The following is a 57177-nucleotide window of genomic DNA, read 5'->3' as shown; positions in this document are numbered from 1 at the left end:
GGTCACATTCCGAACCCGGAAGCTAAGCCTCACAGCGCCGATGGTACTGCAGGGGGGACCCTGTGGGAGAGTAGGACACCGCCGGACTTCTTTCGTGAAATGGCCACCCAGAGCTGGGTGGCCATTTCTCGTTAACGCGCATGTGGAGGACAGAGAAGATGACTGACGAAGAGCGCCCCGACCGACCGGGCGGCAAGCGGAAGTTCTCGCCTGCCTCCTCGAGCTCGCGTGACGGTCGACCCCGACGTGACGACGGCGATCGTCGCCGCGAGTCCCCTCCTTCCGCCCCTCGCGATGGTCAGCGGCGTCCGTTCGCGCCGCGCGACGGTGAGCGTCGTCCGTTCGAGAAGCGGGATGGCGAGAAGCGTCCGTACGTGAAGCGTGACGGTGAGCGTCGTCCGTTCGAGAAGCGTGATGGCGAGAAGCGTCCGTACGTGAAGCGTGACGGTGAGCGTCGTCCGTTCGAGAAGCGTGATGGTGAGCGTCGTCCGTTCGAGAAGCGTGACGGTGAGCGTCGTCCGTTCGAGAAGCGAGATGGCGAGAAGCGTCCGTACGTGAAGCGTGACGGTGAGAAGCGTCCGTACGTGAAGCGTGATGGTGAGCGTCGTCCGTTCGAGAAGCGTGATGGTGAGCGTCGTCCGTTCGAGAAGCGTGACGGCGAGCGTCGTCCGTACGTCAAGCGTGATGGTGAGCGTCGTCCGTTTGAGAAGCGAGATGGCGAGAAGCGTCCGTTCGAGAAGCGTGATGGCGAGCGTCGCGCGTCTCGACCGCCGCAGGACTCGGACCGCCGGCGCGAAGGCTCCGGTCCCGTCGTGCCCGATGAGGTCTCGGCCCGTGATCTCAACGGTCCGGCACGGAACGAGCTGAAGACTCTCAGCAAGGACAACGCCGAGCAGGTCGCGCGGCACCTGGCGATGGCCGCCCGCCTCATCGATGATGATCCCGCGCTTGCGCACGAGCACGCCCTCGCCGCATCCCGCAGCGCGGGCCGCATCGCAGTCGTCCGCGAGACCGTCGCCATCACCGCGTACGCGACGGGTGACTTCGCGCTCGCGCTGCGCGAGCTCCGCACCTTCCGACGCATCTCCGGGCGCGACGATCAGATCGCGCTCATGGTCGACAGCGAACGCGGGGTCGGTCGCCCGGATCGCGCGCTCGAGGTCGGACGCGCCGTCGACCGCAGCACGCTGCCGACGGAGGTGCGGGTCGAGCTCGCCATCGCCATGTCGGGCGCCCGCCTCGACCTCGGCGAGACGGAACGCGCCCTCGGAGAACTCGACATCCCCGAACTCGATCCCGATCGGGCCTTCTCCTGGAGCCCCGGTCTGTTCGCCGCGCGGGCGGCGGTGCTGGAAGAGCTCGGCCGGCTCGACGAAGCCGCAGAATGGCAGCGCCGGGCTGACGTGGCCGCAGAGGCCCTCGGCGAGGTGGACGCAGACAGCGAGACCATCGAGATCGACGAGATCGATGAGATCGACGAGATCCCCGTCGACGACGATGAGTCTCAGGATGCCGCGACGCCGGACCCGGGGCCGCGCGACTGATGGGGCTGTTCTCCCGCACCCGCCCGACACCCCTCGACGGGGTGGATCTCGTCCTCGCCGACCTCGACGGCGTGGTGTACGCCGGCGACGGAGCCATCCCGCACGCGGTCGAGAACCTCACCCGCGCGGCCGCAGGCCGTCCGTTGGCGTACATCACCAACAACGCGTCCCGTCGGGACAGTGTCGTCGCGCGGCACCTCACCGAGCTCGGTCTCCCAACTCGACCCGACGAGGTCGTGACCAGTCCCCAGGCGGCGGTCCGGCTCCTCCGTGACCGGGTGCCGGCGGGGGCGACGATCCTCGTGGTGGGTGGCGACGGGCTCGAGTTCGAGCTGCTGAAGGCCGGATTCGTCGTGACGCGCAGCGCCACCGACGCCCCGGCGGCGGTCGTGCAGGGCTTCGCTCCCGAGGTCGGGTGGGCGCAGCTCGCCGAGGCCGCGTACGCCCTCGCAGTGCCGGAGGACGAGGGCGGCATCCCGTGGATCGCCACCAACACCGACTGGACCATCCCACAGGCACGCGGCATCGCGCCGGGGAACGGGACGCTCGTGTCGGCCGTCCACACTGCCGTCGGTCGTCTCGCGACCGTCGCGGGCAAGCCGGAGCGTCCCATCTTCGACGAAGCCGTCGCGCGTTTCGGCGCGCAGCGGCCGCTGTTCATCGGCGATCGCCTGGACACCGACATCGCCGGGGCGCAGGCCGCGGGCATCGACTCCGCGGTCGTGCTCACCGGCATCGACCGGCCGAAGCACATCCTCGCCGCACCGACCGTGTCGCGTCCGACGTTCATCCTGGGGGATCTCCGCGAGCTCCACGAGCCGTACCCCGAGACGACGTACAAAGGCGACGTCACCACCGTCGGAGGCGCGTCGGTCGCTGTGGACGGACCGGACGTGCGGATCGTCTCCGAAGGCGACCGGCCGATCGACCTCGTGCGCGCCGGAGCCGCGGCGATCTGGCGCACCGGCCGCGCGATCTACGGATTCCGCGTGCCGGAGCGGCTCTACGCGGACCCCTTCCACCGTCGCTGACGCCCGCGCGCCCCGCCGGCCCGGGCGCTCAGCCGCGTATCGTGGAGGCATGTCGATGGATGCCGCAGACGCCAACGCCCGGCGCGAGGACCTCATGTCGACCCTCGACGTCATCGAGGACCAGCCGCTGAGCGAGCGCGCGGCCGCGTATGCGTTGCTGCACGATGAGCTCGCGGCGCGCCTCGAATCCGGGCCCCGCGACCACAGCGCATGACCGTCCGCCTCGACGCCGCCGTCGCGGCCCGCGGACTCGCGCGGTCGCGCACGCACGCCGCCCAGCTCATCGAGGCGGGCCTGGTGAGTGTCGACGGCGCCCCCGTCGTCAAGGTCTCGACGAAGGTCGGCGATGCGGCGCACATCACGGTCGCGGCATCCGACCACTACGTCAGCAGAGCCGCGCACAAGCTCATCGCAGGCCTGGACGCGTTCGCCGTCGATGTCAACGGCCGGACGGCGCTCGACATGGGCGCATCGACGGGCGGGTTCACCCAGGTGCTCGTCGAGCGAGGGGCGTCGCGTGTCGTCGCGGTCGACGTCGGGCACGGTCAGCTCGCATCGGAGGTCGCTGCACTCGAGCAGGTGGTGAGCGTCGAGGGTTTCAACGTCCGACACATGACCGCCGCGTCACTGGCCGAGGCGAGCGGTGTCGCCGAGCGGCCCTCGCTGATCACCGGCGACCTGTCCTTCATCTCCCTCGCGCACGTGCTGCCCGCCGCAGCATCCGTCTGCACCGCCGACGCGGACCTGGTCGTCCTCGTCAAGCCGCAGTTCGAGGTGGGGAGGACGGGGGTCCGCGAGGGCCTCGTGACGGATGCCGGGCGCCGGGCCGACGCGGTCGCCGGCGTCCTGTGGGCGGCATGGGATGCGGGCCTCGGCACGCGCGGGGTCATCGCGTCGCCGATCGCGGGCACGCACGGCAACCGGGAGTTCGTTGCACTCTTCACCCCCGGGACGAGCGACGAGACCAATCCGACACAATGGTTGGACACCGTGAACCGACTGGCGGGAGCCGCATGACCGACGACGCGACGCGCAACATCCTGGTGGTGGCGCACGCGCTGCGTGAGAGCACCGTCGCCGCAGCCCGCCGGGTGGTCGCCGCGGTCCGAGCCGCGGGTGCGCGCCCGGTCCTGCCGGGTGACGACCCCGAACTCGCCGAGGTTCTGGGCGATCTCGACACGGCGACCTTGGGGGAGGGCGGCGTCGATGTCGCCGACCTCGAGATCGCGATCGTCCTGGGTGGGGACGGCACGATCCTGCGCGCCGCAGAGCTCGTGCGCCCGGCATCCGTCCCGATCCTCGGGGTGAACATGGGCCACGTCGGCTTCCTCGCCGAGCTCGAAGCGGATGACATCGACGAGGCGATCGGGCGCGCGATCGCGAAGGACTACGAGATCCACGAGCGGATGACGCTCTCGGTCGAGGTGCGTGACGCCGCGGACGAGGTCGTCTACAGAACGTGGGCGCTCAATGAGGCGACCGTCGAGAAGGCCTCCCGTGAGCGGATGCTCGAGGTGATGATCGAGATCGACGGTCGGCCGCTGTCGTCGTTCGGCTGCGACGGCGTGGTCGTCGCGACACCGACCGGATCGACCGCCTACAACTTTTCTGCCGGCGGCCCCGTCGTCTGGCCCTCGGTGCAGGCGCTCTGCCTGGTGCCGCTGTCGGCGCACGCCCTCTTCGCGCGGCCCGTCGTGCTCGGCCCCGAGACCTCGGTGTCCATCGACGTCCTCGAGCGGACGCAGGGGCGCGGAGTCCTGTGGTCGGACGGCCGCCGGTCCCACGATCTGCCGCCCGGCGCCCGGGTGGTCGTGCGGAAGTCCGAGCGGCCGGTGCGTCTCGCGCGCCTGCACCCCTCGGTGTTCACCGATCGCCTGGTGCGGAAGTTCCAGCTGCCCGTCGCCGGCTGGCGAGGGGACCCGGAGACGGTCTCGTGATCGAGCAGATGCGGCTGCGCGATCTCGGCGTGATCGCGAGCGCCACTCTGCCGATCGGCCCCGGCTTCACCGCGATCACCGGTGAGACGGGCGCGGGCAAGACCATGGTCGTGACCGGACTGGGGCTGCTCCTCGGGCAGCGGGCTGACTCGGGGGCCGTCCGCGCCGGTGCCGAGCAGGCATCCGTCGACGGCGTCTGGGTCGTCCCCGAGTCGGGCGCTGTCGTCGACCGCGTGCGCGACGCCGGCGGCGACGTCGAGCCGAACGGCGACGGCACCGCCGAGCTGTACCTCGGACGCACGCTCTCGAGCGAGGGTCGCAGCCGGGCCACCGTGGGCGGACGAACGGCGCCGGCCGGCGTGCTGGCGGACCTCGCCGACCACCTCGTCGTCGTGCATGGACAGTCCGACCAGCTGCGGCTGAAGTCTGCCGCCGCACAGCGCGACGCCCTCGATCGCTTCGGGGGCGACGCGATCGCGGGCATCCTCGCCGACTACCGAGCGCTGTGGGATGCCTGGCGCTCCGCCGCCGGCGAACTCGAGACGCTGACCGCCGAGCAGGACGCCCGCGCGCGGGAAGCCGGAGAGCTCCGCGACGCCATCGCGGCCATCGAAGCCGTGGACCCGCAGCCCGATGAGGATCTCGAGCTCGGACAGCGTGCGGATCGACTCGCCAACGCCGAGGAGCTCCGCCTCGCGGCCGTGACCGCCCATGAGGCGCTGTCGAGCGAAGACGATCAGCCCGACGTCCAGGGGCTGCTCGGGGACGCGCGCCGCGCGCTCGAGCGGGCGGCGTCCTCGGACGCGACCCTGCAGATGCACGCGGCGTCGCTGGAGGAGCTCGGCTACCGCGTCGCGGACGTCGCGGGGGAGCTCAGCAGCTACCTCGCCGATCTCGACGAGGGCGGCCCGCACGAGCTCGCCGCCGTCGAGGAGCGACGGTCGGCGATCGGCGGCCTGATTCGGGCGCACGGTTCCCTTGCGGCTGCGATCGACCTGCTCGCCACCGGGTCGGCGCGGCTGGCGGAGCTCGACGACGACTCCGACCGCATCGAACGCCTCACCGCCGAGCGGGACCGCCTCCGGGGCGATCTCGACCGCGCGGGAGAGGCGCTGTCGCAGGCGCGGCGCGAAGCGGCATCCCGCCTCGGCGAAGCCGTCACCGAGGAGCTGCGCCATCTCGCGCTCCCCGACGCGCAGCTCACGGTCGCGGTCGAGCCGGGCGCCGAGGCCGCGCACGGTCGCGATGACGTCACGATCCTGCTCGCGCCGCACCCCGGCGCCTCGCCGCGGCCCGTCGCGCGGGGAGCCTCCGGCGGCGAGCTGAGCCGCGTCATGCTGGCGATCGAGGTCGTCATCGCGGGGACCGATCCGGTCCCGACCTTCGTCTTCGACGAGGTGGATGCCGGCATCGGCGGCGCCGCTGCCATCGAGGTCGGGCGGCGCCTGGCGAAGCTCGCGGAGACGAGTCAGGTCATCGCCGTGACCCACCTGGCACAGGTCGCCGCGTTCGCGGGCAACCACCTGACCGTCGTCAAGGCGAACGACGGCTCCGTGACGGCGTCGAGCGTCCGCCGGCTGGACGGTGCAGACCGTGCTGCCGAGATGGCGCGTCTGCTGTCGGGGATGGCCGATTCGGATGCCGCCCTCGACCACGCCCGCGAACTGCTCGCGCTCGGGGGTGCGCACTGAGCGACACCCGGCCAGGCTCTCAGCCCCGGCCCCATCCGGGCTGATAGGGTAAAAGCCCGTGACGGACACTTCGGGCGCGGAACGTAAAAACAACGACATCACCAAGCACATCTTCGTGACGGGTGGTGTCGTTTCCTCTCTCGGCAAGGGTCTGACCGCCGCCAGCCTGGGCAATCTGCTCACCGCGCGCGGCCTGCGGGTCGTCATGCAGAAGCTCGATCCCTACCTGAACGTCGACCCGGGGACGATGAACCCGTTCCAGCACGGCGAGGTCTTCGTGACCGACGACGGCGCTGAGACCGACCTCGACATCGGCCACTACGAGCGCTTCCTCGACATCGAGCTGAGCCAGGCGGCCAACGTCACGACCGGCCAGATCTACTCCGAGGTCATCGCCAAGGAGCGCCGTGGCGAGTACCTCGGCGACACGGTGCAGGTCATCCCGCACATCTCCGACGAGATCAAGCGGCGGATGCGGCTGCAGGCGAGCGAGGAGCCCCGCCCCGACGTCATCATCACCGAGGTCGGCGGCACGGTCGGCGACATCGAGTCGCAGCCGTTCATCGAGTCGGCGCGGCAGATCCGTCACGAGCTCGGGCGCGACAACGTGTTCTTCGTGCACGTCTCCCTGGTCCCCTTCATGGGTGCCTCGGGCGAGCAGAAGACCAAGCCGACGCAGCACTCGGTCGCGATGCTCCGCTCCATCGGCATCCAGCCCGATGCGCTCGTCCTGCGCAGCGACCGCCCCGTCACCGAATCGAACAAGCGCAAGATCGCGCTGATGTGCGACGTCGACGAGGATGCGGTCATCAACACGGTCGACCTGCCGAGCATCTACGACATCCCGTCGACGCTCAGCGATCAGGGCCTCGACTCCTACATCGTCCGCCGGCTGGGGCTCGGCGCGAAGGCGGGGGAGACGGACTGGACCCGCTGGAACAAGGTCCTCAACGCCGTCCACAACCCCAAGCACGAAGTCACCATCGGTCTCGTCGGCAAGTACATCGACCTGCCCGACGCCTACCTCTCGGTGACCGAGGCGCTCAAGGCCGGCGGGTTCGCGCAGGAGACCAAGGTCCAGATCGTCTGGATCCCGTCCGACCTCTGCGAAACGCCGGAAGGTGCGGCCAAGGCACTGTCCGCGGTCGACGGCATCGTCATCCCGGGCGGCTTCGGCATCCGGGGGATCGAGGGCAAGCTCGGAGCGCTCCGGTTCGCCCGCGAGCAGGGCCTGCCGACCCTCGGGATCTGCCTCGGCCTGCAGTGCATGGTCATCGAGTACGCCCGCCACGTCGCGGGGATCGAGGATGCCTCGTCGAGCGAGTTCGACCCCGAGACGCCGCATCCGGTCATCGCGACGATGGCCGAGCAGGTCGACATCCTCGACCGCGGCGACATGGGCGGCACCATGCGCCTCGGTCTGTACGAGGCGGCCCTGGCCGAGGGGTCCCTCGCGGCGGAGCTGTATGGCTCGGACCGTGCGACCGAGCGCCACCGTCACCGCTACGAGGTCAACAACGCCTACCGGCAGGAGATCGCCGACGCCGGGCTCTGGTTCTCTGGTCTGAACCCCGATCTTGACCTCGTGGAGTACGTCGAGCTGCCGCGCGACGTGCACCCGTACTACATCGCGACGCAGGCGCACCCCGAGCTCCGCTCGCGGCCGACCGAGGCGAACCCGCTGTTCCGCGGACTCATCGCGGCGGCGCTCGACCGCCACCGCGCGAGCGAGCTGTTCGACGTCGAGAACGAGGACTGACGGCGTGACGGGAGAGCTTCGCGACGAGCCCACGGCCGTCGTCGTGACCGACACCGAGACCGTATTCGAAGGTCGGGTCTGGAACCTGCGGCGCGACGAGTTCACGTACGGCGACGGCACCATCGTCCGGGAGTACGTCGATCACAGCGGCGCAGTGGCCGTCCTCGCGCTGGACGGGGACGACCGTGTCCTGCTGATCCGCCAGTACCGGCACCCCGTCGGCTTCCGGGACTGGGAGATCCCCGCAGGGCTCCTCGATGTGCCGGGCGAGGACCCGCTCGAGGCCGCGAAACGCGAGCTGGCCGAGGAGGCCGACCTCACGGCGGAGCGCTGGGACGTCCTGTCGGACTTCTTCACGAGCCCCGGCGGCAGCGACGAGGCGATCCGCATCTACCTCGCACGGGGCCTCGCGGCCACGGCCGAGGCGTTCAGCCGCACCGAGGAAGAGGCCGACATCGAGGTGCGCTGGGCGCCCCTGGACGAGGTCGTCGACGCGGTGCTCGACCGGCGGCTCCAGAACCCCTCGTTGGTGATCGCTGCACTGGCGGCAGCTGCCGGTCGCGCCCGGGCGTGGGCGACCCTGGGCGCGGCCGATGCGCCGTGGCCGGGGCGGTCACGACCGGTGGGCGCCGACAGGCCGCAGGCCTGAGGCTCGGATGAGGCTCGAGCGCGCCGTCGACGCGTTCCTGCGCCACATCACGATCGAGCGGGGACTGTCCGCACACACGGTCGCGGCGTATCGCCGCGACCTCGCGGGCTACGTCGAGTGGATGGCCGAGCGCGCGATCGTGGAGACGGATGCCGTCACCGATGCGCTCGTGACCGCGTTCGCTGCCGAGCGCGCGTCCGCCGAGCCGCCGCCGGCGGCGACCTCCCTCGCTCGCCTGCAGTCGGCGATCCGCAGCTTCCATCGCTTCCTCACCCGCGAGGGCATCGCCGTCGACGACCCGACGGGCCGGCTCCGACCCCCGAAGGCGCCGATGCGGCTGCCGAAGGCGCTGCCCGTGGACGAGGTCGTCCGGCTGTTGGATGCTGCTGGCCCCGCACCGGCGGATGCCGCTCCCGGCGACCTCATCGGCCTCCGCGACCGTGCGCTGCTGGAGCTGCTCTACGCCACCGGTGCCCGAGTGTCGGAGATCGTCGACCTCGACGTCGACGACCTCACGCACGGCGACGCGCTGCGCGTCCGCGGAAAGGGCTCGAAGGAGCGCGTCGTGCCGGTCGGCTCCTACGCCCGCGCGGCGGTCGACGCGTACCTGACCCGGGCCCGGCCCGAACTGTCCCGACGGGGGCGGGCGACGCCGCGGGCCTTCCTCGGCGCGCGGGGGGCGCCGCTCTCGCGGCAGAGCGCGTGGCTCGTGATCCAGCAGGCCGCCGAACGCGCCGGACTGACGGCGCACGTGTCGCCGCACACGCTGCGGCACTCGTTCGCCACCCACCTGCTGCAGGGCGGCGCGGACGTCCGGGTCGTGCAGGAGCTGCTCGGCCACGCATCCGTCGCGACGACGCAGATCTACACGCACGTCACGGTCGACGCGCTCCGCGACGTCTACCTGACCTCGCATCCGCGGGCTCGGTGACACGCGGTCGCGTGCTGCGGGGGAGTCGCTCCCTCGCAGGCGCCGCGGTGGTGACTACAATCGGGAGACGCACGGCGAAGGCAGGAGATCAGTGGCGGGCAGCAAGCGGAGCACGGCGGAGGCCACGGGCGCATCGGCGACCGGAGGCTCGGCGACCGACATCCCGATGGGCCCCACCGGTCGCCCCTATCAGGGCTTCCCGACCCCGCCGAAGCTCAACGGCCACGGACCGGCGCGCATCATCTCGCTGTGCAACCAGAAGGGCGGCGTCGGCAAGACGACGACCACCATCAACCTGGCCGCGGGACTCGCCTCGTACGGTCGCCGCGTGCTCGCCGTCGACTTCGACCCGCAGGGCGCGCTGTCGGCGGGGCTCGGCATCCAGACCCACGACGGTCCGACGATCTACGACCTCCTGCTCGACACCAAGCGGGACCCGAAGGAAGTCATCGTCCCGACAGCGGTCGAGAACCTCGACGTCATCCCGGCGAACATCGACCTATCGGCCGCCGAGGTGCACCTCGTCAACGAGGTCGCCCGCGAGACGATCCTCGCCCGGGTGCTGCGGAAGGTGGCGGCGGACTACGACGTCATCCTCGTCGACTGCCAGCCGTCTCTGGGCCTGCTGACCGTGAACGCCCTGACGGCGAGCCACGGTGTGCTGATCCCGCTCGAATGCGAGTTCTTCGCGCTGCGCGGCGTCGCCCTGCTCATCGAGACGATCGACAAGGTCCGCGACCGGCTGAACCCCGCCATCGAACTCGACGGCGTGCTGGCCACCATGTACGACCCGCGCACCCTGCACTCCCGCGAGGTGCTCGAGCGGGTCGTCGAGGCGTTCGGCGATGACGTCCTCGAGACCGTCATCGGCCGCACGGTGAAGTTCCCCGACGCGTCGGTCGCCGGGGTGCCCATCACGAAGTTCGCACCCGAGCACTCGGCCGCGCAGGCGTACCTGCGTCTGGCGCGGGAGCTGGTCGCTCGTGGCGCCGTCGCCTGAGGACGTCCCGCACGTCGACGCCGCGCCCCCGGATGCCCCTGCCGACGAGTCGGGCGAGTCGTTCCGCGTGTCGCTCGGCAACTTCGACGGACCGTTCGACCTGCTGCTGACCCTGATCTCGAAGCACGAGCTCGACATCACCGAGGTCTCGCTCAGCAAGGTCACCGACGAGTTCATCTCGTACCTGAAGGGCCTGGGCGACGATGCCGAGCTCGACCAGGCATCCGAGTTCCTCGTCGTCGCCGCGACGCTGCTCGACATGAAGGTCGCGGGCCTGCTGCCGCAGGGTGAACTGGTGGATGCCGAGTCGGTCGCCCTCCTCGAGGCGCGGGATCTTCTCTTCGCCCGCCTGCTGCAGTACCGCGCCTTCAAGGAGGTCTCGGTGTGGTTCGCGCGATGCCTCGAGCGCGAGGGCAAGCGCCACACGCGCGCGGTGCGACTCGACGAGCAGCACCGGCGCGCGGTGCCGGAGCTCGTGTGGACGCTGTCGCCCGAGGACTTCGCAGCCATCGCCATGCTGGCGTTCGCGCCGAAGGAGATCCCGCACGTCGGGCTCGACCATCTGCACGCTCCGCTCGTCTCGATCCGGGAGCAGGCCGCCGTCGTCGTCACGCTGCTGCGGGACGCCGGACAGCTCAACTTCCGCGACCTGGTCGCCGGGGTCTCCCAGACCGGGGTCGTCGTCGCGCGGTTCATCGCCGTGCTCGAGCTCTACCGCCACGCGGCGCTGTCGTTCGAGCAGCTCGAACCGCTGGGCGAGCTGACGCTGCGCTGGACGGCCGAACGGTGGTCCGAAGAGAACCTCGCCACGTTGGGAGCCGACTATGACCGATGACCTCACCGAGACCGAGGCGCCCCAGCGCTCGCAGGCCCCCGCCGATGTGGCCCGCCGCCTGGAAGCGATCCTGATGGTCATCGACGAGCCGCACAGCCTCGTCGCGCTCGCCGCTGCCGTCGGATCCCCGGTGCCCGCCGTCCGCCAGGCGGTCGAGGAGCTCGTCGCCGACTACGACGGTGAGCGCGCCGGGCCGCGCCGCGGGTTCGAGCTCCGCGAGGTCGGCGGTGGCTGGCGCTTCTACGTCCGCGACGATCACGACGATCTCGTCTCGGAGTTCGTCAACGGGCAGGCGCCGTCGCGGCTGTCGCAGGCCGCACTCGAGACGCTCGCCGTCATCGCGTACAAGCAGCCTGTCTCGCGCAGCCAGGTCGCCTCGATCCGGGCGGTCAACGTCGACTCCGTCGTCCGGACCCTGCTCGCCCGCGGCCTCATCACCGAGGCGTTCACCGACCCCGAGACAGGGGCCCTCAACTACCGCACGACCGACGCGCTGCTCGGACACCTCGGCATCAACTCGCTCGACGAGTTGCCGCCGATCTCGCCGCTGCTCGACGACGGGTCTGCGGGCTTCGAAGGAGAGACCATCCGATGACCGACGCACCCGACGCCGAGGGCGTCCGCTTGCAGAAAGTGCTCGCGAACGCGGGCGTCGCCTCGCGGCGCGTGTCGGAGCAGTACATCGTCGAGGGCCGCGTGAGAGTGAACGGCGTCGTCGTCACCGAGCTCGGCAGCCGCATCGACCCCGCCGTCGACCTCGTCGACGTCGACGGCACCGCGATCCAGCTCGATCCCGGCAAGCGCTACGTCATGCTCAACAAACCCACCGGCGTCGTCTCGTCGATGAAGGATGAGAAGGGGCGCGCCGACCTGCGCCGCTTCACGAGGGACTGGCCGGAACGGCTGTACAACGTCGGGCGCCTCGACGCCGAGACGAGCGGCCTGCTCGTGCTCACCAACGACGGCGGCCTCGCCCACGTGCTCGCCCACCCGTCGTTCGGGGTGACGAAGGTCTACATCGCCAAGGTCGACGGGCGGGTCACGCCGCAGACGGTCGCGAAGCTGACGAAGGGGATCGACCTCGAGGACGGGCCGATCGCGGCCGACAAGGCGCGGCTGCTGGATGCCAGTGGTGGCACGAGCCTCGTCGAGCTCACCCTGCACTCGGGTCGGAACCGCATCGTGCGGCGCATGATGGCCGCCGTCGGGCACCCCGTGAAGGACCTCGTCCGACGGCAGTTCGGGCCGTTGCACCTGGGCACCCTCCCAGCGGGCAGGGCACGGGAGTTGACTACAGTGGAACGCGGCGCGCTGCTGACACTCGCGCGCCAGGCGGAGACCCCGCCCGGGGACCCCACTCAGGAGCAGTTGTGACCGACGCGATCGACGCGCGCGCCCGCGCCGTCCGCACGAGCGGCACCGTCCGCATCGTCGGCGCCGGACTCCTCGGTTCGAGCGTGGGCCATGCGCTGCGGTCGCTCGGTGTCGACGTCGTCCTCGCGGACGCGTCGCCCGCCCAGTTGCGCCTCGCGGTGGACTACGGCGCCGGGCGCCTGGCCGCCGCGGACGACCAGCCGTCGCTCGTCGTCGTCGCCGTCCCGCCGGATGTCACGGCCGACGTGATCGAGCGCGAGCTCGCCGCCTTCCCGGGCGCCGTCGTCACCGACGTCGCGAGCGTGAAGCTCGAGCCGCTGCAGACCCTCCGCTCGCGCGGCGTCGACCTCACGCGGTACATCGGCTCGCATCCCATGGCGGGCCGGGAACGCGGCGGCGCCATCTCGGCGCGTGCCGACATCTTCTTCGGCCGCCCGTGGGTCATCTGCCGCGACGAGGAGACCTCCGCGCGCGACCTCGCGGTCGTCGAGGGGCTCGCCCTCGATCTCGGCGCCACGCCGATTGAGATGACCCCCGAGGAGCACGACCGCTCGGTCGCGCTCGTCTCGCACGTGCCGCAGCTCGTGGCATCCCTGCTCGCGGGCCGGTTCGTGGCCGCAGAGGACGGATCGCTCCGCCTGGCCGGGCAGGGTGTCCGCGACACGACGCGCATCGCGGCATCCGCCCCCGAACTGTGGGTGCAGATCCTCGGCGCCAACGCCGAGCCCGTCGTCGACGTCCTCGACGCGCTGGCCCGCGACCTCTCGGGCGTCGCGGCCGCCCTTCGCGCGCCCGATGCCCCCGGTTCGCGCCGCGCCGTCGCCGACACCATCCGCCGCGGCAACGAGGGCGTCGAGCGCCTGCCCGGCAAGCACGGACAGAACCGTCGCTACGAGACCGTCGTCGTCATGGTCGACGACACCCCTGGCCAACTCGGACGTCTCTTCGGCGATCTGGGCGAGCTCGAGGTGAACGTCGAGGACTTCCGTCTCGAGCACTCGCCGGGGGCGCAGTTCGGCCTCGGCGAGATCAGTGTCGTCCCGTCCGCCGTGAGCGTCGCCACCGACGGTCTCGCGGCGCGCGGGTGGAAGATTGCGAGCCTCAATGACTGACCCCATCACCATCGCCGTCGACGGCCCCGCCGGCAGCGGCAAGTCCAGCGTCTCGAAAGAGGTGTCGCGTCGACTCGGCTTCGGCTACCTCGACACCGGCGCCGCCTACCGCGCCCTGGCGTGGCACGTGCTCGAGCACGGCGCCGACACCTCCGATGCCGCGGCCGTCGTCGACGCTGCGGGCGACTTCGACTACGCGATCTCGCTCGACCCCGATGACTACTGGGTTCGGGTGGGGTCGACCTCGGTGACCGACGCGATCCGCGAGCCGCGCGTGAGCTCAGCCGTCAGCGGCGTCGCGCGCGTCCCGGTCGTCCGCGAGCAGGTGAACACCCTGTTCCGCCGCCTGGTGGCGGAGTCCGGTCGCCCCGGCGTCATCGTCGAGGGGCGTGACATCACGACCGTCGTCGCGCCCGATGCGCCGGTCCGCATCCTGCTGACGGCCGCCCCCGAGGTGCGCGCCGCGCGGCGCAGCGCCGAACTGACCACACAGGATGCCGCGGCCGTCGCCGCTGCGCTGCACAAGCGCGACGCATCCGACTCCCAGGTCGTCGACTTCCTCACCGCCGCACCCGGCGTGACGGTGGTCGACTCGACCGACCTGGACTTCGCACAGACCGTCGACGCCGTCCTGGACGTCGTGCGGTCGGGAACGGAAGGCTCGCGATGAGCGCCGAAGACGAATACGAAGGCGGACCCGACCAGCTCGAGGAGAAGCTCGCGAACCTCGACGAGGAACTCGCCGATCAGCGGGCATCCGCGCTGCGGGCATCGCTCTCCGACTACGAGCTCGACGAGGAGGACGACGACCTGCTCGCCGGCTTCACCGCCGGCGGCGAGGTCGTCGAGATGCTGCCGGCGCTCCCGGTGGTGGCGATCGTCGGCCGTCCGAACGTCGGCAAGTCGGCGCTCGTGAACCGCATCCTCGGCCGCCGCGAGGCCGTTGTGGAGGACACCCCCGGTGTCACCCGCGACCGCGTGAGCTACAAGGCCGAGTGGATGGACCGGAAGTACACGATCGTCGACACGGGCGGCTGGGAGCCGGATGCGAAGGGCATCGACCGCTCCGTCGCGGCGCAGGCCGAGGTCGCCATCGACCTGTGCGACGTGGTGCTCTTCGTCGTCGACGCGATGGTCGGCGCGACCTCGACCGACGAGCAGGTCGTGCGTCTGCTCCGCACGACCGACAAGCCGGTCTTCCTCGTCGCCAACAAGATCGACGACGCGCGCCAGGAGCCCGAGGCCGCGGCGCTGTGGAACCTGGGTCTCGGTGAGCCGCATCCGGTGTCCGCCATCCACGGCCGCGGCGTCGCCGACCTCCTCGACGAGGTCATGAATGTCCTCCCCGAGGTCTCGGCTGTCGCGAAGAACGAGCTCGGCGGTCCGCGCCGGGTCGCGATCCTCGGGCGTCCGAACGTCGGCAAGTCGTCGCTGCTGAACAAGGCCGCCGGCGAGGAGCGCGTGGTCGTCAACGAGCTCGCGGGCACGACCCGCGACCCGGTTGACGAGGTCGTGGAGCTCGGCGGCAAGCTCTGGCGCCTGGTCGACACCGCCGGCATCCGTCGCCGTGTCCACCTGCAGCAGGGCGCCGACTTCTACGCGTCACTGCGCACGAGCGCGGCGCTCGAGAAGGCCGAGGTCGCCGTCGTCGTGCTGGATGTGACCGAGTCGATCAGCGTGCAGGACCTGAACATCATCGACCTGGTGCTGGAGTCGGGGCGTGCGCTCGTCCTCGCCTTCAACAAGTGGGACCGCCTGAACGACGACGACATGGACAACGCCGATCGCCGGCGGTACCTCGAGCGCGAGATCGAGCAGGACCTGGCGCACGTCACGTGGGCGCCCCGCGTCAACCTGTCGGCACGCACCGGGCGTCACCTCGACAAACTCGTCCCGGCGCTCGAGACGGCGCTCGAGTCGTGGGACCAGCGCATCTCGACGGGCAAGTTCAACGCCTTCCTCGCCGAGCTCGTGGCCGAGCACCCGCACCCGGTCCGCGGCGGCAAGCAGCCGCGCATCCTGTTCGGCACCCAGGCATCGACGCGTCCGCCGACATTCGTGCTCTTCACGACCGGGTTCCTCGACCCGGGCTACCGCCGGTTCATCCAGCGGCGCCTGCGCGAGATCTTCGGTTTCCAGGGCACGCCGATCGTCACGAACATGCGCGTGCGCGAGCGGCGTTCGCGCTGAGTCCGCGGACGCTCCGGGAGGAGATGACGCGTCGCGAGGACCCATCCGGTCGATCCGGTCCTCGGGAGCCGTCATCTCCTCGCGAGCCGCGCGTCCTCCCGTGACGGATGCCGCGCGGCGCCGCGCACCGCGTGAGAGGCTGGAGCGATGACCGTCCGTCCGCCCGAACCCGGTGAGCCGCGCCGCCGCCCGTCGGGTCCGCGCGACCCGGGCGACGCGTGGGTGATCGCGGACAGCGGCGAGAAGTACTGGGGCCGGTTCGGGGCCGCGGGGCTGCTCGCGCACGACCCGGGCCGCGGCATCCTGCTGCAGCATCGGGTGTCGTGGAGTCACTTCGGCGGCACGTGGGGCATCCCCGGCGGTGCGCGGCATCAGGGAGAGAGCGCCACGGATGCTGCGATCCGGGAGTCGCAGGAAGAGGCGGGCGTCCCCGGCGACGCACTGCGTCCGTTGTTCACGAGCGTGCTCGACCGGGAGGTCTGGACGTACACGACGCTCGTCGCGACGGTGACCGTTCCCTTCGAACCGGTGATCGCCGACCCTGAGAGCTACGCGCTGGAGTGGGTCCCGCTCGACGAGGTCGACGCGCTGCCCCTGCACCCAGGCTTCGCCGGCTCGTGGCCGGAGCTGCGCTCGGCGCTGACGGCGCGGGCGACGGTGGTCGTCGACGCGGCGAACGTCGTCGGGTCGACGCCCGATGGATGGTGGCGCGACCGATCCGGTGCGGCCGATCGGCTGCTCGCGCGCCTCAAGCACCTCGTGCTGGCGGGCGTGACCGCGGACGCCTTCGACCTGCCCGGCAGCAGATGGTTCCCGCGAGTGATCGCGGTGCTCGAGGGCGCGGCCCGCGAGGCCGCCGATTCGTCGGCGAATGTCGACGTCGTCCGGGCTGCGGCGGCGGGGGACGACGAGATCGTGGCGCAGGCGGATGCCGCGGTGCGGCACGGCGAGCGGGTCGTCGTCGTCACGAGCGACCGCGGCCTCGCCGACCGGATCGGCGGCGTCGGTGCGACGGTGCAGCCGGTGTCGTGGCTGCAGGCGCTGCTGCCGTCGTGAGACGTCCGCTCGGACTGACCGTCGCGGTCGTGGCCGTCGCGATCGGCCTCGCGGTCCACCTCGCCGCGCCCGACGGCGCTGCATCCGACATCGCCGGGGACGCGCTGTACGTCAGCGCGGTCTGGGGCGGGCTGGTGCTGCTCTTCCCGCGCTGGCCGTCCTGGCTGACGGGCGCCGTCGTCCTCGCGTGGAGCATGGGCGTCGAACTGTTCCAGCTCACGGGGCTCCCGGTGCGCTGGGCGGGGGAGTGGCCCCCGATCGTGCTCGTCCTCGGCACGGTCTTCGACCCGCGCGACCTCGTGGTCTACGCCGTCACGGCGGCGGTCATCACAGGAACGGATGCCGTCGGCCGCCAGGCGCTTGCTCGTCGCCGGGCGGGTTCAGCGGCCGCGTAGCTTCTCGATGTCGCGGCGCTCGCGCTTCGTCGGGCGTCCGGCGCCGCGATCGCGCACCGCGAGCTGCGCGGCGGGTTCGCGTTCGGGTGTCCTGTCCTCAGCGGCGACGGCCGCGAGTGGTGCGCCGACCCGTTTGGTGATGGTCTGACGGACGACCAGGATGCGGTCGAAGCCGGCGATCCGCACGCGGAGCTCGTCGCCGGGTCGGACCTGCTGCGCCGCCTTGGCTTTGTCGCCGTTCACGCGGACGTGCCCGGCGCGGCACGCCGTCGTCGCGGCGGAGCGAGTCTTGTAGACGCGGACCGCCCAGAGCCACGAGTCGACACGCACGGCATCCGCCATCACCGCTCCTTCCGACCGATCCATCGTAGGCCGGTCAGGATGCCGCCAGCCGCCGCTCCACCCGTGCCGCCATCGCGTCGTCGAACGCCACGATGCGCGCGTCGCGGACCGAGGACTCGGCCGTTCGCAGCACGGTCACGGCGACGTCGACGGCGTCGTCGAGCGGCCAGCCGTAGATGCCGGCGCTCACGAGCGGAACCGCGATGGACTCGGCCCCGAGCTCATCCGCGACCTCGAGCGCACGCCGGTAGCAGGACTCGAGCAGGCCACGGTCCGTCTCGCCCGCGCGGTGGTTCGGCCCGACGACGTGGATGATCCAGCGGGCCGGGAGGTCGCCCGCGGTCGTCCACCCGGCATCCCCGGTCGCGAGCCCGTTCGGGAACCTGGCGACGCAGTCGGCGAGCACCGCCGGACCACCTGCGGCGTGGATCGCACCGTCGACACCGCCGCCGCCGCGCATCGCGCGGTTCGCCGCGTTGACGACGGCATCGACGTGCTGGCGGGTGATGTCTCCGCGGACGACGGTGACCCCGGTCATGCGAGTTCCTTCGCGACGATGGGGCGGGCTGCGCCCGGGCGTGCGGTCTCCGTGAATCCCGCGGCGAGGAAGCTCGACAGCGTCCCGTGGAACAGCTCGTTGGTGCTGGACTTCTTCGCGTCGGTGTCGACGGGGTACGCCTCCACCAGGCGTGCGCCGTTCGAGCCGGCGTGCGCGACCGCAGCATCCAAGAGCGTCCTCGCGACGCCGACGCCGCGATGCTCCCTGCGGACGACGAAGCACGTGATGGCCCAGACGGACGGGTCGTCGATCGGCTCGGGGGACTGCTGGATGCTGCGGGTCCGCGCGAGCCGCGGCTGATCGGTGCGGGGAGCGACCTTCACCCACCCGGCGGGTTCGCCGTCGACGTAGGCGATCAGCGCGGAAGGGACCGGCGCGGCGAGGTCGTCGCGCAGCCGCTCGCGTTTGTCGTCGGTGGAGGCGGCGCTGTAGTCCTTCGGCGCCAGCATCCACCACTGGCACCAGCAGCTCGCGCCGTCGTCGCCTCCGGTCAGGGCGTGTGCGGCGTCATCGAAACGATCGGCGGTTGCGGGGGAGACGGTGACCTCGGGCATGGGCGAACGCTACCGGCGGCATCGGACACGCGGAACCCCGTGGTGGTTCGCAGCAGGGCTGCCGACCGGGTAGGATAGGGGAGTTGTCCGCGAGGGCGACGGACCGGGATGTGGCGCAGCTTGGTAGCGCACTTGACTGGGGGTCAAGGGGTCGCAGGTTCAAATCCTGTCATCCCGACCGGAGATAGCCCCGGAATCACGCAGGTACTGCGGGTTCCGGGGCTTTTGTCATGCCCGCCCCGGCCGGCTGTGTGTGCAGTGTGTGTGCACTTGCTCGCGGAATGAGCGCCGAAGCGCCCTCCGCAGCACGTCGACCGGCATCGCCGATCAGGTGCGTGTAGATGTCGCTCGTGATCGAGATCGACGAATGCCCGAGCCGCTTCGACACGAGCGCGATGTCAGTGCCGCTCGCGAGCAGCAGCGATGCGTGCATGTGCCTCAAGCCGTGCAGCGTCATGTCGGGCAGCCCGATCTCGCTGCGCAGCGTCTCGAACAGGCGCGTCACGTACTGGGGCCGCAGCGGCGCGCCATTTTCGTACGTGAAGACGTGCCCGTCGCCCTCCCACAGCGTGCCGCAGTTCACCCGATCGCCTTCCTGCGCGATCTGCCATGCGACGAGCGCGCCGACTGCCGCGTCGTCGAGTTGCAAGGACCCAGCGCGCTTGGCCGGCTGCGACTCACCGACATCAAGCGGGCCGACGTGTCGCCGGGCCAGGCGGTCTGCCGGGTCGGGCGGTCTCGGTCGAGACGGGTTCCGGAAGCGGCGACCCAGTCGCGCCACAGCGTCATCGGGCCCACCTGACCGCGAGTTGTGAACTGTGGCGACAGCGATGTTGAACAAGATTCGCGAGGCGAAGCCTTGAATCTCATGATCGGTACATCGAGGCATTCAACGCGCTGATCGACCGCTACGTCGTCGCCCGGGGGCGTGCGATCTGAGCGAGATCGTGTAGACGCCGGGCACCCGGCGCCCGAGAAAGGCCCCCGTCGGGGCGGTGGAACTGCATCGGCGGGGGCCTTCCCCGTACCTCGGGTGCCGGAGACCACCTTGCCCACAGCATCGACGATGTCAGCTTCTTGGTCGGAGAGAGTCGGATCACCGGCTTCCCCGGACTCGATGGGCTCTGGCTGTGCTGTCCGGGGACGTTGTAGGGGTTTTCTGCGGCGCGCGCGGGTTTCGTTGAACCTGTGAGGCGTACATGTTGGGGGCGTAACGTCGGGTTATGGGGACGCAGACACGAACGAGCGGTGTGGATACCGCGACGCTGGGCCTGGGATCGGTGCTGGTGGGGTCGTTGCCTGCGGCGCTGATGACTGATGAGGCCCCGGATCGTTACACGGTGGAGGCGGTGTTCACGCGCCGCCCCGAACGGGACGAGATCACGGAGATCTTGGGGAGCGAGACGCGGGAACGTCTTGCGAAGGCTGGGTACTCGACCGTAGAGGTGACGATCTCGGATCGTCGCTTGGAGATCGCGAACACGAATCTCGAGGAGTTGCGCGACGGTCTCGGCGGCGTGCTCGCCGACCGGCTCGCGGAGATCAGCGAGGGGGTCCGGGCCAGGCAGGATGCGGCGGCGCTCCGGTTCCGCGAGGCGGCCGCGGGTGAGCATGACAGAGCGGCCTCTGTCGCGGCTCTCGCGGAATCAGTAACGTTCCGCACCTCCGGGACACGAGTGCTTGAGCCGGATCGGCGTGCCGCGGCGACCGACGATCGTGCCCGCATCGACGACTGGACTGACGAGGGCGGTCACGGGCGCTGATGGCGTCCTCAGCCTCGGGATACGGAGCGCATCATGAATGGGATTCGTTCGACCACACCGCGCTCGATGGATCGGCGGAGCAGCAGGGGGAGTGAGTTCACGGCCCTGGCGAAGACGATCCGGGATCGGGGGCTGCTGCGTCGCCGGTATGGGTATTACTGGTCGAAGCTGATCGGTCTGCCGCTCGTGCTCGCCGGAGGTTTGCTGGCGTTCGTGTGGATCGGTGACACCTGGTGGCAGCTTTTCACGGCGGCGTTCCTGGCCGTCGTCTTCACCCAGATCGCCTTTCTCGGTCATGATTCAGCGCACCGGCAGATCTTCGTCTCGGGCAAGTGGAACGATTGGGTGAGCCTTGTCCTCGGCGACCTGCTGGTGGGGATGAGCTACGGGTGGTGGCAGCACAAGCACACCCGCCACCACGCGAACCCGAACAAGCTGGGATCCGATCCTGATATCGAGCTGCCGGTGATCGTCGTCACCCTGGAGCGTGCCGCGCCGAGAGGGCGGGTCCTGTCGTGGATGCGCGCGCACCAGGGGATCTTCTTCTTCCCGATACTGCTCCTGGAAGGTGTCTCGCTGCATGCGTCCGGGGTGCGTCGGGTGGTCACGCGCGGGCCGTTGAGCAGGCGATGGGTCGAGATCGGGTTCCTCCTGATCCGGCTGGTCGGGTTCCCGGTGCTCGTCTTCCTCGTGCTGTCGCCGGGTATCGCATTCGTGTTCCTCGCTGTCCAGCTCGGGCTCTTCGGGTTCTATATGGGCGTCTCGTTCGCCCCGAACCACAAGGGGATGCCGATCGTGCCGCGCGATGCGAGCTTCGACTTCCTGCGCCGCCAGGCGATGATGAGCCGGAACGTCCGCGGCGGCCGTCTGCTCGACACCGCGATGGGCGGGCTGAACTATCAGATCGAACATCACCTGTTCCCATCGATGCCGCGCCCGCACCTGCGCAAGGCAGCGCCTATCATCGCCGCGTACTGCCGGAGCCACGATGTGCCGTATGTGCAGACCGGGCTGCTGGCGTCCTATGCGATCATCGTGCGGTACATCAACCGCGTCGGACTCGGGGAGCGCGACGTGTTCACCTGCCCCCTGGTCGAGCAGCGCCGTTACATCACCGCAGCCCCGCAGTGAGCACGCGCGACCACCCGGCAGCCGGGCGACGGCACGCCGCCGCCGTCGTCGTCTACAACCCCGTGAAGACCCCGCTGGAGCGGCTTCGCCATGTGGTCGCGGAGTATGAAGTCCAGCACGGGTGGGCGCAGACGCGCTGGTACGAGACCCGCAAACCAGGCAGATCATGCATCCCATGACATGATCTGCATCATGAGAGGCCCGCAATCATGCGGGTTGCGACTCCGAAGTCGCCATCTGGACGCCTGGGGGTCAAGGGGTCGCAGGTTCGAATCCTGTCATCCCGACCGGACCGAGGCCCGGAATCTCGAGAGAGGTTCCGGGCCTTTCTCATGCTCTCAGCCGACCGGCGCAGGGCCGCCCCACTCGGTCTCGGGCGCGACACCGCGGTCAGGTGTACGACCGCACCAGCGTCAGCGCCCGATCGCTCACCGCGGCGTCGCGCTCGGTGAGGGCCTCGATCGTGGTGCGCATGCGTTCGACGCGGGCGAGCCACGCCGGCCCGCGCTGCTCGCGTCGGGGGAGCGCTTCGAGGGCCTGCACCTCGCGCCAGGCGGTGAACAGCACCGTCTCGTAGAGCTGCTGGTCGGCCTCCGCCGCCTTGCCACGGTGCCCGTCGGTGCTTCCGAGGACCGCAACGGCGTCGAGCCGCGACAGATCGAGTCCGAGCGCCAGCGCGTTGAGCTGCTCGCGGAGCGCCTGCAGCTCCCTCCGCGCTCGGCGCGAACCGGCGTTGCGCAGGATCAGCTGGGCGATCGACCAGCCGATCATCGCGAGTGCCTGCGCGCCCGTCCACGTCGCGAGGGCGACCGTCCAGAACAGCGCGCCCCCCGACAGGCCCGCCGCACGGAGGTTGTTGTACTCCAGTTCCCTCCCGAGATCCGACATCTGGGATGCGACGAGCCATCCCGCTGGGATCGTCGATTCCTCGCCCGGCCGATTCCATAGCGTCGGCTCTGCTGCGTTGAAGAAGTACGCCCCGAGGCGACTGTCCACGCCCGTGCTGAGGGTCCCGGTCAGCGGCAGTCCGACACCGTACGAGCCGTCCTCGCGGATCCACAAGGGGAGGACAGCACGGCCGGGCCGCACCTCCCCGGTCTCGGCATCGATCGCGTCCGGGACTTCTGCCGCCACCTCGCTCTTGATGCGCGCATAGACGGAGAGCAGCTCGCGGAAATCGAGCTGAACGCTGTTCTCGGCGCTTTCATGCGGTCGCACCGTGACGTAGTCGTCCATCGGCAGGAGCGCCACCACGAGCTCGATCTTCTCGGGGAGCAATGCGGCGTCGGAGTACCTCGCATTCGACTCCATCGCATCCCGCACGAAAGCGAGCGACAGCGTCTCGATGTTCGGCGGCTCGCGATCGGCGAGCGTCGGGTCCGAGTAGGGCGGGAGGAGCGAGGGATCCCCGACGAGCTCGAGCGCCGCGAGCGGCTGATCTCCGACGAGGGTTCGACCGTACGTGGCATCACCCGCTTCTGCCGCCGAGGTCGCCGCGAAGCCGGCGATCAGCGCGACGACGAGCGGGAGCCCGACGACGGCGAGGGGTGTGAAGTCCGGTGCCGTACGGTCCACTCGGATGCCGGGACGCACCGTGCGAGCGGGGGTGACGCCGCGCTCCGCCTCATCGATCGCCTCACCGACGAGCAGAATGCGCTCGGCGAAGACTCCCGGCGGCTGCCGCTTGCGGGGAGTGAGATCCAGCGACGCCCGGAGCTCGTCCAGCGTCTCCGTCCTGCCGCCGGTGGCGATCCGCACGCGATCCCGCAGACGCTCGTCGAGGACTCCCGCGGCGACGTGAGACGTCACACCCCGGGGGACCCGCTTCTTCAGCCGACGCTCGACGCGCTCGAGCGTCGCGGCGAGTCGGCTCTCGGCCGCTCGCCACCTCGCCATGAGGTCGTTGTGGCGGACGACCACGTCCGGCCCGTCCTTCGCGCCGAAGTCGGTCTCGGCCTCACGGACGAGGGCGAGCAACGCGCTCCGCTGACGGCCGAGCGCGTCGCTCTCCTCGTCGGAGATGAGATCGCGTCGCTGCAGCACCTCGTCGATCCCGAGCGTGGCCGACAGCGCGATCTGCCCGAGCACCGTGCCGCCGGTCGAATGACCGACGCGCAGCGACGACGCCGCGACGAGCGCATCGACGCGTCGGCGCAGGGCGGCGGCTCGTGTGTCGAATCGCGAGAGGTCGATCGGTTCGTCGGGTGCCCCGCGTTCGTGCACCGGCGCGTGCGGATCGAGCAGGTGCCGCGCGAGCACCTGCTCCTCATGGGCGAGTTCCAGGCTCTCCTCGCGGATCTTCGACCAGTCGCCGGTCAGTTGCGCCGTGACGCCCTCGGCGATGTCCCGTGCGCGCCCCGTGGTCCCGCGCTGCAGCTCGGCAGCGGCGATGCTGACGTGCGCCTGCAGCAGGTCGAGTTCGAGCACGACGCGCGCGAGCTCCAAGCGGGCGTGCGAGAACACCCGCCGGCGCAGCCGCTCCCGCGCGAGATACCGGCCCCACAGCGCCATCATGAGCAGTCCGACCAGCAGGGGCAGCGCAGCGATGGACACCCAGAACGCCGGCGAACGCGTGCCGCCGTCGAACGCGCTCGCTGCGGCCGTCATCGCCGCACCCACGACCGCGCTCGGTCCCTGCCCCTGCGTCACGTTGTTGAGGAAGGACTGCCGGATGTCGGAGGCCGCGGAATAGTTCGCTCGCCAGTCGTCCTCCGCCGCCAGCTTCGCCACCGAGGCGCGCCTGGCATCCGGGATGGAGAGGTCGAGGTCGTCCTCATCCATTCCCACGGACAGCATCACATCGGCGCCGCGCGGGAACTCGCCGTGCTCGGACTCTTCCCACGTCAGGTCCCGCTCGACGACCAGGACCGTGAAGGGCTCGTGACTCAGCGCGCGACCCGTTGCGACTGCATCCACGCTCTCCTGTGTGATGCCGTAGGGAAGTCCGTCCTCAACGAGGAAGGTGATGGGCTGATCGGGCTGGGAGAGGATTCGGCTCTGCGCCACCTGGCCGAGCCCGGCCGACAGGGCCGCGAGGGCCACGGCGAGCACCGGCACCATCCACTTCGTCCGATACAGCCGTGCCGGACGGGGAGGAGTGCGGGCCATGTCTCGATGCTATGCGTCGCCGACACGGGTCTCCGGTGTCCGCACCCCTCCGTAGGCTGATCCGGTGGGCATCGGGGAGTGGGTCGCGCCGACGCGGCTGGGCCGGGACTTCCGGTGGCTGCTCGCGTCGTCGTGGACGAGCAACGTCGGCGACGGTATCGCGCTCGCCGCTGCACCACTGCTCATCGCGTCGATGACGGATTCGCCCATTCTCGTCGCCTCGGGCGCCGTGATGCAGTTCCTTCCGTGGCTGCTGTTCGGGCTGCATGCCGGAGCAATCGCCGACCGGCTCGATCGTCGACTGCTGATCATGGTGGCGAACGGCATCCGGGCCCTCGTCCTGATCGGGCTCTGCACGTTCCTGGTCACCGGCGTCGCGGACATCTGGATCGTCCTCGCGGTGGCGTTCGTCTACGGGTGCGCCGAGGTCTTCGTCGACACGACCAGCAGCACCCTCCTGCCGATGATGGTGCGCAAGGCCGACCTCGGCATCGGCAATGCGCGGCTCCAGGCCGGCTTCCTGGTCGCCAATCAGTTCGGCGGACCCCCGCTCGGTGCGTTCCTGTTCGCGGTCGGCTCGTTCTGGCCGTTCGCGGTGCAGGCCCTCTGCGTTGCGCTCGCCGTCCTCCTCATCTCGCGCATCGCTGCGACCCGCGTGCCCGCGAAGGATGCCGACGGCCCCCGAGCCCCGGTGCACACCGACATCCTCGAGGGCATCCGCTGGCTGTGGCGCAACCCGCCGGTGCGCACGCTGGTGATCATCATCCTGACCTTCAACATCACCTGGGCGGCGCCGTGGGGCATCCTCGTCCTCTACGCGACGGACCACCTGCAGATGGGTCCCGTCGGCTACGGTGCGCTCACGACGGCGAGCGCCGTCGGCGGCCTGCTCGCGACGTTCTCGTTCGGGTGGCTCGAGCGGCGCTTCACGTTCAAGACCCTCATGCGGGTGTGTCTCAGCGCCGAGGTCGCGATGCATCTCGCGTTCGCTCTGACGACGAGCGGCACCGTGGCCTTCGTCATCATGGTGGCGTTCGGCGCGTACGCCTTCGTGTGGGGAACGATCTCGACGACCGTCCGACAGCGTCTCGTGCCGCACGAGCTGCAGGGACGCATCGCCTCGGTGAACATGGTCGGCGTCTTCGGCGGCCTCGTCATCGGGCAGGCGCTCGGCGGGGTCATCGCACAGGTGTGGGGGCTCACCGCGCCCTGGTGGTTCGCGTTCGTCGGCGCCGCGATCACTCTTGTGCTCGTCTGGCGCCCGATCTCGCACATCGCCGCGGCGCGCGTCGAGGACGTCGAGGACGAGCACCCCTGACGAGCGCGCGCCCGGCGTGACACGTTTCAGCGGATTCGGACGAATCTGTTGCGCCGGACTTCGCAACCGTGCCAGGATCGGACCCACGCGAGCCGGAATGCGCTTTCCAAGGATGGATGCGTCACCCTCGCCGCGCGATCGAGTCCACGCGCTTCCGTATGCCAGCTGCACTCCCGCCGTCTCGGCAGGGGTATCCGGCATGCCTTCTCGCCGACGACGTCCAGGAGGAACCCTTGACCGTACGCCACGCCCGCTCGACCTCTCGACCGGTTCGGATCGGCGGCTGCGTCGCCGCCGCGACCGCGCTCGCCGCCGCACTGCTCACCGCAGTTCCCGCCGTGGCCGCGGAACCCCCGGCGCCGCTCCCTGACGGGAACGTCATCGCGTTCGACTTCGGTCCGGGCACCGTGGCCGAGGGCGCGCTCGGTGTCACCTCGTCGACCGCCTTCGGCGACGCGTGGGGCTACGGCTTCTCGACCGCCCCGACGGTCGACGACGCCGATGTCGACCGGGGCGGCGACGATCCGCTGAGGTCCGACTTCGTCGCCGCACAGGGCGGCACGTTCGAGGTCGAGCTCGGCGCGGGCGACTACTCCGTCGCCCTCGTGGCCGGCGACTCCGCATCCACCTCCGAGATCTCGGTGACGGCCGAGGGCATGGCGAAGGTGCAGACCACGTCGAAGCCGGCGGGGGAGTACCTCGAGATGGCGTTCCCCATCGCCCTCGTCGACGGACGCCTGACGCTGCAGATCGGCGGCGCCGCGGCATCCCTCAGCGGACTCACCATCACGAGGCTGCCGGAGCGGACGGCCGGCGCGGTCCCCACGACGTACCTCACCGGTGACTCGACCGTGCAGACGTACGACGCGACCGCCTACGCGCCGCAGGCCGGCTGGGGCCAGATGCTCGACCGCTTCCTCGCCGACGACGTGGCCGTGCGCAACCACGCGATCGGCGGGCGCTCGTCGAAGAACTTCATCACCCAGGGACGCCTCGACGACGTGCTCCGGGAGATCCGGCCCGGCGACTATCTGTTCACGCAATTCGGCCACAACGACGCGACGCAGGGAGTGGACGACCGCTACGCGTCCCCATCGGACTACAAGGAGTACCTGCGGACGTACGTCGAGGGCGCGCGTCAGCGTGGTGCGACACCCGTGCTCGTCACACCGGTCTCGCGTCGCAGCTTCGATTCCGACACCGGGCTGTTCCGCGTCAGCTTTCCCGAGTACGTCGAGAAGATGATCGAGCTGGCGACGGAGGAGGACGTCGCCCTCGTCGATCTCTCCGCGTCGAGCCGCGCCTATCTCGACGAGATCGGCCCCGAAGCCGCCAAGGCCGTGTTCCTCCACGTCGATCCGGGTGTCTTCCCGAACCGTCCAGCGGGCACCGTGGACGACACGCACTTCCAGGAGTACGGCGCGATCCAGATGGCGCGGCTGGTCGCACAGGGCGTCGCCGAGCTCGACGATCCGCTCGCCGAGAAGGTCACCGACACCGAACCGCCCGCCGAGCTGCCGTCCGCGCCGCAGAACCTCGTCGCCGGCGCGATCAGCAACGCCGGGGCGACCCTTCGTTGGGATGCCGTCCCCTCGGCCGACATCTACAAGCTCTACCGCCAGACCGAAGCGCAGGGTGCCTGGAGCCTCGTCGGCACGGTGACGCAGCCGACGACCATCGTGCAGGGCCTCGCCGAGGGCGCGACCGTGCGTCACCGCGTCGTGGCCGTGAACGGCCGGGGCGAGTCCGAGCCGTCGGCACCGGTGGAGTTCATGACGAAGAAGGCGACGTACCGCTTCGACTTCCAGCTGTCGGGCAACCCGCTCGCGTCGGGCTACACCGAGGTCACGCCGGACCTCGGCTACACCGAGGAGCGTGGCTTCGGCTTCACGAACGCGCTGCCGGCGAACGCGGGTCGCGACCGCGGTGCCGCGACAGGGTCCGATGACCTCGTCCGCGACTTCGTGCTGCCCGGCGACAGCTCGACCTTCGCCGTGAAGGTCCCCAACGGCACGTACTCGGTGAAGACGTTCTCGGGGGATTGGATCGGATCCACGCGGACGAGCTTCCGTGTCGAGGGCAAGGATGCGGGTTCGGGGAACGCCGGGCGAGGCTCCGTCGCGGCCGTCCTGCGCGGTCCGTTCCTCGTCACCGACGGCCGACTGGACATCGAGGCATACGGCGCTGCGGCAGGCACCCGTCTGAACGGCCTCGAGGTCACGCCGATCCTCCTCGGACCCACCGGGCTCGCGGTCGCGGGCATCGACGCCGACCCGTCGGCACCGAGCATCGCGCTGGAGTGGGATGTCGAGCCCGGCCTGACCTGGAACGTGTACCGGTCGTCGGCGTTCGACCCGAAGCCCACGCTCGTCGGTTCGACGACGGAGCCGACCTACAGCGACGTCACGGCTCGGCTGGGGCTCGACTACAGCTACCACGTCACGGCGGTCGATCGGACCGACCTCGAATCGGTGCCGTCCTCGTCGGTGAAGACGAGCCTCGTCGACACGGAGGTCGACGCTCCCGCGGCGCCGACGGGGCTGCTGGCCGAGCGTATCGACGCGCGCGAGATCGAGCTCGGCTGGTCCGTGCCGGACGACGCCGTGTACTCGATGGTGTTCCGCTCGGAGACCGAGGGGGAGCGCGGCGACCTCGTCGGCGCGACGGAGATCCCGCGGTTCGTCGACACGGACGTCCTGACGACCGTGCCGTACTTCTACACCGTCGTCGCCGTCAACGCCGGCGGGCCGGGTGCGGCCTCGGAGCAGTATGAGACGGCGGCACCCACGGTCCTGCAACGCCAGGCCGAGTACCTCGACCGCGGCCTGGCCGCGGTGAAGACCGACGACGGCGTGCTGGTCTCATGGCGCCTCCTCGGTACCGATCCCGCGGACGCCGGCTTCCACGTGTACCGCGACGGGAAGCGCATCACGAACGAGCCGATCACGACGTCCACGAACCTGCTCGACCGCGACGGCACCGACGGCGCCGAGTACTTCGTCACGCGCATGAACGGTGCGGGAGACGAGGCGGTGGAGACGACCGAGTCGGACCCGGTGGCGGTGCAGACATCCGCCTACCGATCGGTGAAGCTGCAGAACCCGGCGGATGCCTACACCAAGGACGGGCAGCCGTACAGCTACTCCGCCAACGACACGACCGTCGGCGACGTCGACGGCGACGGCCAGTACGAGCTGATCGTGAAGTGGTACCCGTCGAACGCGAAGGACAACTCGCAGGGCGGCTACACCGGCAACGTCTTCGTCGACGCCTACCGGATGGACGGCGAACGACTCTGGCGCATCGACCTGGGCGTGAACATCCGAGCGGGGGCGCACTATACGGACCTCATGGTCTACGACTTCGATGGCGACGGCCGCGCGGAGCTCATCACCCGGACCGCCGACGGCACGGTCGACGGCGCGGGCACACCGATCGGCAAGGCGGGGGCCGATCACCGGAACAGCTCCGGCTACGTCCTGCAGGGTCCGGAGTTCCTCACCGTGTTCGATGGGCTGAGCGGCGCTGCCGTCGACACGATCGACTACGTGCCGCCGCGCGGTGACGTCGGCTCGTGGGGCGACACCTACGGCAACCGCGTCGACCGGTTCCTCGCGTCCGTGGCCTACCTCGACGGCGAGCGGCCGAGTGCCGTCTTCAGCCGTGGGTACTACACGCGGGCGGTCATCGCCGCCTTCGACTTCGACGGCGAGGAGCTCTCCCCGCGGTGGGTGATCGACTCGAACGACGAGGGTGCCGGAGCGCTGTACGGCCAGGGCTACCACTCGATGTCCGTCGCCGATGTGGACGGCGACGCGAAGGACGAGATCGTCTACGGGTCGGCGACCATCGACGACGACGGCGAGGTGCTGTACTCGACCGGCCTCGGACACGGCGATGCCCTGCACGTGTCCGACCTCGATCCGGCCCGACCCGGTCTGGAGGTCTTCGCCGCCCACGAGACGATGTCGGCATCCGGCAACAAGGGAGCGACCTTCCGCGACGCGAAAACCGGCGAGGTGCTGTGGAGCATCCCGGCCACGGTCGACACGGGGCGGGCCGCATCCGGTGACATCGACCCCCGGCATCCCGGCGCGGAGGGGTGGGCCGTCGGCGGCGACGCGGCGTGGAACTCCCGCACCGGCCATCTGATGACGGCGGCGGGCGAGCGTATCGGGCAGGCGATCCCGGCGGCGAACTTCCTCGCCTGGTTCGACGGCGACCCGCTGCGGGAAATCGTCGACCACTCCTGGAACGCGACCACGTCGCAAGGGACGCCGACCGTCTCGAAGTGGGACTGGGAAGCCGGCGAGGAGCGGGTCATCGTCTCCGACGAGGGCGCGCGGTCCAACAACGGCACGAAGGGCACCCCGAATCTGCAGGCCGACCTGTTCGGAGACTGGCGCGAGGAGATCGTGTGGCGCTCGGCGGACTCCTCCGAGCTGCGCATCTACTCGACCACCGACGAGACCGAGCTGCGCATCCCGACGCTCATGCACGACATGCAGTACCGGGTCGCGGTCGCGTGGCAGAACACGGGGTACAACCAGCCGCCGCACCCCAGCTTCTTCATCGGCGACGGTATGGCTCCCGCGCCGATGCCGAGCATCGCGGTGACGGGCGATCCGTCCGGCGCGGACGACGAGACGGCGCCCGTCATCTCCGGTGTGCCGGCGGACGGTTCGCTGCTGCCCGACTCGGGCGAGCTCGCGCTCGCGGTGTCGGCCGAGGATCCCGAATCGGGCCTGCGCAACCTCGACGTCGCGCTGGACGGCGAACCCGTCGCGGCCGATGCCGTGATCGACCTCGACGGACGGGTCGGCGAGCACGTCCTCTCTGTGCGAGCAGTCAACCACGACGGCCTCGTCGCGGCCGCGCAGGCGCGACTCACGGTGTTCGAAGACGAGGGAGCGAGTGCTGTGCCGGGCCGCGGCGCGCTGTCGACCGACAGCGGATGGGGCGACGGGCTGAAGGACGGCTCGTACACCGTCGCCATGGACCTGTGGTGGGGGGTCAACGGTTCCGTCTTCCGCCTGTACGAGAACGGAGAGGAGATCGCCAGTCGTCTGATCTCGCCGGACTCGCCGCGGGCTCAGCGGGTGACCGTCGACGTGGCGGGTCGCTCGAACGGTACATACGTCTACACGGGCGAGCTCGTCAACGCCGCCGGGAAGACCCGGACGACCTCGGTGACGGTCACGGTGACGGATGCCGCGCCCGCCCGCCCGGTCCTGTCGCACGACAACTGGGACGGGGACGGCCGGTTCACGCTGACCTCCGACCTGTGGTGGGGAACGAACGCCACCTCCTACGCCCTGTTCGAGAACGGCGAGGAGGTGGACGCACAGACCCTCGAAGCCCGCTCGCCGAGCGCGCAGCGGGCCCGCACGAGCGTCGACGGCCGAGGCCCGGGGACGTACGAGTACGTCGCCGAGTTCCGCAACGACGCCGGCGCGACCCGTTCCGCACCCCTCACGGTCGTCGTCCGGTGAATGACGAAGAGGGCGGTCGGCACCTTCCGGTGGCCGACCGCCCTCTTCGTCGCAGACCCGGGCTCAGAGGTCCGCGACCCGGACGAGAACCTTTCCGACGGTGCCCGCCTCCACCGCGTCGTGGGCGGCGGCGGTGTCCTCGAGGTCGAACCAGGTGAGCGGCAGTCCGTCGTCCTCGCCCACGGGGAGGGCGCCGTCCTCCAGTGCGTGGGTGATGTCCTCGACGGCGGCATCGAGTGCGGGCTCACCCACGGTGTAGAGGAGCACCCCCTGCACGCGCAGGTTCTTCGCGAATGTCGGGCGGATCGGCATGCCGAACTCCGCCCCGTTGTTGTCGGCGTAGAACGCGATCACCGCGTGGTTCGCCGCCAGCTCCGCGTCGGCCGCCGCGTTGGTGGCGAGGGAGACCTCGACGAACTGGTCGACGCCGTTCGGGGCGACCGCCCGGACATCCGCCACGAGGTCGCCGTCGGTGTAGTCGACGACGTGGTGCGCGCCCGCCGCCCGCGCCAGCGCGGCCTTGGCTTCGGAGCTCACGGTGGCGATAACCGTCGCACCCGCCCACCGGGCGAGCTGGATGGCGGCGTGCCCGACGGCTCCTGCGCCGCCGGCGACGAGGACCGTGCGGCCACTCAGCGCACCGGGGGCGAGCCGCGTCGGGCCGTCCTCGTGGACGGTCAGCGCTCGGTGCGCCGTCACCGCCGGCACGCCGAGGCTGGCGGCGAGTGCGAAGTCGACGCCCTCGGGGAGCGGGATCGCGCGGGATGCCGGGACCACCGTGTACTCCTGGGCTGTCCCGGTCGGCCGCTCGTGCTGGGCGAGGTGCACCCAGACGCGATCGCCGACGGACAGCCCCGTCACGTCGGTGCCGACGGCGTCGACGACGCCGGCCCCGTCCTGGTTCGGCACGGTCTCGGGGAACGAGGTCCGACCGCCGGCCGCACGGGACTTCCAGTCGGTCGGATTGACCCCCGATACGGCGACACGGACACGGACCTCATCGGGACCCGGGTCCGAGATCTCGCGGTCGTCGAGGGTGAGGACGTCGGACGCGCCCGTGGAACGGTAGACGATGGCTCTCATGGTGGGCCCAACCCGGCCGTCGGACCCGGCATTCCATCCTCGCCCGGCTCCCTGCCAGGCGGGCCGTGACAGAGTGGGACGACGTCGCGCGTCTCGCGGCGGTGTATCGGAAGGCGCACGCGTTGCCCACCTGGCTCGAAGAACTCCTCCATGCGGTGACCGGACGTGTGCGGTCGCACGCCGCGCTCCCCGACCTCCGGACGCTGCCGTCGCGGCGGGTCGCGGTCGAACGAACCCACTACCTGGTCGACGACCGGGAACGCCACACCCAGGGCGACCGCCTGTATGTCCTGCGGCGCGAGCCGGCCTCCCGGCGGGACCCGATATCCGTCGCCGTGTTCTCGAACGGCAGGGGTGTCGGTTACCTCTCCTCCTCGACCGCGCGCGACTTGGCGCCCCACCTCGACAGGCTGGGCGGTGCAGCCGTCGTGAACGGTGCGGGCCCGGCTCGTGGCAGCATCCGCCTGCGGGTCGACGTCCCCACGGACGCGGCGATGCGTGCCTACACTCCGGCCGCCTGACGCGCGGACGCCGGCTCTGACAGGCTGGCCGGTGTGATCGAAACCCTGGTCGTCCTCGTCGTGGGCCTGCTGCTCGTCGCGGCCTCGGCGGTCATCGCGCCGAAGCTGGGACTCGCCGCACCGGTCCTGCTGGTCGGACTCGGCGTCCTCGGCAGTCTCCTGCCGTTCTTCACGGATTTCGAGCTCAACCCCGAGTGGATCCTGCTCGGCATCCTCCCGCCGCTGCTCTACTCGGCCGCCGTCTCGATGCCCGCCATGCACTTCCGCCGCGAGTTCGCCGCGATCGGCGGGCTTTCGGTGTTCCTCGTCGTCGCGACCTCGCTCGTCCTCGGCGCCTTCTTCATGCTGGTGCTGCCGGGTGTCGACTTCGCGTGGGGTGTGGCGCTCGGGGCGATCGTCAGCCCGACGGACGCCGTGGCCACGTCCATCATCAAGCGGACCCCGGTCTCCAAGCGCGTCGTCGCGATCCTCGAGGGCGAGAGCCTGCTCAACGACGCCACCGCGCTCGTGCTGCTGCGGACGGCGATCGTCGCCGCCGCGGCATCCTTCTCCGTGTGGGGTGCCGTCGGCACCTTCGCATACTCGGTCGCGCTCGCCGTCGCGCTGGGTGCCCTCGTCGGGTGGCTGAACCTCAGGATCCGTCGACGCGTGACCGACCCGACCGTCAACACGGTCATCTCGTTCGCCGCTCCCTTCGTGGCGGCGATCCCCGCCGAACTTCTCGAGGCATCCGGTCTGGTCGCGGCGGTCGTGGCGGGGATCGTGACCGGCATCGGCGCGCCGCGGCAATTCTCGGCGCAGAACCGCCTCTCCGACGCGCAGAACTGGCGCACCGTCGAGCTGGTGCTCGAGGGGGCCGTCTTCCTGCTGATGGGACTGCAGCTGACGACGATCCTCGACGACGTGGAGGCGGCTCACGAGGGCGTCCGCTCGGCGCTGCTCATCGCGTTGGGTGCGTGGGCGCTGACGCTCGTCGTCCGCGCCGCCTACGTCGCCCCGCTCCTGGGCCTGCTCCGGGTGCGCGGCCGGCGAGCGCGACGGCTGCAGCCGCGGCTCGAGACGCTGCAGGAACGATTGGATGCCGCAGGCGACGAGTCCGAGGTGCTCGACGCCTTCGCGCGTCGCGGCAGGACGATGTCGTCCGGTCAGCTCAGCCGCTTCACCCGCCGCGTCACCCAGGGACTCGCGGACATCCGCTACTTCTTGGCCGCCCCGCTCGGCTGGCGCGAGGGCACCGTCGTGGTGTGGGCGGGGATGCGCGGTGCCATCACCCTCGCCGCTGCGCAGACGCTGCCGCCCGGGGCGCCGCAGCGCTCGGTGCTGATCCTCGTCGCCTTCGCCGTGGCCGCGCTCTCGCTCGTGGTGCAGGGGTCGACCGTCGCGCCGCTCGTGCGGCGGCTCTCGTCCGACGACGACACCGCGGAGAGCGCCCGGCGCGACGCCGCCGAGCGCCGCGAGGTGCGCAACGTCCTGCGTCGCAGCGCCGACGGCGTGCCCGCTCCGGATCGACCCGAGGGCGCCTCGCGCGAGGAGCTCGGCGACATCGCGCGCCGCCACCGGCTCGCCGTCCTGGCCGCACAGCGCGCGGCGCTCCTGGATGCGCGTGACGACGGCGTGTTCGACGCCGACATCCTCGCCCACGAGCTCGCCGGGCTCGATGCGACCCAGATCGCGATCGAGCTCCGCCGCGGGGGAGACTGACGCGGCCCCGGCCGCTCCCCGGCCCGGTAGCCTGGCCCGATGCAGCAGCGTCGCCTCGGCCGTACCGGCCGCTCCGTCTCGGTCATCGGTCTCGGCACCTGGCAGCTCGGCGCCGACTGGGGCGATGTGTCGGAGGAGGAGGCCATCGCCGTTCTGTCCGAATCCCTCGACGCCGGGGTGACCTTGTTCGACACCGCGGACGTCTACGGCGACGGTCGCAGTGAGACGCTCATCGGCCGCTTCCTCGCAGGCCGCCCGGGGCACGGCGTGACGGTCGCCACCAAGATGGGTCGGCGCCTCCCGCAGGAGCCCGAGAACTACACGCCCGAGAACTTCCGCGCCTGGACGGACCGGTCCCGGCGCAACCTCGGCGTGGAGACGCTCGATCTCGTGCAGCTGCACTGCCCTCCGAGCGCCGTCATCGACGCGGACGCGACCTACGACGCGCTCGACGCCCTGGTCGGTGACGGCACGATCGCCGCCTACGGCGTGTCGGTGGAGACGACCGACCAGGCCCTCGCCGCGATCGCCCGCCCGAACGTCGCGGGCGTGCAGATCATCTTCAACCCCTTCCGGTTGAAGCCCCTCGACGAGGTCCTGCCCGCGGCCGCCGCCGCCGACGTCGCGATCTTCGCCCGCGTCCCGCTCGCCTCGGGTCTGCTCAGCGGCAAGTATTCCCGCGACACCTCGTTCGCGGCGAACGACCACCGCGCCTACAACCGGAACGGCGAGGCGTTCGACCGCGGCGAGACCTTCTCCGGCGTCGACTACGAGACCGGACTCGTGGCGGTCGAGGAACTCTCGGCGGCGCTCCCCGAGGGCGTCTCGCTGCCCGCGGCATCCCTCGCCTGGATCGCCTCGCGACCCGGCGTGACCTCAGTCATCCCCGGCGCCCGCAACACGCGTCAGGCGCGCGCCAACGCCGCCGCGGCAGATCTGCTCGACGGCGCGGACCTCTCCTCGTTCGAGGCGGCGGTGGCCGACGTCTACGACCGGCGCCTGCGGGCCGACATCCACCCCCAGTGGTAGCCCTCCACCCGGCCTGAACGCGGCGGTCGCGCGGCTGGGGATGACCCGCACCGCGTCGACCCCCTCCTCGCTACCGTGTGGCCCATGAGCTGGCAGCACGGGCACGGTCCCTTCGCCGACGTGTCCGCGCCGGTGGCGGTGATCGCCGTCGCGGCGGCGTTCGGGTGGCTGCTCGTCGCCTCGGTGGTGCTGAGCGTCATCGACGCCCGCACGCACCGCCTCCCCAACCGCTGGGTGCTTCCCGGCTACCCCGTCCTGCTCGGCGCCTTCCTCGTCGCCGCCACGGCGGACGCGGCGTGGTCGGCGCTGCTCCGCGCCGCCGTCGGCGGCGCACTCATGTTCGCGTTCTACCTGCTGCTCCGAGCCGCGGGTGGCGGGATGGGCGGAGGCGACGTCAAACTGGCCGGCGTCCTGGGCCTCGCACTCGGGTGGTCCGGCTGGCCGGCGCTCGCCGTCGGCGCGGTCGCGGGCTTCGTGCTGGGCGGACTCTACGGTGCCCTGCTGCTCGCCCTCCGCCGTGCGGGACGGCACACGGCCGTGCCGTTCGGACCGTGGATGCTGCTCGGCGCCTGGATCGGCATCGGTGCCGGCGGGGCGATCGCCGGTCGATTGCTCCCCGGGCTCTGACACGTCGACCGGCGTGCCGCAAGGGGAGGGGGACGGATCCGGGCGGTCGGTACCGTTGCACGGACGGATGCGACCGCGTCCGCCCGACGGGAGGGTTCCGCCGCATGGCCGAGAAGTCGCAGAAGCAGCCGCCGATCGCCCGACTGGTCGCATGGGCGCTGGAGAAGCGGATCGTCCGCGCCTATCTCCGCTACACCGAACGACGCGGTGCCCTCCTCGCCGACAGCGTCACCTACCGCACGCTGTTCAGCGTGTTCGCGGGGGTCCTGCTGGGGTTCTCCGTCGCGGCGCTGTGGTTGGGGAACAACCCGCAGGCATGGGCGGCGCTCATCGACGCGGTGGACAGCGTCATCCCCGGCCTGTTCGGCACCGGCGGCCTCATCAACGCCGAGCAGCTGCGCCAGCCCCTCGCGCTGTCCTTCGCGGGCATCTTCTCGCTGATCGGCCTCATCGTCGCTGCGATCGGCGCGATCGGCTCGCTCCGCACGGCGCTGCGCGTCCTGGCGGACAAGGTGCACGACGACACCTTCTTCCTGCTCGTGATGGCCCGGAACCTCCTCCTCGCGATCGGCATCGGAGCGGGACTGGGCGCCGCGGCCGCCGCCACCATCCTCGGCACCGCCGGCGTCGGCATCGTCGCGGATCTCTTCGGGGTCTCCGCCGACGACCCGCTGACCATCGGGGTGAGCGCGACCGTCGGCATCCTGGTGACGTTCCTCCTCGACACCGTCGCGGTCGCCGGCCTCTTCCTCGCGCTGTCGGGCGTGAGACCGCCGGCCAGGGTGCTCTGGACCGGCGCCGTCATCGGCGGTGTCGGGCTCACCGTCCTGCAGCAGCTGTCGAGCCTGTTCGTCGGTGGAGCGTCGTCGAACCCGCTGCTGGCGTCGTTCGCGTCGCTGATCGCGCTGCTGCTGTGGATCAACCTCTCGTGCCAGGTGATCCTCATCGCGTCGTCCTACATCATCGCCGGCACCCTCGAGCACGAGGACCGGGTGCGTGCGGTGCACGGCGCTCGGACGATGATCGAGCGGCGCGTGCAGACGGCCGAGGACCAGGTGCGTGCAGCCACCGACGAACTCCGGGCGGCGCGCGAGGCGCTCGCCGCCGAGCGCGACCCGTCGTGAGACGGGTCTGTCACCGCCCGATCACGGCACTGTGAACTCTGCGCGATCGATCCCGCACGGACCTCGATCGTGTGTAGCGTCGTAGCGTGATGAACGCCCGCACCCCTTCGCGCCTCCAGCCGACCCACCCCCTCGCCACCGCTCCGGTCAGAGCCCCCGAGGCGACGGTCGACGGCTTCGTCGCGCAGTTCCTCGAGAACCTCAACAACGGCCGCGGCGTCGCGTTGTCCACCTCGACCGCGAACGACCGCTACTTCGCCCTCGCGGTGACCGTGCGCGACTACCTCATGGCCCGGTGGCTGGAGGATGTGCGCCGCCAGCGGTCCGAGCAGTCAAAGGGCGTCGCGTACCTGTCGGCGGAGTACCTCCTCGGCCGACAGCTCGACAACAACCTCCTCGCGACGGGCCTCGGCGACATCGCCGGTGAGGCGCTCGCCGCCTGCGGACTCGACATCGACGACGTCCGGGCGCTCGAGATCGAGCCCGGGCTCGGCAACGGCGGCCTCGGCCGGCTGGCCGCCTGCTTCATCGACTCGCTCGCGACCCTCGGCGTCCCGAGCGTCGGGTACGGCATCCGCTACGAGTACGGCATCTTCCGGCAGACCTTCGTCGACGGGCAGCAGGTCGAGCAGGCCGACTCGTGGCTCGCGCTCGGTTCTCCGTGGGAGTTCCCCCACCCGGAGGCGGCGCAGACGATCTCCTTCGGCGGTCACACCGAGACCTACGACGACGAGGGCGTGACGCGGTCCCGCTGGATCCCGGCATGGAACGTGCAGGCCGTCCCGCACAACTACATGGTGCCCGGCTACCACAACGGCCGCGTCAACACGCTGCGCCTCTGGAGCGCCCAAGCGACCCAGGGCTTCGATCTGCGCGTGTTCAACGCCGGCGACTACCAGGAGGCCGTGCGGGCGCAGACCTACGCCGAGAACATCTCGAAGGTCCTCTACCCCGAGGACTCCACACCGCAGGGCAAGGAGCTGCGCCTGCAGCAGCAGTACTTCTTCGTCGCGGCATCCATCAGCGACTTCGTGAACCTCATCCTCCCTCGCGACTTCGACATGGCGGACCTGCCCACACGGGTGATCTTCCAGCTGAACGACACCCACCCCGTCATCGGCGTCCCCGAGCTGATGCGCGTGCTCGTCGATGAGCGCAAGCTCCAGTGGGATGCCGCGTGGGCGATCACGCAGCAGTGCTTCGCCTACACCTGCCACACCCTGCTGCCCGAGGCGCTCGAGGTGTGGCCGGCCGACCTGCTGGGCCGCCTGCTCCCGCGACACCTCGAGATCATCTACCGGATCAACGACGAGTTCCTCGACGCGGTCCGCGAGCGATTCGGCGACGACGGCGACCGCATCCGCCGGATGTCGATCATCGCGCCGGACGGCGCGGTGCGGATGGCCTACCTCGCGACGGTCGCGGGTGCGAAGGTGAACGGCGTCGCCGAACTGCACTCGCAGCTGCTCCGGGAGAAAGTCCTCCCCGACTTCGACGAGTTCTACCCCGAGAAGTTCACCAACGTCACCAACGGCGTCACGCCCCGGCGCTTCATCCGGCTCGCGAACCCGAGCCTCTCGCGACTGATCACCGACACCATCGGGGCGGGCTGGCTCACCGACCTCGATCGGCTCCGCGAGCTCGAGGACTACGCCGACGACGCGGAGTTCCGGGCGGCCTTCCGCTCGGTCAAGGCGGCGAACAAGCGCGCGCTGGCGCGGACGCTCGCCGACCGCGACGGCCTGACCGTCGCCGACGACCACCTCCTCGACGTCATGGTGAAGCGCCTGCACGAGTACAAGCGGCAGACGCTGAAGCTGCTGCACATCATCACGGAGTACGACGCGATCGCGTCGGGTCGCGTCGCGGCCGCGGACGTCACGCCGAGGACATTCGTGTTCGGTGCGAAGGCCGCGCCGGGCTACGCGATGGCCAAGCGCATCATCCACCTGATCAACGCGGTCGGCTCCGTCGTGAACGCCGATCCGCGGGTCGAGGGGCGCCTCGCCGTGCTGTTCCCGCCGAACTACAACGTCACACTCGCCGAGCGGGTCGTCCCCGCCGCCGACCTCTCCGAGCAGATCTCGCTCGCCGGCAAGGAGGCCTCCGGGACGGGCAACATGAAGTTCGCGCTGAACGGTGCGCTCACCATCGGCACCGATGACGGCGCGAACGTCGAGATCCGCGAGCTGGTCGGCGACGAGAACTTCTTCCTCTTCGGGATGTCCGAGCCCGAGGTCGCCGACCTGTCGGCACAGGGGTACCACCCGATCGACTTCGTCCGAGCCGACGAGAACCTCGCGCGTTCGCTCGACCTCATCTCGTCGGGTGCGTTCTCGGGTGGGGACGGCTCGGTGTTCGAACCGGTCGTCACGAACCTGCTCCACCACGACCCGTTCATGGCGCTCGCGGACTACACCTCGTACATCGACGCGCAGCGGCGCGTGGACGCGATGTACGCGGATCAGGATGCCTGGACCCGAGCCGCCATCCTCAACGTGGCCCGCAGCGGGTTCTTCTCGTCGGACCGGTCGATGCGCGACTACATCGACCGCATCTGGCACACGCCGCCCGTCGTCTGAGGCGCCGGATATCACCCGTTCCCGGCGCTGGCAAGGCGCCGGGGCGGGGAGGGTGGGCCCGGCTAGAGTCGGATCCGGAGGTACAACATGGCAATCGCACGACTGCACGGCGGACCGCTCGACGGTCAGGTCATCCCGCTCGAGGACGACTCCGATCGGCTGATCCTGCCCTACAGCGAGACCCAGGTCGTCTACGAACGCGGCGGCGCCGACGAGCACACCGGTGAGGGCGACGGACCGACGTCCGCCGACTTCCGGTACGTCGAGGCGGAGGGCGACATCGACCCCTCGGCCGATGAGCGCGACGACCGTTCGACCCTTGACGACTGAGCCCGAGCACTCGCTCGAGATCGAGCGCACCTACGACGTCGACGCCGGGACGCCGCTGCCCGACTGGGCGCGACTGCCCGGCGTCGCGTCGGTGGGGGCGCCCGAACCCCGCGAGCTCGACGCGCACTACCTCGACAACGCCGCCGGCGGCTTGGGTCGTGCCCGCGTCGCGCTCCGGCGGCGCAGTGGCGGACCCGATGAGGGCTGGCACATCAAACGCGTGACCGCGGAGGGCAAGGCCGAGTCGCGATGGCCGCTCGACGACGTCGGGACGGAACGGATCGTCGTCCCGGCGGCGATCGAGCAGGTGCTGGCCGAGGTCGCCGCGCCGCCGTACGTGCCGCTGGCGCGGATCCGCAATTCGCGCACGGCCTATGCGTTGCGTGACGAGACCGGCGCCCTGCTCGCCGAGTTCGTCGACGACCGGGTCACGGCCACCGATGTCCGGCGGGGCGTCGACACGTCATGGCGGGAGTGGGAGCTCGAGTTGGGTCCTGCGGCGCCGGCGGATGCCGCCTCGCGGGACGCCCTCTTCGACGCTGCCGACCGGCTCGTCCGAGGCGTCGGGGGAGCGGTCTCGGCGTCGGGCTCCAAGCTCGAGCGGGCGCTCGGTCTCTGACCGGGCTCCGCCGCAACGCACTGACGCCGCCCCCGGCTTCGATGGGGCGGCGTCAGTCGTGATCGTCAGGCTACTGAAGACCCATTCGTTCCGATAGGTCTCCGGTGGCGATCAGAGGTTGATCATGTGGCCTGCGAGGCCGTGGAACGCCTCCTGCAGGCCTTCCGACAGCGTCGGGTGCGTGTGGACGTTGCGGGCGGCTTCGAGTGCGGTGAGGTCCCACTTCTGCGCGAGGGTGAGCTCGGGCAGGAGCTCCGACACGTCGGGACCGATCAGGTGACCGCCGAGGAGCTCGAGGTGCTCGGCATCCGCGATCAGCTTCACGAAGCCGACCGGCTCACCGAGGCCGTTGGCCTTGCCGTTGGCCGAGAACGGGAACTTGGCGACCTTGACGTCGTACCCTGCGTCGCGGGCCTGCTGCTCGGTGAGGCCGAACGAGGCGACCTGCGGCGAGCAGAAGGTGGCGCGCGGCATGTTGCGGTAGTCGCCGAGCGTCTGCGTCTCGGCCTTGCCGATGGTCTCGGCCGCCACGACGCCCTGCGCCTCGGCGACGTGGGCGAGCTGCAGCTTCGCGGTGACGTCGCCGATGGCGTAGACGCCGTCGACGTTGGTACGCATGTGGTCGTCGATCTCGATCGCGCCGCGGTCGGTGAGCTTCACACCGGTCTTGTCGAGGCCGAAGCCCTCGACGCGCGGAGCGAACCCGATCGACATCAGGACCTTGTCGGCCTCGATCTCGCCCTTCGCGCCATCGGCGTTCGCCGAGTACGAGACGGTGACCTTGTCGCCCGCGTCGACGATCGACTCGACCTTGGTGGAGGTGAGGATCTCGATGCCGTACTTCTTGTACTGGCGCTGGATCTCCTTCGAGACCTCCACGTCCTCGTTCGGGAGCGCGCGGTCGAGGAATTCGATGATCGTGACCTTGACGCCGTAGTTGCTCATCACGAAGGCGAACTCCATGCCGATGGCGCCGGCGCCGACGATGACCATCGTCTTCGGGAGCTCTCGCGTGAGGATCTGCTCCTCGTAGGTGACGACGTTGTCGCTCAGGGTCACGCCGGGCAGCAGGCGGACGGTCGAGCCGGTCGAGATGATGACGTTGTCGGCCGTGACGGTCTCGGTCGACCCGTCCTCCTTGGTGACCTCGATCGACTTGGCGTCGATGAACGAACCGCGACCCTGGTACTCGGTCACCTTGTTCTTCTTCATCAGGAAGTGGATGCCCTTGACGTGGGTCTCCGCGACCTTGCGGCTGCGGTCCCATGCCGTCCCGAAGTCGAAGCTGACGTCACCGCTGATGCCGAAGAGATCGGCCTTGTGGGTGAAGGTGTGCGCGAGGTCGGCGTTCTTCAGCAGCGCCTTGGAGGGGATGCATCCGACGTTGAGGCAGACACCGCCCCAGTACTTCTCTTCGATGATGGCGGTGGACAGTCCGAGCTGTGCGGAACGGACGGCCGCGACATAGCCGCCGGGGCCGGCACCGAGGATGACGACGTCGTAATGAGGCATGCCTCCAGCCTAGTCCGACGCGGGTGGGGTCACTCCCGGGTCTCGCCGCGTCGACCGCGCACGATGGCGATCGCGATGACGGCGCCGACGGCGACGAAGATGACGGCCGCGCCGACGGCGTACGGCACGGCGTTGAAGCCCTGCGACGATCCGTCGTTCTGCTCCCCGGCCGACTCGCCGCACTGCTCGGCGGCGGTCACGGCGGCGTCGTCGCCGACGGAGAAGACGTACTCGTCCGAGATCGGGTGGCCGTCGCTCGAGACCACCCTCCACTGGACGAGGACGGCGCCCTCGATCGTGCCCTCGATCGCCTGCGTCACCTCGTTGCCGTCGACCACCGGGTCGCCCGAGGCCACCGACGCGCAGTCCTCGTCGAGGACGGCCACCTCGGTGGCGCCCGCCTCGGTCGAGGGTGCGTCGCTGAAGGTCAGGGTGATCTGCTCGGGTGTCGTCGCGAGGACGTCGTCGGCGGCCGGGTCGGACCCGATGAGTTCGTCGTGCGCCGACGCCGCTCCCGCGGGCGCCAGCAGCAGCACGGCGGCGAGGGCCGCACTCGCAGCGGCTGTGCCGAGGCGATGGATCCTGCGGGGCGAGGGGCGTGTCGTCGCGAGGTGCATGCCGCGACGCTAACGCGCGCGCACGCTCGTTGGGCGGCCCTGTTCAGTCCTGGTGCCGACGGCTACCATGTGCGCATCGCGGGCGAGGTCCGCCCGCAGGGAGTGGGAGACCGATGGACCGCATGATGATGGACGCGATGGCAGGACAGGATGCCACCATGGCCGGGATGCCGGCGGCTGACGCGCCCCAGATGCAGGCCGCGATGGACGCCCTCGCGGCGTGCGAGCAGGCCTGCGTGGTGTGTTCGGCGCAGGAGATGGACTGCGCGGCGTCCTGCATGAACTGCGCCGACATGTGCAACACGATGATGCGGAGCATGCTTCGCATGTCGGGGATGACGCCCGAGGCGATGCGGGCGATGCTCGACGCATGCATCGAGATGTGCCGCGCCTGCATGGCCGAGTGCGCCGCGCACGCGGACCACAGCCCGGTGTGCGCGATGTGCGCGGAGGCGTGCCGGGCGTGCATGGACGCCTGTGGCGCCGTCCTCGACGCCATGGCGGCCGCGTGAGCCGCTGAGCGGCGGAGATCGGGCGAGGCTCGGGGATCAGGCGAGCCGAAGCGCGTTGAACCGGCGCGTGCCCACCGCGAGCACGTGGTGGCGCGGGTGGTAGGCGACCGGGTCGCCTGCCTGCACGGCGATGGCCGCCCCCGCTCCGTTCCAGAGCTCGATGCTCGACCCGTCGGGCCACGACTCGAGGGTGACCTCGCCCGACGCCTCGTCGGCGTCCGCGACGATCGCGTCGACCCACTCGGTGGGCGTCGCGGCCACGAGCCGTGCCTGGATCAGGTGGACGGCGTGGCCCGGCGCGAAGGAGGAGCAGGCTCGTCCCGTGCTGCACATGCAGGTCGCAGCCTGACGCGCGACGGCGGCCGGGATGCGGGGGGACGGGCTGGACACGATTCTGCTCCTTGTTCTGGCGGGCGGTCTGCGACAGGCTACGCAGGCGGGCTGTTCCGCGTCGCACCCGACGACACACGGAGAAACACGCTCGCGTCCCGACGCCGACGCGCGGCCACCATCGTGGTGCCGATCCGTTAGTGTGGAATGAGGAGGACATCGTGGACGACAATCAGCGACCGGGCGGCGACATCCATCGTGGTGCCGAGACGTCGGCGCACCCGCGACTGGTCGACTCGACGCAGACCTTCGGACATGATTCCGACCTCTCCTTCGTGCCGTTCGGCGCCGAGCTGACGGCGGCCGAGGTCGACGCGATCAATGCGCTCCCGGCCCGTGCGGCGCTCCTCATCGTCCGGTCCGGTCCGACCGCGGGCGCGCGATACCTCCTCGATACCGACGTGACCACGGTCGGTCGTCACCCCGAAGCCGACATCTTCTTCGACGACGTGACCGTGTCGCGTCGGCACGCAGAGATCACCCGAGCCGGCGCGATCTTCGAGCTCGTCGACCAGCGTTCGCTGAACGGCACCTACGTGAACGGGGAGCGCGTCGATCGCGCGACCCTCACCGACGGCGCCGAGGTGCGTGTGGGCAAGTTCCGACTGAACTTCTTCGTCGCACCGGCTGAGCGGGCGATCGGAGCGTGAGCCCGGCGGCCGCATCCCGAGGACGGACAGCGTCCTCGGGCTCTTTGAGCATCGGTCAGGTGCTGGCTCGGCTCAGCCCCGACTTCCCGTCCCTGACGGCGAGCAAGCTGCGCTTCCTCGAGGTCCAGGGGATCGTCACACCTGTTCGCACCGAGTCCGGCTACCGGAAGTTCTCCGCTGCCGACGTCGAGCGGCTCCGCACGGCGTTGACGATGCAGCGCGATTTCGGCATCCCGCTCGCGCGCATCCGCGAATACCTCGAGGAGCACGGCGACGCAGCGCCTCCGACGCCTCCCGCATCCATCGTGCAGACGACTCGCCGATACCGGCGCGATGAGCTGATCACGGCGGCCGGTGCGACCCCGACGCTGCTCAACGATGCGGTGTCCGCCGGCGTGATCGCGCCCTCCGACACGTTCGACGAACGTGCGCTGGGGCTCCTTCGCACGCTCGTCGCGCTGGATGCCCACGGCATCCAGCCCCGCCACGTCCGCAGCATTCGGCAGACCGCCGAACGCGAGGTCTCGCTGATCGAGAGTGCGATCGCGCCCCTGCTGCGCCGCACGGACGCGGGCTCTCGCGCGCAGGCGAGCGAGTTGGCTCCAGAGCTCGCCCGTCGGCTCGACGAGCTCCGCCAGTTCTTCGTGTCGACTGCGCTCGACCGCCTCACGCCCTGACCACCCGCGACACGCCGACCCGCGGAGTCGGATGTCGTTGCCGCAGCCCTCTCCCTCCTCTAGCGTGGAAGGACCGACACCGCAGGAGGCCTCGATGACCGCGCACGACGCGCTGGGCGAGCAGAAGTTCTCGACCGAGCTCCTGTTCACCGACGGCCTCCCCGAGATGGACGACGAAGTCGGATACCGAGGGGCTCAGGCCGCGCGAGCCGCGGGCATCACCTACCGGCAGCTCGATTACTGGGCGCGCACCGAGCTCGTGGAGCCGACGGTGCGCGGTGCCAGCGGTTCGGGATCGCAGCGCCTCTACGGCTTCCGCGACATCCTCGTCCTCAAGCTCGTCAAGCGCCTCCTCGACACCGGCATCTCGCTGCAGCAGATCCGCATCGCCGTCGACCAGCTCCGAGCCGCCGGCATCCGCGATCTCGCAGGGACGACGTTGATGAGCGACGGAGCGTCGGTCTATCTCTGCACATCGAACGATGAGGTCATCGACCTGGTCAGCCGTGGTCAGGGAGTGTTCGGCATCGCAGTCGGCAAGGTCCTCCGCGAGGTCGAGACCACGCTGGTCGACTTCGACGCGCAGCAGCCTGAGGCCGTCGACGAACTCGCAGCTCGCCGCGCAGCACGCACCGCCTGACGCCGGGCGCACCCGCCGCCGAGATGCGGGAGCGCTCGACCCTCAGGTCGCAGCGCTCGAGCCGCCCAAGGCTGCTCTGCGTTCGCTCAGGCTTGGGTGACGGCGCCGGCGACGGGGATGCGCCCCGTCCGGACGACGCGGTCGAGCAGCGAGTCGAAGTCGGCGGCCAGCTCCTGAGCGGAGTCTCCCGGCCAGATGTGCAGCGGCTTCGCGGCTCCCTGTGCCTGCTGGAGCGACGTGCGCTCGGGAAGCTGCGGCGTGAGCACGAGCGGGCCGAACATGTCGCGCAGCTCCTTGATGCGGAACTGGTGCTCGATCGACTGCGGACGAACGCGGTTGACGACGATGCCGAGGGGCTGGAGGCGCGGCGAGAGGCCACGACGGATCTCCTCGATCGCCCGGAGCGCACGGTCGGCGGCGGCGACGGAGAAGAGACCGGGCTCGGTGACGACGATCACGCGGTCGGATGCCGCCCAGGCCGTCCTGGTCAGGGCGTTGAGGGACGGCGCGCAGTCGATGAGCACGAGGTCGTAGTCGACTTCGATCGTTGCGAGTGCCTCTTCGAGCTTCCAGACGTCGCGGACGCTCGGGTGCGGTCCGTCGAAGTTGATGGCCGAGGGGCTCCCGATCATGACGTCGATCGTGCCGGGGTGGACCTTCGCCCAGCCGCTCGAGGTGATCGCCTGACGGACGACCTTCTCCTTCGGGTTCGCGAGCACGTCCGCGATGTTGAGGCGACCGGCGACCTGGATGTCCATCCCGGTCGACACGTCGGACTGCGGGTCGAGGTCGACGACGAGCGTCCGCACCCCGCGCGCGAACGCCGCGGAGGCGAGGCCCAGGGTCACGGTCGTCTTGCCGACACCACCCTTGAGGGAGCTGACGGAGAGTACGTGCACAAGGCTCAACGTTACCGTCCCGTAGGCTGTGAGGGTACTCAGCCCGTATGACGGCGGCCCCGATGATGTGGTCCCGTGCACCCAATAGAGGTGAAGAGCATGTTTCGCAAGATTCTGGTCGCCAATCGCGGAGAGATCGCCATCAGGGCATTCCGTGCCGCGTATGAGCTGGGTGCGCGCACCGTCGCGGTCTACCCCTACGAGGACCGCTATTCGCTGCACCGCCTGAAGGCCGACGAGGCCTACCAGATCGGCGAGGTGGGACACCCCGTCCGTGCCTACCTGGACGTCGACGAGATCATCCGGGTCGCCCTCGAGAGCGGTGCCGATGCGATCTATCCGGGCTATGGATTCCTCTCCGAGAATCCCGACCTGTCGGCCAAGGCAGCCGCCAACGGCATCGCCTTCATCGGACCGGCATCCACCGTGCTCGAGATGGCCGGCAACAAGGTGACGGCGAAGCAGCACGCGATCGCGGCAGGCGTCCCCGTGCTCCGATCTACCGAGGCCTCCGACGACGTCGACGTCCTGGTCGCCCAGGCGGACGCCATCGGTTTCCCGATCTTCGTGAAGGCTGTCGCCGGTGGCGGCGGACGCGGGATGCGGCGCGTCGAGCATGCCGATGCCCTGCCCCCGGCCCTCGCCGAGGCCATGCGCGAGGCGGGCAGCGCCTTCGGCGATGCTCGGGTGTTCCTCGAGCAGGCCGTGCAACGCCCCCGGCACGTCGAGGTGCAGATCCTGGCCGACAAGACCGGGGAGACCGTCCACCTCTACGAGCGCGACTGCTCCGTCCAGCGTCGGCACCAGAAGGTCGTGGAGATCGCCCCCGCTCCGAACCTGGCGGACGAGACCCGCGCGAGCCTCCACGCCTACGCGGTCGCCTTCGCGAAGTCGATCTCGTACGAGAACGCCGGCACCGTCGAGTTCCTCCTCGAGACCGCAGGCCCCCGCACGGGCGAGGTCGTCTTCATCGAGATGAACCCGCGCATCCAGGTCGAGCACACCGTCACCGAAGAGGTGACGGATGTCGACCTCGTCCAGTCGCAGATGCGCATCGCCTCGGGGGAGACCCTCGCCGACCTCGGGCTGCAGCAGGACCGCATCCACCTGCGAGGCGCGGCCCTGCAGTGCCGCATCACGACGGAGGACCCGGCTCAGGGCTTCCGGCCGGACACGGGCAAGATCACCACGTACCGGTCGCCCGGCGGTGCGGGGATCCGCCTGGACGGCGGCACGACGGCCGCGGGCTCGCAGATCAGCCCGCACTTCGACTCGATGCTCTCCAAGCTCACCTGCCGCGGTCGCGACTTCGAGGCGGCCGTCGTCCGGTCCCGTCGGGCGTTGGCGGAGTTCCGCATCCGGGGCGTCTCGACCAACATCCCCTTCCTGCAGCGCGTACTCGACGACCCCGCCTTCGTCGCCGGCGACCTCAGCACCGCGTTCATCGACGAGCGACCGGAGCTGGTCAAGGGGCGGGAGTCGAAGGACCGCGGCACGAAGATCGTGTCGTGGCTCGCCGACGTCACCGTCAACAGGCCCCACGGCCAGAGCCCCGTCCGCACCGACCCCGCCTCCAAGCTGCCCCTCGTCGACCTGCAGGCGGAGCCCACCCCTGGTTCGCGTCAGCGGCTGCAGCAGCTCGGTCCCCGCGGGTTCGCCGACGCGCTTCGCGCGCAGTCGGCGCTGGCTGTCACCGAGACGACGTTCCGCGACGCCCACCAGTCGCTGCTCGCCACGCGGGTCCGCACGAAGGACCTCGTCCGTGTCGCGCCGCACGTCGCCCGGCTGACCCCGGAACTGCTCTCGGTCGAAGCCTGGGGAGGCGCGACGTACGACGTCGCCCTGCGCTTCCTCGGCGAGGACCCGTGGGAGCGGCTCGACGCGCTGCGGGCCGCGCTGCCGAACGTTGCGATCCAGATGCTCCTGCGTGGACGCAACACGGTCGGATACACGCCGTACCCGACGAAGGTCACCGATGCGTTCGTGGCGGAGGCCGCGGCATCCGGGGTCGACATCTTCCGCATCTTCGACGCGCTCAACGACGTCACGCAGATGCGACCCGCGATCGAGGCGGTGCTCGCGACCGACACCGCCGTCGCCGAGGCGGCCGTCTGCTACACCGGCAACCTCCTCGACCCCGCCGAGGACCTGTACACCCTCGACTACTACCTGCGTCTGGCCGAGCAGGTCGTCGAGGCGGGCGCGCACATCCTCGCCATCAAGGACATGGCGGGCCTCCTGCGCCCCGCCGCGGCGTCGCGCCTCGTGGCGGCCCTCCGGGAGCGCTTCGACCTGCCGGTCCACGTGCACACGCACGACACCGCCGGCGGTCAGCTCGCGACGCTCCTCGCCGCCAGTGCGGCGGGTGCCGATGCCGTGGATGCCGCGGCCGCGCCCATGTCGGGCACCACGAGCCAGCCGTCGCTGTCCTCGCTGGTGGCAGCACTCGCCGACACCGACCGCGACACCGGACTCGATCTGCAGTCGGTGTCCGATCTCGAGCCCTACTGGGAGGCGGTCCGCCACCTGTACGCGCCGTTCGAGTCGGGCCTGCCCGGCCCCACCGGGCGGGTCTACCACCATGAGATCCCGGGCGGTCAGCTGTCGAACCTGCGTCAGCAGGCGATCGCGCTGGGTCTCGCCGAGGACTTCGAGCTCATCGAGGACATGTACGCCGCGGCGGATGCCATCCTCGGCCGCGTGCCGAAGGTCACCCCCTCGTCGAAGGTCGTCGGCGACCTCGCCCTGCACCTCGCCGCCGTGAAGGCCGACCCCGCCGATTTCGAGGCCAACCCGGAGAAGTACGACGTGCCCGATTCGGTCGTCGGCTTCATGGCGGGGGAGTTGGGCGATCTCCCGGGCGGGTGGCCCGAGCCGTTCCGGACGAAGGTGCTTGCGGGGCGCTCGGTCAAGGTCGGCGTGACGGAACTCGGGGCCGAGGACGAAGCGGCGCTGGATGCCGGGAGCGACGAACGCCGGGACACCCTGAACCGACTGCTGTTCGCGACGCCCACGAAGGCCTTCCACGAGGTGCGGGACACCTACGGCGATCTCAGCGTGCTCGACACCATCGATTATCTGTACGGGCTCACCCCGGGGCAGGAGCACGTCGTCGAGATCGAGCGGGGTGTCCAGCTCTACGTCGGTCTCGAAGCGATCGGCGGTGTGGACGAGAAGGGGATGCGGACGGTCATGGCGACCCTGAACGGACAGCTGCGGCCTGTCGCGGTGCGCGACCGCTCCGTCGAGGTCGAGGCTCGGCAGGCCGAGAAGGCGGACACCTCAAGGCCGGGCCAGGTCGCGGCGCCGTTCTCCGGCGTCGTCACCGTGAAGGCGGAGGAGGGGGCGCGGGTGGATGCCGGGCAACCCGTCGCATCCATCGAGGCGATGAAGATGGAGGCCGCCATCACCGCCCCGGTCGGCGGCGTCGTCGAGCGTCTCGTGATCCCCGTCACCGCGCAGGTCGAGGCGGGCGACCTTTTGCTCGTCATCCGCCCTGCGGACTAACCTGGTGCGTCGGGCTTCCCGAGCCCCAGGATCCACCAGGAGTATTCGCCGTGATGCGTGAGCACGAGAACGAGACGTCGGACGACGTCGACAACGGTGTGCTCGAGCGCACCGACAGCGTCGAGACGACGGGCATCGGCATCGTCGACGGGCACACCGCCCAGATCGACGTCTCGCTGCCCGCGTTCGCGGACGATGACGACGACCTCGACGACGACGAGGTGCCTGCGGGCGACGCGGAGGCGGACGCCGAGACCACCGAGACCGGCGACGATGTGGTCGACGACGACACGGATGCCGCGCCCGAGGAGGACGTCGTCGACGCCGACGTCGTTGAGGCGCCGGGAGCGGTCGCGGTGGTCACCGGCACCGCGGCGACCCGCCGGGAGCTCCACCACATCGGCGCCATCGACAAGCACTCCCTCGAGCGGGTGCGTGCGGCGCGTCCGGAGGAGGAGCCTCTGCAGTCGCGCCGTCTCGATCAGCTCGGCGCGGATCGTGAGAGCCCCGACCTCCTGACCGCCGATCGGCTCATCGACGCATCCCGCGTCACGCCTCCCGAGCCGGAGGGGACCTGGCAGCGCCTCGTCTACGCCGTTACGGCACGTCGGGTGAACCTGGGCGACAGCGCGCGCGTCCGCGCTCGGAAGGACCTCGATCGGAGGATCGCGGCCCCCCTGGTCGGTGGCGCGAAGTTCGTGCCGGTGCTCTCGCGGAAGGGCGGGGTGGGCAAGACGACCGTCACGACCCTGCTGGGGATGGCGCTCGCCGATGCGCGCGAGGACCGCGTGGTCGCGGTCGATGCCAACCCGGACCGCGGCACCCTCGCCGAGCGCATCGCCCGTCAGAGCGGCAAGACCGTGCGAGACCTCGTCCGCATGCGCGCCGAGATCACCGGGTTCAACGACCTGGCGGGGATCGTCGCACGTGACGAGACGCGCCTGGACGTCCTGGCCTCCGACGCCGACCCGCACCTCTCCGAGGCCTTCAGCGACCGCGACTACCACGACGTCGCGGCGATCGCCGCCCACTACTACTCGATCGTGCTGACCGACAGCGGCACGGGGATCGTCCACTCCGTGATGGACGCGACCCTCGAACTCGCCGATCAGCTCATCGTCATCGCGGGTCGCAGCGTGGACGAGGCGAAGCTCGCGTCCGAGACGCTCTCATGGCTCGAAGCCAACGGCTTCGCCGAGCTCGCCCGCGGAGCCGTCGTGGTGCTCAACGCCTCGCGACCGGGTGCGAGTCTGGTGCGGCAGAACGAGCTCGAGTCGCATTTCCGCACCCGCGTCCGCGCGGTCGTGACCATCCCCTATGACGCCCACCTCGCCACGGGCGGCCCGGTCTCGTACCGGTCGCTCGCCGCACCGACGCAGCAGGCCGCGCGCGAGCTGGCGGCTGTCGTCGTCGAGGGCCTGCGGTCGGGAGCGGTCCGCTGATGGCCGTCCGTCCGATCCGGCTCTTCGGAGATCCGGTGCTGCGGAGCGTGAGCGCGCGCATCATCGACATCGATGAGGGCGTGCACGCCCTCGTCACCGATCTCCTCGATTCGGTGGCCGAGCCGGGTCGCGCCGGTGTGGCGGCGCCGCAGATCGGTGTGGGCCTCCGCGCGTTCAGCTACAACGTCGACGGTGTGATCGGCTACATCCTCAATCCCGAACTCGAGGTGGACGGCGAGCCGGCGCCGACGGGGGAGGGATGCCTCTCCGTGCCCGGCCTCTGGCACGACGCGCTCCGGCACCCGTGGGCGCGGGTGACGGGTGTCGACCTGCACGACGAAGAGATCGTCATCGAGGGTGAGGGGCTCCTCGCGCAGGCGCTGCAGCACGAGTACGACCACCTCGAGGGGATGCTGTACCTCGACCGCCTGCCGAAGGACGTCCGTCGGCAGGCGATGCGCGAGGTCCGCGAGTCGGACTGGTTCTGATCGCATGACGAAGGGCCCCGGGATCACCGGGGCCCTTCGTCGTCCGCTCAGTTGCCGAGCGAGATGTTGGTCGTCGTGACCTTCGCCTGGTAGAGCTCCTCGATGTCGGACGCGAAGTCGTCGAGGATGACGTTGCGCTTGATGCTCATCTTGGGCGTCAGATGGCCGGACGCCTCGGTCCATTCCGTGTCGAGGATGACGAACTTCCGGATCGACTCGGCGCGCGAGACCGTCTTGTTGGCGCGGTCCACGGCCGTCTGGACCTCGTCGATCACCTTCTGGTTCGAGATGACCTGCGACATCGGCATGTCGGCGGGCAGCCCGTTGTTCGACAGCCAGGTCGGGAGCATCTCGCGGTCGAGGGTGACGAGTGCGCCGATGAACGGCTTCTGGTCGCCGACGACGACCACCTGTCCGACGATCGGATTGGCCCGGATCGGGTCCTCGAGACCCGCGGGGGCGACGTTCTTCCCGCCCGCCGTGACGATGATCTCCTTCTTCCGCCCGGTGATGGTGAGGTACCCCTCGGAGTCGAACGTCCCGATGTCGCCGGTACGGAACCACCCGTCGTCGAAGGCCTCCGCCGTGGCCTCGGGGTTGCGCCAGTACTCCTTGAAGACGTTCACGCCGCGGACCTCGACCTCGCCGTCGTCGGCGAGGCGCACGCCCACGCCGGGGAGCGCAGGGCCGACGGTGCCGATCTTCGACTTCGTGACGAGGTTGACGGTCGCGGGGGCCGTCGTCTCGGTGAGGCCGTAGCCCTCGAGGATCTGGACCCCCAGGCTGTGGAAGAAGTGACCCAGTCGGGGACCGAGCGGCGCCGACCCCGATACGGCGTGCGCGACTCGACCGCCCATGGCCGTCCGCAGTTTGCTGTAGACGAGGCGGTCGAAGAGCGCGAACTTGATCTTCATGCCGAGCGGGATCTTCTCGCCGTCCTGGAGACGTCGCGAATGCTCGATCGCCACGTCAGCCGCGGCGCGGAAGATCTTGCCCTTGCCGCCTGCTTCGGCCTTCTGCTCGGCGGAGTTGTAGACCTTCTCGAACACGCGGGGGACGGCGAGCAGGTAGGTCGGCTTGAACGACCCGAGGCCGGCGAGGAGCTTGGTCGTGTCGGGCTCGTGCCCGGTCTTGACTCCGGCGTGGATGTTGAGGATCGAGATGAATCGCGCGAACACGTGGGCGAGGGGCAGGAAGAGCAGGGTCGCTGCGCCGGGCTGCTCGACGACCTCGTGCAGGGCCTTGGCGGAGTTGCGCGAAAGCTCGACGAAGTTGCTGTGCGTGAGGACGCATCCCTTCGGCCGCCCCGTGGAACCCGATGTGTAGATGAGGGTGGCGATGTCGTCGGCGTTCGCGAGCGAGCGGCGCCGCTCGATCTCGTCGTCGCTGACGTCGGTGCCCTTCGAGCGGAGGGTGTCCAGGCCCCCGGACTCCATCGTCCAGACCTCGCGGAGCAGCGGCACGTCCGCGCGGATCTCCTCGATCCGCGCCGCGTGACTCTTCCCCTCGGCGATCATGGCGACCGCACCGGAGTCCGAGAGGATCCAGCTGATCTGCGAAGCCGAGCTCGTCTCGTAGACGGGCACCATCACCGCGCCGGCGAAGAACAGGGCGAAGTCGACCAGGGTCCAGTTGTACGTGGTCCGAGCGATGAAGGCGACCTTGTCGCCGGGTTCGACTCCGCTGGCGACGAAGCCCTTGGCCAGCGCGACGACCTCGCGGTGGAACTCGGCGGCGGTGATGTCGCGCCAGCCCGCTCCGTCGGGAACGGCGAACAGGGCGAGGGAGGGTGTCTCCTTCACGCGCTCGACCAGGATGTCGGACGTGTTGGCGGTCGGGTCCGCGGGGACGACGGCGGGGACGTCGAATTGTACGGCGCTCATGTGCGGCAGCTCCTTCGGTACCGGGTGGCGTCAGGTGCGACCGAGTCTATGTCATGGTGATCCCCGATCCCACGGCGGCGGCGCCCGTGGGCGCCCCACTAGACTCACGGATGCCGCGCGGCCCCGCGCGTGCGGAGAGGAGCGGCGTGCTCAACGTCGGTATCGACATCGGTGGAACCAAGATCGCCGGTGGCGTCGTCGACGAGGACGGTGCCATCCTCGACCGGCGTCGCGTACCCACCCCCGCCGATCCGGCAGCCCTCGCCGACGTCGTCGCAGCCATGGTGCACGAGCTGGTCGCAGACCGCGTCGTGCATGCCGTCGGCGTCGCCGCGGCCGGCTTCATCGACGCGACCCGCTCCGTCATCCTCCACGCCCCGAACATCGACTGGACCGACGAGCCCCTCCGGGAGGAGCTCGAGCGCCGGATCGGGCGCCCGGTGACGCTCGAGAACGACGCCAACGCCGCCGGCTGGGGGGAGTTCCGCTTCGGTGCCGGGCGAGAGGTCCGGGACATGGTCATGATCACGATGGGCACCGGGGTCGGCGGCGCCGCCATCATCGACGGACGGCTGCTCGTCGGCGGCAACGGCATCGGCGGTGAGCTGGGGCACATCCGATTCGAGCGGAGCGGCCGTCCCTGCGGCTGCGGGCAGCGGGGATGCCTCGAGCAGTATGCATCCGGCCGCGCCCTGCAGCGCGAGGCGGTCGACATCGCCGCCGGCCCCGACGGCGCCGGCCTCGCCGCTGCGATCGACGCCGACGGCATCGTCCCCGCTGCGGCGATGGCCCGCCTGATCGAGCAGGGCGATGCGGGTGCGCTCGAGGCCGTGCACCGCGTGGCGACCGCCCTGGGTGAGGCGTGCGGCGGCTTCCAGGCCGTGCTCGACCCGGAGCTGTTCGTCATCGGAGGGGGAGTGGCCGATCTCGGCGAGACGCTCCTGCATCCCGTGCGCGACGCGTACGTCACCGCGCTGCCCGGCTACGGCGAGCGCCCGGTCGCCTCCTTCGCGATCGCGACGCTCGGCAACGACGCCGGACTCATCGGCGTCGCCGACCTCGCGGGGGGCCGCGTCTGACATGGTCTACTGGGTCCTGAAGTACCTGATCATCGGTCCGATCGTGAAGGCCATCTTCCGCCCTTGGATCGTCGGGCGCGCGAACATCCCCCCGTCCGGGGCCGCCGTGCTCGCCAGCAACCACCTCTCCGTCAGCGACTCGATCTTCCTGCCCCTGATGATCGATCGCCCGATGTCGTTCCTCGCCAAGAGCGACTACTTCACGGGGCGTGGCATCAAGGGGTGGGCGACCCGCGTCTTCATGAAGGGCACCGGACAGATCCCCATCGACCGCACGGGCGGCAAGGCCTCAGAGGCATCCCTCAATACGGGCCTGCAGGTGCTCGGTCGGGGTGACCTGCTCGGCATCTACCCCGAAGGGACGCGCAGCCCGGACGGCAAGCTCTACCGTGGCCGCACGGGGCTCGCGCGGATGGCGTTGACCGCCCGCGTGCCGGTGATCCCCGTGGTGATGATCGGCACGGACGACATCATGCCGATCGGACGCTCGATCCCGCGCGTCGGTCGCGTCGGCATGGTCATCGGCGAGCCGCTCGACTTCACCCGCTTCCACGGCATGGAGTCCGATCGCTTCGTCCTGCGGTCGGTGACCGATGAGATCATGGTCGCCCTGCAGCGGATGGGCGAGCAGGAGTACGAGGACGTCTACGCCTCGACGGTCAAGGACCGGCGCCCGGCATCCCGCGTCTGAGGGCGCTGCTCCTGCGCGTCACACGCGCCGGTGGCCCGCCCGCTCGACGGTAGAATGAGCGGATGCCCACTCCTCTCGACCACTGGCGCACGCTCCCGATCAAGCAGCAGCCGTTGTGGACCGACACCGACGCGGTCGCCGCCGTCTCGGCCGAGATCGCCAGCCTCCCGCCCCTCGTCTTCGCGGGCGAGGTCGACAACCTCCGAGACCGGCTCGCGAAGGCCGCGTCCGGCCAGGCGTTCCTGCTGCAGGGAGGCGACTGCGCCGAGACCTTCGCGGGAGCGACGGCCGAGCAGATCCGCAACCGCATCAAGACGGTGCTGCAGATGGCCGTCGTCCTGACGTACGGCGCATCGATGCCGGTCGTGAAGATGGGCCGCATGGCGGGCCAGTTCGCGAAGCCTCGTTCGAGCGACACCGAGACCCGAGGTGACGTCACGCTGCCCGCCTACCGGGGCGACATCGTCAACGGATACGACTTCACCGAGGCGTCGCGCACCGCGGACCCCCAGCGACTGCTGAAGGGATACCACACCGCCGCCTCCACGCTGAACCTCATCCGCGCGTTCACGCAGGGCGGGTTCGCCGACCTGCGCGAGGTGCACAGCTGGAACCAGGGCTTCGCGAAGAACCCGGCCAACCAGCGCTACGAGCGTCTCGCGGGCGAGATCGACCGGGCCATCAAGTTCATGGAGGCCGCGGGAGCCAACTTCGACGAGCTGCGCGGCGTCGAGTTCTACACCGGGCACGAGGGTCTGCTCATGGACTACGAGCACCCGATGACCCGGATCGACTCGCGGACG

General features: G+C 70.4%; 52 protein-coding genes, 1 tRNA gene and 1 rRNA gene (1 of these 54 only partly in view). 42 read left to right on the top strand and 12 right to left on the bottom strand.

Annotation, left to right across the window (positions count from 1 at the left end):
• Window positions 1–87: ribosomal RNA gene (gene rrf / locus KZX17_RS14015) — 5S ribosomal RNA — on the top strand; the annotation flags it as partial.
• Window positions 88–131: 44 nt separating this feature from the next.
• Here the strand turns inward: rrf and KZX17_RS14010 are convergent.
• Window positions 132–956 (bottom strand): hypothetical protein, encoded by an 825-nt coding sequence (locus KZX17_RS14010; RefSeq protein WP_248174715.1) that lies wholly within the window; start codon window positions 954–956, stop codon window positions 132–134.
• Between KZX17_RS14010 and KZX17_RS14005 the strand changes: the two genes are divergently transcribed.
• The 18 genes from KZX17_RS14005 to KZX17_RS13920 all read left to right on the top strand — a co-directional run bounded on the left by KZX17_RS14005 (window position 915) and on the right by KZX17_RS13920 (window position 17504).
• On the top strand, window positions 915–1544 hold the full coding sequence (locus tag KZX17_RS14005) for a hypothetical protein (protein WP_248174714.1): 630 nt from the start codon (window positions 915–917) through the stop codon (window positions 1542–1544). The genes KZX17_RS14010 and KZX17_RS14005 overlap by 42 nt on opposite strands.
• Entirely contained in the window at window positions 1544–2575 is a 1032-nt protein-coding gene (locus KZX17_RS14000; protein WP_248174712.1) for an HAD-IIA family hydrolase, read from the top strand. Before KZX17_RS14005 ends, KZX17_RS14000 begins: the two co-directional genes overlap by 1 nt.
• 49 nt (window positions 2576–2624) lie before the next feature.
• Complete coding sequence (locus KZX17_RS13995; protein WP_248174870.1) at window positions 2625–2789, top strand: hypothetical protein; 165 nt, start codon at window positions 2625–2627, stop codon at window positions 2787–2789.
• Window positions 2786–3592 (top strand): TlyA family RNA methyltransferase, encoded by an 807-nt coding sequence (locus KZX17_RS13990; RefSeq protein ID WP_248174710.1) that lies wholly within the window; start codon window positions 2786–2788, stop codon window positions 3590–3592. Before KZX17_RS13995 ends, KZX17_RS13990 begins: the two co-directional genes overlap by 4 nt.
• Window positions 3589–4512 (top strand): NAD kinase, encoded by a 924-nt coding sequence (locus tag KZX17_RS13985; RefSeq protein WP_248174708.1) that lies wholly within the window; start codon window positions 3589–3591, stop codon window positions 4510–4512. The genes KZX17_RS13990 and KZX17_RS13985 overlap by 4 nt, the downstream gene beginning before the upstream one ends.
• Window positions 4509–6203, top strand: a complete 1695-nt coding sequence (gene recN / locus KZX17_RS13980; RefSeq protein ID WP_248174706.1) for a DNA repair protein RecN — start codon at window positions 4509–4511, stop codon at window positions 6201–6203. The genes KZX17_RS13985 and recN overlap by 4 nt, the downstream gene beginning before the upstream one ends.
• 58 nt (window positions 6204–6261) lie before the next feature.
• The gene (locus KZX17_RS13975) at window positions 6262–7962 is read left to right on the top strand and encodes a CTP synthase (protein WP_248174704.1); all 1701 of its coding nucleotides are present in this window, start codon (window positions 6262–6264) and stop codon (window positions 7960–7962) included.
• A 4-nt stretch (window positions 7963–7966) separates the two neighbouring features.
• Entirely contained in the window at window positions 7967–8611 is a 645-nt protein-coding gene (locus KZX17_RS13970; protein ID WP_248174702.1) for an NUDIX hydrolase, read from the top strand.
• Between the two features lie 7 nt (window positions 8612–8618).
• On the top strand, window positions 8619–9542 hold the full coding sequence (xerD, locus tag KZX17_RS13965) for a site-specific tyrosine recombinase XerD (protein WP_248174701.1): 924 nt from the start codon (window positions 8619–8621) through the stop codon (window positions 9540–9542).
• A gap of 166 nt (window positions 9543–9708) precedes the next feature.
• Window positions 9709–10542, top strand: a complete 834-nt coding sequence (locus KZX17_RS13960; RefSeq protein ID WP_248174868.1) for a ParA family protein — start codon at window positions 9709–9711, stop codon at window positions 10540–10542.
• Window positions 10526–11377, top strand: a complete 852-nt coding sequence (locus KZX17_RS13955; protein WP_248174699.1) for a ScpA family protein — start codon at window positions 10526–10528, stop codon at window positions 11375–11377. The genes KZX17_RS13960 and KZX17_RS13955 overlap by 17 nt, the downstream gene beginning before the upstream one ends.
• A complete protein-coding gene (locus tag KZX17_RS13950) occupies window positions 11367–11972 on the top strand; it encodes an SMC-Scp complex subunit ScpB (RefSeq protein ID WP_248174697.1) in 606 nt (201 codons plus the stop codon). The genes KZX17_RS13955 and KZX17_RS13950 overlap by 11 nt, the downstream gene beginning before the upstream one ends.
• Window positions 11969–12751 (top strand): pseudouridine synthase, encoded by a 783-nt coding sequence (locus KZX17_RS13945; protein WP_248174695.1) that lies wholly within the window; start codon window positions 11969–11971, stop codon window positions 12749–12751. Before KZX17_RS13950 ends, KZX17_RS13945 begins: the two co-directional genes overlap by 4 nt.
• Window positions 12748–13863, top strand: coding sequence for a prephenate dehydrogenase (locus tag KZX17_RS13940; protein ID WP_248174693.1), 1116 nt, complete (start codon window positions 12748–12750; stop codon window positions 13861–13863). Before KZX17_RS13945 ends, KZX17_RS13940 begins: the two co-directional genes overlap by 4 nt.
• Entirely contained in the window at window positions 13856–14533 is a 678-nt protein-coding gene (gene cmk / locus KZX17_RS13935; protein ID WP_248174691.1) for a (d)CMP kinase, read from the top strand. The genes KZX17_RS13940 and cmk overlap by 8 nt, the downstream gene beginning before the upstream one ends.
• On the top strand, window positions 14530–16053 hold the full coding sequence (gene der, locus KZX17_RS13930; RefSeq protein WP_248174689.1) for a ribosome biogenesis GTPase Der: 1524 nt from the start codon (window positions 14530–14532) through the stop codon (window positions 16051–16053). The genes cmk and der overlap by 4 nt, the downstream gene beginning before the upstream one ends.
• A 147-nt stretch (window positions 16054–16200) precedes the next feature.
• Window positions 16201–17109, top strand: a complete 909-nt coding sequence (locus KZX17_RS13925; protein WP_248174686.1) for an NUDIX domain-containing protein — start codon at window positions 16201–16203, stop codon at window positions 17107–17109.
• Window positions 17106–17504 (top strand): DUF2809 domain-containing protein, encoded by a 399-nt coding sequence (locus KZX17_RS13920; RefSeq protein ID WP_248174684.1) that lies wholly within the window; start codon window positions 17106–17108, stop codon window positions 17502–17504. Before KZX17_RS13925 ends, KZX17_RS13920 begins: the two co-directional genes overlap by 4 nt.
• Here the strand turns inward: KZX17_RS13920 and KZX17_RS13915 are convergent.
• Genes KZX17_RS13915 through KZX17_RS13905 form a run of 3 tightly spaced genes read right to left on the bottom strand, consistent with a single transcriptional unit; the run spans window position 17490 to window position 18959 of the window.
• Complete coding sequence (locus tag KZX17_RS13915) at window positions 17490–17846, bottom strand: RNA-binding S4 domain-containing protein (protein WP_248174683.1); 357 nt, start codon at window positions 17844–17846, stop codon at window positions 17490–17492. The genes KZX17_RS13920 and KZX17_RS13915 overlap by 15 nt on opposite strands.
• A 34-nt stretch (window positions 17847–17880) precedes the next feature.
• Entirely contained in the window at window positions 17881–18384 is a 504-nt protein-coding gene (locus KZX17_RS13910; protein WP_248174680.1) for an O-acetyl-ADP-ribose deacetylase, read from the bottom strand.
• The gene (locus KZX17_RS13905) at window positions 18381–18959 is read right to left on the bottom strand and encodes a GNAT family N-acetyltransferase (protein ID WP_248174679.1); all 579 of its coding nucleotides are present in this window, start codon (window positions 18957–18959) and stop codon (window positions 18381–18383) included. The genes KZX17_RS13910 and KZX17_RS13905 overlap by 4 nt, the downstream gene beginning before the upstream one ends.
• A gap of 104 nt (window positions 18960–19063) precedes the next feature.
• On the opposite strand from KZX17_RS13905, the gene KZX17_RS13900 reads away from it, so the two are divergent.
• Window positions 19064–19137 (top strand) — tRNA-Pro (locus KZX17_RS13900).
• 18 nt (window positions 19138–19155) lie between these two features.
• Here KZX17_RS13900 and KZX17_RS13895 read toward each other — a convergent pair.
• Window positions 19156–19608: a site-specific integrase gene (locus KZX17_RS13895; protein ID WP_248174677.1), complete on the bottom strand. Its 453-nt coding sequence runs from the start codon at window positions 19606–19608 to the stop codon at window positions 19156–19158.
• A 574-nt stretch (window positions 19609–20182) separates the two neighbouring features.
• On the opposite strand from KZX17_RS13895, the gene KZX17_RS13890 reads away from it, so the two are divergent.
• Window positions 20183–20722, top strand: coding sequence for a hypothetical protein (locus KZX17_RS13890; RefSeq protein WP_248174675.1), 540 nt, complete (start codon window positions 20183–20185; stop codon window positions 20720–20722).
• Between the two features lie 33 nt (window positions 20723–20755).
• Window positions 20756–21853, top strand: coding sequence for an acyl-CoA desaturase (locus tag KZX17_RS13885; protein ID WP_248174672.1), 1098 nt, complete (start codon window positions 20756–20758; stop codon window positions 21851–21853).
• 390 nt (window positions 21854–22243) lie between these two features.
• Here KZX17_RS13885 and KZX17_RS13880 read toward each other — a convergent pair whose 3' ends face one another.
• On the bottom strand, window positions 22244–24961 hold the full coding sequence (locus KZX17_RS13880) for a DUF5129 domain-containing protein (RefSeq protein WP_248174670.1): 2718 nt from the start codon (window positions 24959–24961) through the stop codon (window positions 22244–22246).
• A 64-nt stretch (window positions 24962–25025) separates the two neighbouring features.
• Here KZX17_RS13880 and KZX17_RS13875 point away from each other — a divergent pair, with 64 nt between their 5' ends.
• Both KZX17_RS13875 and KZX17_RS13870 read left to right on the top strand, forming a co-directional pair.
• On the top strand, window positions 25026–26279 hold the full coding sequence (locus KZX17_RS13875; RefSeq protein WP_248174668.1) for an MFS transporter: 1254 nt from the start codon (window positions 25026–25028) through the stop codon (window positions 26277–26279).
• 233 nt (window positions 26280–26512) lie between these two features.
• Window positions 26513–31771: a GDSL-type esterase/lipase family protein gene (locus tag KZX17_RS13870; RefSeq protein WP_248174666.1), complete on the top strand. Its 5259-nt coding sequence runs from the start codon at window positions 26513–26515 to the stop codon at window positions 31769–31771.
• Window positions 31772–31834: 63 nt separating this feature from the next.
• Here KZX17_RS13870 and KZX17_RS13865 read toward each other — a convergent pair whose 3' ends face one another.
• Window positions 31835–32854 carry an NADPH:quinone reductase gene (locus KZX17_RS13865; protein WP_248174664.1) on the bottom strand — a complete coding sequence of 340 codons (1020 nt, stop codon included), beginning with the start codon at window positions 32852–32854 and terminating at the stop codon, window positions 31835–31837.
• 65 nt (window positions 32855–32919) lie between these two features.
• On the opposite strand from KZX17_RS13865, the gene KZX17_RS13860 reads away from it, so the two are divergent.
• The 8 genes from KZX17_RS13860 to KZX17_RS13825 all read left to right on the top strand — a co-directional run bounded on the left by KZX17_RS13860 (window position 32920) and on the right by KZX17_RS13825 (window position 41387).
• Complete coding sequence (locus KZX17_RS13860; RefSeq protein ID WP_248174662.1) at window positions 32920–33375, top strand: HIRAN domain-containing protein; 456 nt, start codon at window positions 32920–32922, stop codon at window positions 33373–33375.
• 33 nt (window positions 33376–33408) lie between these two features.
• Window positions 33409–35076 (top strand): sodium:proton antiporter, encoded by a 1668-nt coding sequence (locus KZX17_RS13855; protein WP_248174660.1) that lies wholly within the window; start codon window positions 33409–33411, stop codon window positions 35074–35076.
• Between the two features lie 39 nt (window positions 35077–35115).
• Window positions 35116–36105, top strand: a complete 990-nt coding sequence (locus tag KZX17_RS13850; protein WP_248174658.1) for an aldo/keto reductase — start codon at window positions 35116–35118, stop codon at window positions 36103–36105.
• Window positions 36106–36189: 84 nt separating this feature from the next.
• A complete protein-coding gene (locus tag KZX17_RS13845) occupies window positions 36190–36732 on the top strand; it encodes a prepilin peptidase (protein ID WP_248174656.1) in 543 nt (180 codons plus the stop codon).
• A gap of 104 nt (window positions 36733–36836) precedes the next feature.
• Complete coding sequence (locus KZX17_RS13840; RefSeq protein WP_248174654.1) at window positions 36837–37856, top strand: YihY/virulence factor BrkB family protein; 1020 nt, start codon at window positions 36837–36839, stop codon at window positions 37854–37856.
• Between the two features lie 89 nt (window positions 37857–37945).
• A complete protein-coding gene (locus KZX17_RS13835; protein WP_248174866.1) occupies window positions 37946–40438 on the top strand; it encodes a glycogen/starch/alpha-glucan phosphorylase in 2493 nt (830 codons plus the stop codon).
• Between the two features lie 87 nt (window positions 40439–40525).
• On the top strand, window positions 40526–40768 hold the full coding sequence (locus KZX17_RS13830) for a response regulator (protein WP_248174652.1): 243 nt from the start codon (window positions 40526–40528) through the stop codon (window positions 40766–40768).
• The gene (locus KZX17_RS13825; RefSeq protein WP_248174651.1) at window positions 40758–41387 is read left to right on the top strand and encodes a CYTH domain-containing protein; all 630 of its coding nucleotides are present in this window, start codon (window positions 40758–40760) and stop codon (window positions 41385–41387) included. The genes KZX17_RS13830 and KZX17_RS13825 overlap by 11 nt, the downstream gene beginning before the upstream one ends.
• 111 nt (window positions 41388–41498) lie before the next feature.
• On the opposite strand, the gene lpdA is transcribed toward KZX17_RS13825, so the two are convergent.
• On the bottom strand, window positions 41499–42899 hold the full coding sequence (gene lpdA, locus KZX17_RS13820) for a dihydrolipoyl dehydrogenase (RefSeq protein ID WP_248174650.1): 1401 nt from the start codon (window positions 42897–42899) through the stop codon (window positions 41499–41501).
• A 29-nt stretch (window positions 42900–42928) separates the two neighbouring features.
• On the bottom strand, window positions 42929–43516 hold the full coding sequence (locus tag KZX17_RS13815) for a copper resistance CopC family protein (RefSeq protein ID WP_248174649.1): 588 nt from the start codon (window positions 43514–43516) through the stop codon (window positions 42929–42931).
• Between the two features lie 113 nt (window positions 43517–43629).
• On the opposite strand from KZX17_RS13815, the gene KZX17_RS13810 reads away from it, so the two are divergent.
• On the top strand, window positions 43630–44028 hold the full coding sequence (locus KZX17_RS13810; RefSeq protein WP_248174648.1) for a hypothetical protein: 399 nt from the start codon (window positions 43630–43632) through the stop codon (window positions 44026–44028).
• Window positions 44029–44064: 36 nt separating this feature from the next.
• On the opposite strand, the gene KZX17_RS13805 is transcribed toward KZX17_RS13810, so the two are convergent.
• Window positions 44065–44418, bottom strand: coding sequence for a hypothetical protein (locus tag KZX17_RS13805; protein ID WP_248174647.1), 354 nt, complete (start codon window positions 44416–44418; stop codon window positions 44065–44067).
• 161 nt (window positions 44419–44579) lie between these two features.
• On the opposite strand from KZX17_RS13805, the gene KZX17_RS13800 reads away from it, so the two are divergent.
• The 3 genes from KZX17_RS13800 (at window position 44580) to KZX17_RS13790 (ending at window position 46385) form a co-directional block, all read left to right on the top strand.
• Window positions 44580–45068 (top strand): FHA domain-containing protein, encoded by a 489-nt coding sequence (locus KZX17_RS13800; protein WP_248174646.1) that lies wholly within the window; start codon window positions 44580–44582, stop codon window positions 45066–45068.
• 44 nt (window positions 45069–45112) lie between these two features.
• Complete coding sequence (locus KZX17_RS13795) at window positions 45113–45745, top strand: MerR family transcriptional regulator (RefSeq protein WP_248174864.1); 633 nt, start codon at window positions 45113–45115, stop codon at window positions 45743–45745.
• A 94-nt stretch (window positions 45746–45839) separates the two neighbouring features.
• Window positions 45840–46385 (top strand): MerR family transcriptional regulator, encoded by a 546-nt coding sequence (locus KZX17_RS13790; protein WP_248174645.1) that lies wholly within the window; start codon window positions 45840–45842, stop codon window positions 46383–46385.
• An 86-nt stretch (window positions 46386–46471) separates the two neighbouring features.
• On the opposite strand, the gene KZX17_RS13785 is transcribed toward KZX17_RS13790, so the two are convergent.
• Window positions 46472–47284: a ParA family protein gene (locus KZX17_RS13785; RefSeq protein ID WP_248174644.1), complete on the bottom strand. Its 813-nt coding sequence runs from the start codon at window positions 47282–47284 to the stop codon at window positions 46472–46474.
• A gap of 99 nt (window positions 47285–47383) precedes the next feature.
• On the opposite strand from KZX17_RS13785, the gene KZX17_RS13780 reads away from it, so the two are divergent.
• The 3 genes from KZX17_RS13780 to KZX17_RS13770 are packed head-to-tail and all read left to right on the top strand — an operon-like array spanning window position 47384 to window position 52721.
• A complete protein-coding gene (locus KZX17_RS13780) occupies window positions 47384–50791 on the top strand; it encodes a pyruvate carboxylase (protein WP_248174643.1) in 3408 nt (1135 codons plus the stop codon).
• Between the two features lie 53 nt (window positions 50792–50844).
• Window positions 50845–52233 carry a MinD/ParA family protein gene (locus tag KZX17_RS13775; RefSeq protein WP_248174642.1) on the top strand — a complete coding sequence of 463 codons (1389 nt, stop codon included), beginning with the start codon at window positions 50845–50847 and terminating at the stop codon, window positions 52231–52233.
• A complete protein-coding gene (locus KZX17_RS13770) occupies window positions 52233–52721 on the top strand; it encodes a peptide deformylase (protein ID WP_248174641.1) in 489 nt (162 codons plus the stop codon). The genes KZX17_RS13775 and KZX17_RS13770 overlap by 1 nt, the downstream gene beginning before the upstream one ends.
• Window positions 52722–52768: 47 nt before the next feature.
• Here KZX17_RS13770 and KZX17_RS13765 read toward each other — a convergent pair whose 3' ends face one another.
• Entirely contained in the window at window positions 52769–54604 is a 1836-nt protein-coding gene (locus KZX17_RS13765; protein WP_248174640.1) for a long-chain fatty acid--CoA ligase, read from the bottom strand.
• A 146-nt stretch (window positions 54605–54750) separates the two neighbouring features.
• Here KZX17_RS13765 and KZX17_RS13760 point away from each other — a divergent pair, with 146 nt between their 5' ends.
• The 3 genes from KZX17_RS13760 to KZX17_RS13750 form a co-directional block, all read left to right on the top strand.
• Complete coding sequence (locus KZX17_RS13760) at window positions 54751–55683, top strand: ROK family glucokinase (RefSeq protein ID WP_248174639.1); 933 nt, start codon at window positions 54751–54753, stop codon at window positions 55681–55683.
• A gap of 1 nt (window position 55684) precedes the next feature.
• Window positions 55685–56374, top strand: a complete 690-nt coding sequence (locus KZX17_RS13755; protein WP_248174638.1) for a 1-acyl-sn-glycerol-3-phosphate acyltransferase — start codon at window positions 55685–55687, stop codon at window positions 56372–56374.
• A 62-nt stretch (window positions 56375–56436) separates the two neighbouring features.
• A protein-coding gene (locus KZX17_RS13750; protein ID WP_248174637.1) for a class II 3-deoxy-7-phosphoheptulonate synthase crosses the window boundary here: on the top strand, window positions 56437–57177 show its 5' portion. 588 nt of this gene lie beyond the right edge of the window; only the first 741 of its 1329 coding nucleotides appear in the window; its start codon is at window positions 56437–56439; its stop codon lies off the right edge, out of view.

Origin of the sequence: Microbacterium sp. EYE_78, from assembly GCF_023149035.1 — a bacterium.
Classification (GTDB): Bacteria; Actinomycetota; Actinomycetes; order Actinomycetales; family Microbacteriaceae; genus Microbacterium.
The sequence above is the reverse complement of the archived record's forward strand: the minus strand, read 5'-3'. Positions and strand labels throughout refer to the sequence as shown.

Excerpts from the sequence above, each read along its gene's own strand:
- KZX17_RS14005 (WP_248174714.1), top strand. The coding sequence starts at position 915 with ATGGCCGCCCGCCTCATCGATGATGATCCCGCGCTTGCGCACGAGCAC.
- KZX17_RS14000 (WP_248174712.1), top strand. The coding sequence starts at position 1,544 with ATGGGGCTGTTCTCCCGCACCCGCCCGACACCCCTCGACGGGGTGGAT.
- KZX17_RS13995 (WP_248174870.1), top strand. The coding sequence starts at position 2,625 with ATGTCGATGGATGCCGCAGACGCCAACGCCCGGCGCGAGGACCTCATG.
- KZX17_RS13990 (WP_248174710.1), top strand. The coding sequence starts at position 2,786 with ATGACCGTCCGCCTCGACGCCGCCGTCGCGGCCCGCGGACTCGCGCGG.
- KZX17_RS13985 (WP_248174708.1), top strand. The coding sequence starts at position 3,589 with ATGACCGACGACGCGACGCGCAACATCCTGGTGGTGGCGCACGCGCTG.
- xerD (WP_248174701.1), top strand. The coding sequence starts at position 8,619 with ATGAGGCTCGAGCGCGCCGTCGACGCGTTCCTGCGCCACATCACGATC.
- KZX17_RS13960 (WP_248174868.1), top strand. The coding sequence starts at position 9,709 with ATGGGCCCCACCGGTCGCCCCTATCAGGGCTTCCCGACCCCGCCGAAG.
- KZX17_RS13950 (WP_248174697.1), top strand. The coding sequence starts at position 11,367 with ATGACCGATGACCTCACCGAGACCGAGGCGCCCCAGCGCTCGCAGGCC.
- KZX17_RS13945 (WP_248174695.1), top strand. The coding sequence starts at position 11,969 with ATGACCGACGCACCCGACGCCGAGGGCGTCCGCTTGCAGAAAGTGCTC.
- cmk (WP_248174691.1), top strand. The coding sequence starts at position 13,856 with ATGACTGACCCCATCACCATCGCCGTCGACGGCCCCGCCGGCAGCGGC.
- der (WP_248174689.1), top strand. The coding sequence starts at position 14,530 with ATGAGCGCCGAAGACGAATACGAAGGCGGACCCGACCAGCTCGAGGAG.
- KZX17_RS13925 (WP_248174686.1), top strand. The coding sequence starts at position 16,201 with ATGACCGTCCGTCCGCCCGAACCCGGTGAGCCGCGCCGCCGCCCGTCG.
- KZX17_RS13915 (WP_248174683.1), bottom strand. The coding sequence starts at position 17,846 with ATGGCGGATGCCGTGCGTGTCGACTCGTGGCTCTGGGCGGTCCGCGTC.
- KZX17_RS13910 (WP_248174680.1), bottom strand. The coding sequence starts at position 18,384 with ATGACCGGGGTCACCGTCGTCCGCGGAGACATCACCCGCCAGCACGTC.
- KZX17_RS13905 (WP_248174679.1), bottom strand. The coding sequence starts at position 18,959 with ATGCCCGAGGTCACCGTCTCCCCCGCAACCGCCGATCGTTTCGATGAC.
- KZX17_RS13890 (WP_248174675.1), top strand. The coding sequence starts at position 20,183 with ATGGGGACGCAGACACGAACGAGCGGTGTGGATACCGCGACGCTGGGC.
- KZX17_RS13885 (WP_248174672.1), top strand. The coding sequence starts at position 20,756 with ATGAATGGGATTCGTTCGACCACACCGCGCTCGATGGATCGGCGGAGC.
- KZX17_RS13880 (WP_248174670.1), bottom strand. The coding sequence starts at position 24,961 with ATGGCCCGCACTCCTCCCCGTCCGGCACGGCTGTATCGGACGAAGTGG.
- KZX17_RS13865 (WP_248174664.1), bottom strand. The coding sequence starts at position 32,854 with ATGAGAGCCATCGTCTACCGTTCCACGGGCGCGTCCGACGTCCTCACC.
- KZX17_RS13850 (WP_248174658.1), top strand. The coding sequence starts at position 35,116 with ATGCAGCAGCGTCGCCTCGGCCGTACCGGCCGCTCCGTCTCGGTCATC.
- KZX17_RS13845 (WP_248174656.1), top strand. The coding sequence starts at position 36,190 with ATGAGCTGGCAGCACGGGCACGGTCCCTTCGCCGACGTGTCCGCGCCG.
- KZX17_RS13840 (WP_248174654.1), top strand. The coding sequence starts at position 36,837 with ATGGCCGAGAAGTCGCAGAAGCAGCCGCCGATCGCCCGACTGGTCGCA.
- KZX17_RS13835 (WP_248174866.1), top strand. The coding sequence starts at position 37,946 with ATGAACGCCCGCACCCCTTCGCGCCTCCAGCCGACCCACCCCCTCGCC.
- KZX17_RS13830 (WP_248174652.1), top strand. The coding sequence starts at position 40,526 with ATGGCAATCGCACGACTGCACGGCGGACCGCTCGACGGTCAGGTCATC.
- lpdA (WP_248174650.1), bottom strand. The coding sequence starts at position 42,899 with ATGCCTCATTACGACGTCGTCATCCTCGGTGCCGGCCCCGGCGGCTAT.
- KZX17_RS13815 (WP_248174649.1), bottom strand. The coding sequence starts at position 43,516 with ATGCACCTCGCGACGACACGCCCCTCGCCCCGCAGGATCCATCGCCTC.
- KZX17_RS13810 (WP_248174648.1), top strand. The coding sequence starts at position 43,630 with ATGGACCGCATGATGATGGACGCGATGGCAGGACAGGATGCCACCATG.
- KZX17_RS13790 (WP_248174645.1), top strand. The coding sequence starts at position 45,840 with ATGACCGCGCACGACGCGCTGGGCGAGCAGAAGTTCTCGACCGAGCTC.
- KZX17_RS13780 (WP_248174643.1), top strand. The coding sequence starts at position 47,384 with ATGTTTCGCAAGATTCTGGTCGCCAATCGCGGAGAGATCGCCATCAGG.
- KZX17_RS13775 (WP_248174642.1), top strand. The coding sequence starts at position 50,845 with ATGCGTGAGCACGAGAACGAGACGTCGGACGACGTCGACAACGGTGTG.
- KZX17_RS13770 (WP_248174641.1), top strand. The coding sequence starts at position 52,233 with ATGGCCGTCCGTCCGATCCGGCTCTTCGGAGATCCGGTGCTGCGGAGC.
- KZX17_RS13765 (WP_248174640.1), bottom strand. The coding sequence starts at position 54,604 with ATGAGCGCCGTACAATTCGACGTCCCCGCCGTCGTCCCCGCGGACCCG.
- KZX17_RS13755 (WP_248174638.1), top strand. The coding sequence starts at position 55,685 with ATGGTCTACTGGGTCCTGAAGTACCTGATCATCGGTCCGATCGTGAAG.